This window comes from bacterium, from assembly GCA_036504735.1.
Taxonomy (GTDB): Bacteria; Electryoneota; RPQS01; order RPQS01; family RPQS01; genus DASXUQ01.
On record DASXUQ010000019.1, the window covers coordinates 346,029 to 403,699 of the forward strand.

The 57,671-nt window shown below is 59.4% G+C and carries 37 protein-coding genes (2 of these 37 cut by a window edge); 24 read left to right on the forward strand and 13 right to left on the reverse strand.

What is annotated here, in order from left to right; genetic code table 11:
• From lpxB to VGL38_15955, 11 genes are all read left to right on the forward strand, one after another.
• Positions 1-396 carry the 3' end of a lipid-A-disaccharide synthase gene (gene lpxB / locus VGL38_15905; GenBank protein ID HEY3296917.1) on the forward strand. The gene continues 774 nt to the left of window position 1, outside the view, so 396 of the gene's 1,170 nt are visible here — the last part of the coding sequence; its start codon lies beyond the left edge, outside the window; it ends in the stop codon at positions 394-396.
• A gap of 86 nt (positions 397-482) precedes the next feature.
• Entirely contained in the window at positions 483-1,457 is a 975-nt protein-coding gene (locus VGL38_15910; GenBank protein HEY3296918.1) for a SpoIIE family protein phosphatase, read from the forward strand.
• Between the two features lie 169 nt (positions 1,458-1,626).
• A complete protein-coding gene (locus tag VGL38_15915) occupies positions 1,627-2,508 on the forward strand; it encodes a ribonuclease H-like domain-containing protein (GenBank protein HEY3296919.1) in 882 nt (293 codons plus the stop codon).
• Between the two features lie 34 nt (positions 2,509-2,542).
• Entirely contained in the window at positions 2,543-2,965 is a 423-nt protein-coding gene (locus VGL38_15920; GenBank protein ID HEY3296920.1) for a hypothetical protein, read from the forward strand.
• A 59-nt stretch (positions 2,966-3,024) separates the two neighbouring features.
• Positions 3,025-3,558 (forward strand): lysophospholipid acyltransferase family protein, encoded by a 534-nt coding sequence (locus tag VGL38_15925; GenBank protein HEY3296921.1) that lies wholly within the window; start codon positions 3,025-3,027, stop codon positions 3,556-3,558.
• A gap of 85 nt (positions 3,559-3,643) precedes the next feature.
• Positions 3,644-6,130 carry a glycosyltransferase gene (locus VGL38_15930; protein HEY3296922.1) on the forward strand — a complete coding sequence of 829 codons (2,487 nt, stop codon included), beginning with the start codon at positions 3,644-3,646 and terminating at the stop codon, positions 6,128-6,130.
• 7 nt (positions 6,131-6,137) lie between these two features.
• On the forward strand, positions 6,138-7,001 hold the full coding sequence (locus tag VGL38_15935) for an alpha/beta fold hydrolase (GenBank protein HEY3296923.1): 864 nt from the start codon (positions 6,138-6,140) through the stop codon (positions 6,999-7,001).
• 60 nt (positions 7,002-7,061) lie between these two features.
• Positions 7,062-7,724: a class I SAM-dependent methyltransferase gene (locus tag VGL38_15940; protein HEY3296924.1), complete on the forward strand. Its 663-nt coding sequence runs from the start codon at positions 7,062-7,064 to the stop codon at positions 7,722-7,724.
• A 216-nt stretch (positions 7,725-7,940) separates the two neighbouring features.
• On the forward strand, positions 7,941-8,402 hold the full coding sequence (locus VGL38_15945) for a response regulator (protein ID HEY3296925.1): 462 nt from the start codon (positions 7,941-7,943) through the stop codon (positions 8,400-8,402).
• Positions 8,403-8,965: 563 nt separating this feature from the next.
• A complete protein-coding gene (locus tag VGL38_15950; protein ID HEY3296926.1) occupies positions 8,966-11,029 on the forward strand; it encodes a hypothetical protein in 2,064 nt (687 codons plus the stop codon).
• A gap of 147 nt (positions 11,030-11,176) precedes the next feature.
• Positions 11,177-11,602, forward strand: a complete 426-nt coding sequence (locus tag VGL38_15955) for a prepilin-type N-terminal cleavage/methylation domain-containing protein (GenBank protein ID HEY3296927.1) — start codon at positions 11,177-11,179, stop codon at positions 11,600-11,602.
• A gap of 76 nt (positions 11,603-11,678) precedes the next feature.
• Here VGL38_15955 and VGL38_15960 read toward each other — a convergent pair whose 3' ends face one another.
• Positions 11,679-14,990, reverse strand: coding sequence for a UvrD-helicase domain-containing protein (locus tag VGL38_15960; protein ID HEY3296928.1), 3,312 nt, complete (start codon positions 14,988-14,990; stop codon positions 11,679-11,681).
• On the reverse strand, positions 14,987-18,178 hold the full coding sequence (locus tag VGL38_15965) for a PD-(D/E)XK nuclease family protein (GenBank protein ID HEY3296929.1): 3,192 nt from the start codon (positions 18,176-18,178) through the stop codon (positions 14,987-14,989). The genes VGL38_15960 and VGL38_15965 overlap by 4 nt, the downstream gene beginning before the upstream one ends.
• A 191-nt stretch (positions 18,179-18,369) precedes the next feature.
• Here VGL38_15965 and motA point away from each other — a divergent pair, with 191 nt between their 5' ends.
• From motA to VGL38_15980, 3 genes are read left to right on the forward strand one after another with little or no spacing between them, the layout of a single operon-like run.
• Positions 18,370-19,233, forward strand: a complete 864-nt coding sequence (gene motA / locus VGL38_15970) for a flagellar motor stator protein MotA (protein ID HEY3296930.1) — start codon at positions 18,370-18,372, stop codon at positions 19,231-19,233.
• A gap of 3 nt (positions 19,234-19,236) precedes the next feature.
• Positions 19,237-20,082 carry a flagellar motor protein MotB gene (locus tag VGL38_15975; GenBank protein HEY3296931.1) on the forward strand — a complete coding sequence of 282 codons (846 nt, stop codon included), beginning with the start codon at positions 19,237-19,239 and terminating at the stop codon, positions 20,080-20,082.
• Positions 20,079-21,215 (forward strand): HD domain-containing phosphohydrolase, encoded by a 1,137-nt coding sequence (locus VGL38_15980; protein HEY3296932.1) that lies wholly within the window; start codon positions 20,079-20,081, stop codon positions 21,213-21,215. Before VGL38_15975 ends, VGL38_15980 begins: the two co-directional genes overlap by 4 nt.
• A gap of 243 nt (positions 21,216-21,458) precedes the next feature.
• On the opposite strand, the gene VGL38_15985 is transcribed toward VGL38_15980, so the two are convergent.
• The 7 genes from VGL38_15985 to VGL38_16015 form a co-directional block, all read right to left on the reverse strand.
• Positions 21,459-22,466 (reverse strand): T9SS type A sorting domain-containing protein, encoded by a 1,008-nt coding sequence (locus VGL38_15985; protein HEY3296933.1) that lies wholly within the window; start codon positions 22,464-22,466, stop codon positions 21,459-21,461.
• A gap of 65 nt (positions 22,467-22,531) precedes the next feature.
• Positions 22,532-23,854, reverse strand: a complete 1,323-nt coding sequence (locus tag VGL38_15990) for a T9SS type A sorting domain-containing protein (protein HEY3296934.1) — start codon at positions 23,852-23,854, stop codon at positions 22,532-22,534.
• Between the two features lie 468 nt (positions 23,855-24,322).
• On the reverse strand, positions 24,323-25,345 hold the full coding sequence (locus VGL38_15995) for a T9SS type A sorting domain-containing protein (protein ID HEY3296935.1): 1,023 nt from the start codon (positions 25,343-25,345) through the stop codon (positions 24,323-24,325).
• A 64-nt stretch (positions 25,346-25,409) separates the two neighbouring features.
• Positions 25,410-26,732: a T9SS type A sorting domain-containing protein gene (locus VGL38_16000; protein HEY3296936.1), complete on the reverse strand. Its 1,323-nt coding sequence runs from the start codon at positions 26,730-26,732 to the stop codon at positions 25,410-25,412.
• A 359-nt stretch (positions 26,733-27,091) separates the two neighbouring features.
• Positions 27,092-27,856: a TatD family hydrolase gene (locus VGL38_16005; GenBank protein HEY3296937.1), complete on the reverse strand. Its 765-nt coding sequence runs from the start codon at positions 27,854-27,856 to the stop codon at positions 27,092-27,094.
• 139 nt (positions 27,857-27,995) lie between these two features.
• Positions 27,996-28,301 carry a GIY-YIG nuclease family protein gene (locus tag VGL38_16010; protein ID HEY3296938.1) on the reverse strand — a complete coding sequence of 102 codons (306 nt, stop codon included), beginning with the start codon at positions 28,299-28,301 and terminating at the stop codon, positions 27,996-27,998.
• A 791-nt stretch (positions 28,302-29,092) separates the two neighbouring features.
• The gene (locus VGL38_16015; protein ID HEY3296939.1) at positions 29,093-30,298 is read right to left on the reverse strand and encodes a glycosyltransferase family 4 protein; all 1,206 of its coding nucleotides are present in this window, start codon (positions 30,296-30,298) and stop codon (positions 29,093-29,095) included.
• Between the two features lie 267 nt (positions 30,299-30,565).
• Between VGL38_16015 and VGL38_16020 the strand changes: the two genes are divergently transcribed.
• Together VGL38_16020 and VGL38_16025 are read left to right on the forward strand one after the other, a co-directional pair.
• Positions 30,566-31,039, forward strand: coding sequence for a MarR family transcriptional regulator (locus VGL38_16020; protein ID HEY3296940.1), 474 nt, complete (start codon positions 30,566-30,568; stop codon positions 31,037-31,039).
• Between the two features lie 24 nt (positions 31,040-31,063).
• Entirely contained in the window at positions 31,064-31,264 is a 201-nt protein-coding gene (locus VGL38_16025; protein HEY3296941.1) for a zinc ribbon domain-containing protein, read from the forward strand.
• Between the two features lie 97 nt (positions 31,265-31,361).
• On the opposite strand, the gene VGL38_16030 is transcribed toward VGL38_16025, so the two are convergent.
• On the reverse strand, positions 31,362-36,413 hold the full coding sequence (locus tag VGL38_16030) for a C25 family cysteine peptidase (protein ID HEY3296942.1): 5,052 nt from the start codon (positions 36,411-36,413) through the stop codon (positions 31,362-31,364).
• Between the two features lie 696 nt (positions 36,414-37,109).
• Between VGL38_16030 and VGL38_16035 the strand changes: the two genes are divergently transcribed.
• Positions 37,110-44,474, forward strand: coding sequence for a T9SS type A sorting domain-containing protein (locus tag VGL38_16035; GenBank protein HEY3296943.1), 7,365 nt, complete (start codon positions 37,110-37,112; stop codon positions 44,472-44,474).
• A 156-nt stretch (positions 44,475-44,630) separates the two neighbouring features.
• Here VGL38_16035 and VGL38_16040 read toward each other — a convergent pair whose 3' ends face one another.
• Positions 44,631-47,216, reverse strand: a complete 2,586-nt coding sequence (locus tag VGL38_16040; protein ID HEY3296944.1) for a prolyl oligopeptidase family serine peptidase — start codon at positions 47,214-47,216, stop codon at positions 44,631-44,633.
• A 150-nt stretch (positions 47,217-47,366) separates the two neighbouring features.
• Here VGL38_16040 and pepF point away from each other — a divergent pair, with 150 nt between their 5' ends.
• The gene (pepF, locus tag VGL38_16045; GenBank protein ID HEY3296945.1) at positions 47,367-49,322 is read left to right on the forward strand and encodes an oligoendopeptidase F; all 1,956 of its coding nucleotides are present in this window, start codon (positions 47,367-47,369) and stop codon (positions 49,320-49,322) included.
• A gap of 162 nt (positions 49,323-49,484) precedes the next feature.
• Here pepF and VGL38_16050 read toward each other — a convergent pair whose 3' ends face one another.
• Positions 49,485-50,030 (reverse strand): spore maturation protein, encoded by a 546-nt coding sequence (locus VGL38_16050; GenBank protein HEY3296946.1) that lies wholly within the window; start codon positions 50,028-50,030, stop codon positions 49,485-49,487.
• The gene (locus VGL38_16055; protein HEY3296947.1) at positions 50,027-50,626 is read right to left on the reverse strand and encodes a nucleoside recognition domain-containing protein; all 600 of its coding nucleotides are present in this window, start codon (positions 50,624-50,626) and stop codon (positions 50,027-50,029) included. Before VGL38_16055 ends, VGL38_16050 begins: the two co-directional genes overlap by 4 nt.
• A gap of 745 nt (positions 50,627-51,371) precedes the next feature.
• Here VGL38_16055 and VGL38_16060 point away from each other — a divergent pair.
• From VGL38_16060 to VGL38_16085, 6 genes are all read left to right on the forward strand, one after another.
• On the forward strand, positions 51,372-53,351 hold the full coding sequence (locus VGL38_16060; GenBank protein ID HEY3296948.1) for a hypothetical protein: 1,980 nt from the start codon (positions 51,372-51,374) through the stop codon (positions 53,349-53,351).
• A 1-nt stretch (position 53,352) separates the two neighbouring features.
• A complete protein-coding gene (locus tag VGL38_16065) occupies positions 53,353-54,600 on the forward strand; it encodes a DUF5723 family protein (GenBank protein HEY3296949.1) in 1,248 nt (415 codons plus the stop codon).
• A gap of 438 nt (positions 54,601-55,038) precedes the next feature.
• Positions 55,039-56,139 (forward strand): flavodoxin-dependent (E)-4-hydroxy-3-methylbut-2-enyl-diphosphate synthase, encoded by a 1,101-nt coding sequence (gene ispG / locus VGL38_16070; GenBank protein HEY3296950.1) that lies wholly within the window; start codon positions 55,039-55,041, stop codon positions 56,137-56,139.
• Positions 56,140-56,290: 151 nt separating this feature from the next.
• Positions 56,291-56,740 carry an ester cyclase gene (locus VGL38_16075; GenBank protein ID HEY3296951.1) on the forward strand — a complete coding sequence of 150 codons (450 nt, stop codon included), beginning with the start codon at positions 56,291-56,293 and terminating at the stop codon, positions 56,738-56,740.
• 103 nt (positions 56,741-56,843) lie between these two features.
• Positions 56,844-57,305, forward strand: coding sequence for an ester cyclase (locus VGL38_16080; GenBank protein ID HEY3296952.1), 462 nt, complete (start codon positions 56,844-56,846; stop codon positions 57,303-57,305).
• A gap of 101 nt (positions 57,306-57,406) precedes the next feature.
• On the forward strand, positions 57,407-57,671 hold the 5' portion of the coding sequence (locus VGL38_16085; GenBank protein ID HEY3296953.1) for an ester cyclase. 170 nt of this gene lie beyond the right edge of the window; the window shows 265 of its 435 coding nt (coding positions 1-265); it begins with the start codon at positions 57,407-57,409; the stop codon falls past the right edge of the window.

Here is a 57,671-nt window from a genome sequence, read left to right on the forward strand (position 1 = left end):
TCCCATGCGGTAATGGCCCATGCCAACGCCTCTCTGGTAAAGTCCGGCAGCAGCACGGTGGAAGCGGCCTACTATGGCAACCCCTTTGTGGTCTTTTACAAAACGGCGGCCTTAAGCTATGCCATCGGCAAGCGGATTGTCAAGGTGCCGTTTATTGCCATGGCGAATCTGCTGGCAGGCGAAGAAGTCGTCAAGGAACTGATTCAGGATGAAGCCAGCCCCGACAATTTAGTCGGCGCCATCCTGCCGCTGCTTACTCTGCCGCAGGAGATCGAAGCCAGCCGCACCCGCATCAAAAAGGTCCGCGCCGCCTTAGGTGAACCGGGCGCAGCCAAAAAAGTGGCGGAGATTGCCGGCGGACTGCTCAAGGAAGAGGCTGAAAGCGGAACCCCCTAATCAAGTCCCCCTAGCGGCGGCCTCCGGCCGTCAGTCCGAAGGACAGAAGGCTCCGCTATTAATGATTCTACCCGGGAGAGCATCCCATGGCAGTCATTGACAGTTTAAGAGAACAGCTTCTCGAACGGCGCACGAGGCTCGAAGCGGCCATGCCGCTGCTGAAAGATCCCGCGCCGGTGGTGCATCTGCTGCAGGAAGTGGATGCGGCTCTCGAGCGGATGGAAAACGGCACCTACGGCGTATGCATGGTCTGCCAGGGGCACATCGAAAAAGAGCTGCTGCTGGCCAACCCTCTGGTGCGGGTCTGCCTTGAAGATCTGAATGCCGCACAGCAGCGTGCGCTGGAAGAAGATCTCGACTTAGCCTCACGCCTTCAGGCCGCGCTGCTTCCCCAGAACAATCTGGCTCTGCACGGCTGGGAGATGCACTACCACTATGCTCCCGCCGGACCCGTGGGCGGAGACTATTGGGACATGTTCCCCGCACAACAGGGAGACGGCGAACTGCTGTTTGTGCTGGGCGACGTCTCCGGCAAAGGTGTGGCCGCCTCCTTGCTGGCGACGCAGCTCCATGCGATCTTTCATAGCCTGCTCCCTTTCGGCCTTGGCCCGAGTGATCTGGTCACTCGCGCCAATCGCCTGCTCTGCGAGAGTTCTTTCAACTCCCATTATGCCACGCTGATTTGCGGCAAGGCTGACGGCACAGGCAACGTCGAGATCTGCAATGCGGGACATCCACCCGCGCTGCTGCTCAGCCCCCAGAGCGTGCAGCACCTTGATGCCACGGGGGTGCCTGCGGGACTTTTCTGCGACACTCCCTTCGACGTCACCACGGTCACCCTGCAGCCGGGAGACACGCTGCTGATGTTCACCGATGGCCTCACCGAAGCCATGGATGGCCAGGCTGAATACGGCCTTGAGCGGCTCTCGAATCTGATCGCCGCCCTCCACGAGCTGACACCGAAAGATCTGGTCACTTCCTGCCTGAGCGACCTGACCGGATTCCTTGCCGGAAGAGAACCGGTAGATGATTTGACGCTGGTGGCCATAAGAAAAATTTGAAAGACTGAAATTCGGAACGCACAGCCTGCGTAAACTGTGAAAAATATACATACTAACCAGTCAGTATGCGGTCAGTTTCAGAACTTTATTATTTGTAATTTATAATTTTGGATTTTCTCGAGTGTCCGGTCTCGTTTTTGCCTTAGTAGGATTGGGGTAGTCACCGCTTATGCTGTCCAACACCTTCTGCCATATTCCCCGCGTGTCGCCCAAAGTCGAAGAACGGCTCTGGGCGGACGGGCTGCTGTCGTGGGATGTGATGCAGAAGGCCAGCAAGCTTCCGGTCACGCGCATCACCCTCGACACGGTGCAGCGGCATGTGGATGAATCACAGCGGCATCTGGAGCAGGAAAACCCCCGTTACTTTGCCGACCTCCTCCCCGCCAACATGCAGTGGAGACTGTTTCCCGAATTCCGCCACAGCGTCGCTTATCTGGATATCGAAACCACCGGGCTGCAGTCGGGCGCGAACCATGTCACCACCATCGCGCTTTACGACGGCTTAACCATCAAGCACTATATTCAGGGGCAGAATCTGGGCGACTTCGCGCGGGACATCGAGCAGTACAAGCTGCTGGTCACCTACAACGGCAAGTGCTTCGATATTCCCTTTCTGCGGCAAAGCCTCGGACTGGCGCTTCCCCAGGCGCACATCGATCTGCGGTATGTGCTGTTCAAACTCGGCTATCGGGGCGGACTGAAGGGCTGTGAAAAGGCCATGGGCATCGAACGCTATGAACTGGACGGTGTCGACGGTTTCATGGCGGTGTGCCTGTGGGGAGACTACAAGAAGCGGCACAATCCCCGCGCCCTCGAAACCCTGCTGGCCTACAACATCGCCGATGTGCTCGGCCTCGAAACCCTGCTGGTGAAAGCCTACAACCTGATGCTGAAGCAGACGCCGTTTGAAGCGGCGCGCCTGCTGGACTTGCCCCAAACGCCGCCGAACCCGTTTCAGGCGGATGTGGCAACCTTGAAGCGGCTGATGAGCGAACTGCCCTGGCACTACGCTCCCGCGCCGTCCACCTCATTGCAGTACCGTCACGACTAATCATAGACCTATCCATTTTGGAGTCGGAGGAACCATGAGACGCACATGGCTGGTGCTTTCCGCACATCTGATTCTGCTGGGCCTTCTGGCCGCGGGTGCTTATGCATCCGGATCCAATGGCGGCTACTGCGGCGGCGGCCCGCAAACGCCGGCCCAAGCCGTGAGTCAACAGGTGATAGTGATTCACATCGACGTAAAGGATCTCCCGCATCAGGCGGCGAGCCTCACGGCACGGTCGATCATCCACGGCATCAAGTTCGCGGCCCACGCGCCGGGCCACATCAAGTCCGAACTGCGGACCGGATCGGGCAAGGCACAGGTCGCCTTTCAAGCTGCGACGGGACAGACGCAGAGCACGTTTCAACGAATATCCGCTGGAGTGACATCGCTATCGCTACAACTTTTGCGGGGCGCGTTCTCTTATTTCTGGGCGCTCGTCTCGGGCCTTTTGCGCTAAGACTGCTGGGCTGCACGTGGCGCGTCGAGACCTCAGGCCGCGAGCAGGTTGAGCAGGCCATGGCCTCCGGCGCACCTCTGCTGCTCATCGTCTGGCACGGACGGATGATCGTTCCCGTGTGGCAGATGCGGCGGCGCGGAATTGTCGCTATGGTCAGCCGCCATCAGGACGGGGAGATGGTTTCGCGGCTGGTGGAACGGCTGGGCTACCGCACCGTGCGCGGCAGTTCCACGCGCGGCGGTACGGCGGCGGCGCTGGAATTGCTCGATGATATGCGCGTCGGAAAAACAGGCGCGATGATTTGCGACGGGCCGCGCGGGCCAATCTACAAGATGAAGCCCGGCACGGCCTTTTTGGCGAAGGAAGCTCGCGCCACCGTAATTCCCGTGGCCTTCAGTGCCGAGCGCAAGTGGCAGTTCCGCTCGTGGGACCGCTTTCAGGTTCCCAAACCCTTCTCGCGTGTCCATCTGGTCTGGGGCGAGCCCATTCCGCCCTCAGCCGCAAATGCCGCTGTCGAGGAACTGACCTCGAAATTGGAAAGTGTATTGACTGAGCTGACCGTGCGCGTGGACAGCATGGTCCCAATGGCGTGATCTGCCCATCCGATGACTACGGAACGATTTATTTGCACCACAAATGACAGGCGCGACATACATCGCGCCTCTGCTCTGAGACCCTATGCCCAAAGTTGATTTGCGCGTGCATTCGCGCTATAGCGACCGGCCCACGAACTTCTTTCTGAAACGGCTTCAGGCTCCCGAAAGCATGACGGAGCCCGAGGCGGCATATGCCCTCGCCAAACGGCGGGGCATGGACTTTTTTACGCTCACCGACTCCGACACCATCGCTGGCTGCCTGCAACTTGCGCACTATGAAGACGTCTTCTCGTCCTGCGAGACCACCGTCGAATTTCCCGAGGATGAGTGCAAGGTGCGACTGCTGGTGTTCGGCCTGTCCGAGGCCCAGTTGCAGAAGATGCTCTCGTTCCGGGGACAGATCCTTCCGGTGCGGGACTATCTGCTCTCCGAGCATCTGCTGCATGCCGTAGCCACTCCGCTGGATATTCTCAACTCGCGGCTGAGTCCGGATCATATCGAAAAACTGCTGCTGCTCTTCGATCATTTCGAATCCCGCTCGGGCGGCAAACAGGCGCGCACCAATGACTTCGTGGCGGCGCTGCTCGATCATCTCACACCCGAGTTCATGGCGGGGATTCGCCGGAAGTGGGGCATCGAACCCGCCGGTGACAAGCCGTGGCAGAAAGGCATGATCGGCGGCTCCAACGATTACTGCGGGCAGTATATCGGACTGACCTACACCGAGGTGCCGCAGGCGTCCACTCCCGGCGAGTTGCTGGAGGCCATGCAGCGGCGGGCCGAAACTCCGGGCGGAATTCACGGCAGCACGCTGGCGGCAGCGCACTCGATCTATCGCGTGGCGTTTCAGTATTATGAGAAAAATCTGCGCCGCCGCAAAGTGCAGGGACCGGATATCGTCAGCATGATGCTTGCACAGGTGCTGGTGCCGGGCAATCCTGCCCATCGCCTCTCCACACGGCACAAACTGGCCGCGGCGTGGCAATACGCGCGGCGGATGTTCAGCTTTCGGCGGCGGCCGTCCATCGTGGAACGGCGGCTGGTGCGGGAATTCAATCTGGCGTACCGCTCGATCCCCGCCGGAGAACGGCTCAGCGACATCCCCAATGATGACCTTCCGGCTTTCGATGAGCGGCTGTGCAGGCTGGCGGATCGCGTGATCAGTGAGGTCAGCTTCGGGCTGATGAAGCAGGCTGCCCGCGAATTCGAACGGGGCCGCGTGGCCAATGCCCTGACGCTGGGCTCGGCAGTGATGCCGCTGAATGCGATTCTCGGGCCGTATCTCTATGCCTTCAACAAACTGAACCTCGACCGGCCTCTGATCGCGCGCATCGAGCGTCAGTTTGCTCCGGTGCTGGATCTGCCCTCCGCCCGCACCGCGCCGCATAAAAAGATCGCCTGGTTCTCCGACACGGTGAACGATGTCAACGGCGTGTCACTGACCCTGAACCGCATGGCGGAAGTCGCCGAAGCGCAAAACGCGGACCTGACCATTATCACCTCGGTCATGGATGGCAAGGCCTCACGCGGACCCAAGTTCGTCAACTTCGAACCCGTCGGCGAACTCTCCGTGCCCGATTATGAGACTTTCAAGCTCAGCATGCCGCCCGGCTTACGTATGATTCGCTATCTGGAAACGGCGGGCTTTACCGGCTATGTCATCTCCACACCGGGTCCCGTCGGATTGCTGGGCCTGCTGGCCTCGCGGATGTTCCATGTGCCCTGCCGTGCGATCTACCACAACGATTTCCCGCAGCATGTCCGGCACATTACGGGCGATGAGGATATGGAAGCCGTGACGTGGATGTTCATGCGCTGGTTCTACGGAAAGGCGGATCTGGTCTATTCCCCGTCCCGCTTCTATGCCGAGCAGCTTGTCGAACACGGCTTCGATCCGAAACGGATTCTGCCGTTCAATCGCGGCACCGATCTGGAAACCTTCAACCCCCGTCACCGTGACGAGCGTTTCTTCGAACCGTGGGGCATCAAAGACCGCGTGGTCTTCTCCTATGTGGGTCGCGTCTCCCGCGAGAAAAATCTGGACATGCTGCTGACCGCGTTTCTGTCCGATGCCGATCTGACGGCCAAGGCGGCGCTGGCCATAGTGGGCGATGGACCTTACTTCACCGAGCTGAAAGAGCGCTACAAGCATCCGGCGATTGCCTTTTGCGGATTTATCAAAGGCCGGCAATTGGCGCGTGCCTATGCCTCGAGTGACGTGTTTGTCTTTCCCTCGATGACCGACACCTATGGAAACTCAGTGCTCGAAGCGCAGGCTTCCGGACTTCCGGCCATCGTTTCCAATGAGGGCGGACCGCGGGAGATTATTCTGCCAGGCGAATCCGGCATGGTGCTTCAGGGACACGATGGCAACGCCTGGCGGCTCGCCATGCGGGAACTGGCCTTTGATCGCGGTCTCCGTGAGCGCATGGCCTCCGCCGCGCGCGCCCGCGCCGCCACCCGCGATTGGACCACCGCCTTCCTCGAATTCTGGGAAGGGCAAAGCGACGGCAGCGGCGCGGACCCCCGCCATCCACGCTTCGAAGAAAAGTTGAAAACCGAAAGTTGATCTCCGCTTGACACCCTCTGTTGGCAGCCGCACTCTGCTCGTTCACGACTCGGCCAAAGATCTTTCCTTTCCGGTGTGGATAATGTATCCCACACAGGTTCCCTCGCACCGCGAGCCCTTCGGTCCCTATTCGATGGACGTCTCCCCCGACGCTCCGCCCGACGGCGGCCTCCGGCCTTTGGTAGTTATCTCTCATGGTGGCGGCAGTACTCCTCTGGTTCTGCGCACCATCGGCTCCTATCTGGCGAAGAATGGCTTTGTAGTCGCGCTGCCGGAGCATCCCGGAAACAACCGCCGCGACAACAGCCTCGAGAACACCATCGAGAACCTCGAGCATCGCCCCCGCCACATCTCACTGGCCATCGATACCGTGATTTCCGATCCGGACTTGGCAGGTCACATGCTGCCGGACGAGGTCGCCGTCATCGGCCACTCCCTTGGCGGTTACACCGCGCTTGCTGTAGCCGGCGGACAGCCGTGGTCGGGGATGGACCAGCCCATCAGGGTCACACCCGACACGCGGATCAAAGCTCTGGTCCTGCTGGCTCCGGCAACAGGCTGGTTTGTTCCCAATCACTCACTGAGAAATGTCCGTCTGCCGATTCTCCTGCTGATCGGTGAGCATGATCATATCACTCCCCGATGGCAGGCGCAGCTTGTGCTCGATCTGGTTCCCGACCGCGATCAGGTCACATTCAGAGTCATCGAAAACGCCGGTCATTTCTCCTTCCTTAGCCCCTTTCCCCCGGCGATGCAGAGCGCAGGTCTCCCTCCCGCCATGGATCCCGAAGGCTTCGACCGCAAGCAGTTCCATGAGCAACTTCACGAGCAGTTACGCGCCTTCCTGAATCAGACCCTGCGGCATCTGTGACGGTCACAGTGTCTTCCATTCCTCGTTCATCGTTTCTCGTTCATCGTTAAGGAGTCATGCTTGCCGGTCCGTGATCAGGCCCGCGCGGGAAAGCCGAAAGGGTACCGTTCGGCAAATCAGAGCAAGTGGGAGTTTTCGAACGGGCTGTATCAGCGACACCTCGAACTCTACCTCGACCGCATGTATCACTTCCTGAGCCGGAGCGGCGCCCAGAATGTGCTCGATGCCGGCTGCGGCGAAGGCATTGTCTATCGCGCCATGCGGGAGCGTGGCTATCGCGGCGCATGGACCGGATTCGATTTCAGCCGCCAGGCCGTGGAGTTTGCCCGCAAATCTTCTCCCGAGGCCCGGTGGCAGCATGCCAGCGCCTACTCTATCCCCTTTGCCGCTGCAAGCTTCGATCTGGTCTTCAGCTCCCAGGTGCTCGAGCATCTCACCAATCCACAGATCCCGCTGCGTGAATATGCGCGCGTCAGCGCGCGCTGGATTCTGTTGTCGGTTCCTTTAGAGCCCTATTTCCGCACCCTGACGTGGCTGTCGGTGCATCTGCACATCGGCGGCGATCCGGGTCATGTGAATTTCTGGACGCCGCACGCCTTCAGGAATTTCGTCCGCCCAGCCGCACACCTGCGACATTGGGAACGAACCACCGTCTATCAGATCGCCCTGCTCGAAAAGCCACAGCCCAACACCACAGTTGGTGCGCTACAACGGCTTGGTTGATTTGCCGCAACCAACTTTCGCGTAACACCTTCAGGCTCAAAGCAGGCACGGGTCAGCTCCTTTCTTCAAACTCTTTTGTCGATTACCACTTCGCCGGCGCGGATTTTCGCGGCGGCGATTCTCTTTTTTCCGGCGCGGCCTTTGCCAAAGGAGTAAGTGTGCTTGTATGAAACGATGATCCGAAAAAGCGATTGGATGTGTGATTTGAGTGTGACGATGTTGACGCCCCATATCCCCATGGATATCCTCTTGATTGAGGACCGGAACGAAGACATTGACATGGTCGAGAACGCGGTGACGGCCACTCAGCTTGCCAACCGCGTCATCGTCGCCAAGAATGCCGTGGAAGCGATCATGTACCTGCGGCAGTGCGCAGCTACCGGCCCTCTGGATGAGCACCATGACGTGGCAAGTCCCGGCCTGATCCTGCTTGATGTCAACATGTCGGAACGGCGGGGATTGGATATCCTGCACGATCTGCGTACGGACGAAAAGTTGATGACGATCCCGATTGTGATACTGACGGACTCGCTTGAAGAGACAGACCTGGCGTGCACAATGGCTCACGGGGTGACCGGCTACTTCCTCAAGCCAATGGATGCGGCTCAATTGCGAAAAGTTGTCAAGGATGTCGAGGAACACTGGTCTCTGCTGACGACGGCCCCGTGTGCCAACTGATGTGATGCGAGAAGAGAAGATGACTTAGTGCCGCGCGACGATGTATTGTAACGCCCGGCCGGGCAACCGGCCGGGCGTTGATGTAAGGGCTAAGCCCTTGACCTAGGGCCGCCTGCGGCGGGGGGACAGCGCGGAGAATACCGCGCGGTCCCCATCTTGCCCTACCCAATACTAGCCAGCACGCTCCCGCGTGCTGATCCATGACCAAATTCCCTTTGGATTAGGTGGCCGGTTCTATCCGGCCACACTATCACGCAACGGGGCAGACCCGAGTCACAAGAGGTCTGCCCCCGCAAAGCTTACATCCGTCGTAGGGCACAACATGTCCTGCCTGCCTTCCCTACGCCCCTTCACCAGCAAAAGTCGCCAGTCTCAAGTCTTTGGTCTCGAGTCTCCTCCCTCCCCCCTTGCACTCCGTCCCTGATTTGACTATTTTAAGCACGATGGGTCGCGGCCCGGTGTTTTGGTGCCAAGGGTTCAGAGATGACATTCTCTCTCCGCCTGCAAACCCCACGGCCACCCGCACTCAAAAACTCTTGCTGCTGAAGTAACCGATACCTCCTGTGAAAAGAACATTTTCAGTCGTCCTCGGCATCATGGCCCTGTCTGCTCTGGCACTGGGCGCGGCGCCTGTCGTAACGTGGCATGCCACTCCCGCCGGGCATGCCAACATCGAATCCTATGCCGTCGATTCTTCCGGACACTGCATGGTCGTCTCTCTGCTGAACGCCGGAATGTGGCGTACGGAAAATGGCGGCGAGACCTGGCAGCCGCTACAGAAGCGTACCGTCTACAACCTGCAAATGGCCGGCGCGGGCGGCGATACGCTTTTGGGATACACCCTGAGCGACTCGGCAGTCTACGGTACCAACGTCTTCAGCTATGACGGCGGACGGACGTGGCAGCCCTTCGCCGATGATTCCGTGCGCCAGTCTCTCGGCGCGTACAGCATGGCGGGGCGGTTTGCACTCCCGGCACATTTCCCCCACTGCTGGCTGTTTCTGCGCGACACCGGATTCTACCGTTCCACGGACTACGGCCGGACGTGGTCCGATACCACGTTCGATGCAACGCTGCAAGGAATCTTTCAGGATCCCCTCCGCGACAGCACCCTGTATCTTACGTTCAGCCGGCAACAGACCTATGAACTCCCCGGCGAGCGCCGGGACTCGATCCATCAATTCATCTATCGCAGTTCGGACCTCGGAGAAACCTGGGACATCTTTCAAGACAAGCCCTCCGCGTACGTCTATCGTTACAACGGAGAGAATGACCAGCACCTCTACATGCCAGGTTTGGACACGCTGATCTATTCGGACAGCGTGCGGATGATCTCCTACAGCGGGGACGATCCCAACATGTGCTCCATGTCGGGCCTTGTCCTTTCCACCGATCAAGGCAGAAGCTGGCGCTGGACCGAAAACCTCACGCCGCCCCAATGGCCCAACCATTTTGCCGCAGACCGCTTCCGGCCCGGGCGACTGCTCCTCGCGGCCTCCTGTCGTGGCGGTGTCAAACGTCTGGACAGCGGCGACAGCCTCTGGCATGACGGCCTGAACGGTCTGCCCGCCGAAGAACGTCTCTGTCTGACATTGCGCCAAAATCCCTATAGCGGCCTGCTTTCGGCGAAGCTGGTCAAGGGAGAGATCTACCTCTCGCGTGACCGCGGCGACACATGGCAGGCGATGCCCCTTCCGCGAACAGGACACAGCAGTGGCGAATTTTCCGTCACACCCCAGGCCGTCTTCTACTATGACGACCCGCTGATGGGCGATGCGGAGTTCCCCTTCCGCCTCTGGGAATATTACCCGTCTTCCGATGCATGGCACGAACTGGCCGCACCCGACCGGTTTGTCCGCGAGGCAAGTGGCAAAGTCATCTTCACCTCAGGTGACACACTGCTGGCCGGATCATGGTCCTGCTGTCTGACCCGCAGTTTCGACCATGGAATCACGTGGCAGCATGCTCCCAGCCTCGACGGCTACTTTGACGCGGACTGTGCCCGCAATGACTCCATGTTCCATGTGCTCTGTTCCGCGGACACGTCCGAGCCTCTAATCGCCCCGACAAATCTCCTCTCCCATTGGAGCACGTCTCCGAACAAAGCCGGACAGGACTTCCAATTCGCGCGCTCCGGCGATAGCCTCTGTGTGTTTCCCATTTCCTGGACCGACACCCCCGCGGATGTCTATCTGTCGACGGACCTCGGGGAGAACTGGACGCTGCTCGATGCCCCTCATGATGAGTACTGCGCGAAATTGCTTCTGGCCGGAACCACCATCTTCTTCGTCGGCAAACAGGAGCACCACCTCTTCCGCTATTCCCAAGGCCAATGGCGCAAACTGCCCGACCTTCCCTTTGCTCCCCTCAAAGAGTCCGATTGGCTGGATGTCGCCCTCATCCCCGGCGAGAACCCCGTGCTGGTAGGCACAGGAAAGACATCGCCCGGCCTCTGGGTCTCGCGCAACCTCGGCGAAACCTGGCAGCGGATGAACTTCCGCAATTCACCCTTCTCGACATCCTGCACCCCGCGACGCCTGACCTACGATCCCTATCGCCACCGCCTGTGGGGCGTGGCCTGCACGGGGCCGGGATGGATCGATGAGCGGGACCTTTTGCACCATTAGCCCTCGCGCGCCGTGGCAGAATGCCCACCGGCTCGCAGAGTGCACGATGTTGCGGGTCGGCAGCATCCCCTAACTTCCGAAAGTGCGCAGAAATCGCGCTGGCATTTTGATTGCACTATCCCCGCCTGAGTTTAAGGAGGTCCAGTCATGAGTGAGCGCGGATATACGATTCTCGAGCTAATGATGGTAGTGTGCATCATCGGTGTGCTGTCGATGGTAGCCATGGCCGAGTATAACAAGGTTCATAACAGGGCCTATGTGGGCGCGGCTATGAATGACTTGCAGCTCTTACGTAAAGCGATTTCCCTGTACGACGCCGAATGGGGCACGTATCCGCTGGGCCGCGCCGCGTCTCCTGCCGCTCTGGCCGCGCAGCTCATCGATCCCACCGGCCAGCCCTATGTGGACCCGCCTTCCGGCAATAATTTCGAGTCTTTCCAATATGTTCCGCCTGCTCAGGGCGACGAGTACGGCGATTACGCCATGGTTGCAATTTGCAAAGACCATTGGCGAACGCAATTAACCATCCACCAGGGGCAGGGTATCGAAACCTTACGGCTCGGCGGCAGTTGACGCGGCGTATGATCCCTGAACACAAAAAAGCGCGGAACAGCAAGTCCCGCGCTTTTGTTATGGGCCATTTTCAAGCTCAAAGCAGAAAATCGAGCAGCGTCTCCCGCGGTAGCGAGATCACAGTGTCGGGGCGCACAAAGTAAAACAGCACTTCGGGGACCTGCTCAGCGATAATCTCCTCGAGCGCACGCACGTAGGCCGCTGCCTGATGCCGGTAAGTCTGCGCCCGCAGAACAGCCGTCTCGGCGGTGACGCGGTCTGTTTTGAAATCCACGATCACCGGACGCCCTTCTTCCATGAACACCAAGTCCATCGAGCCTTCCACCAGTCGGCCATCCAGCCGAATCACAAACTCCAATTCCCGCCATGGCTGCTCGCAGCGGCCCATGCGTCCGGCAAACAGCTCCGAGGACAAAACGCGCTCCAATAACATCCGCGCCTCGATGCATTCCTCGTCATTCATCCCGAACTGACGGGCGGCGGAGGCAATAACCTCCTCCGCATTGTCCCCGCGCGGCAGGTGAACGCATTGCAGAATGCGGTGCACGAACGTGCCGAAACGTTTGGCCCGTTCTGTCTGCTGCGACAACGGAACACTGGCTGCCGCGAAGTCCTGCTCATGGTCGCTGGGCTTGACAAACATCTCCCGGTGATCCAGCTTCGCAAGCTGCCGCGTCTTCTCCCGCTGCCACTGATCGCTTGCCCTGCGGGACGCGTCGACCGCTTGTGGGTCCACATCCTTTTGCAGATCCAGCACCAATTTCTCTTCGAGGGGAATCTCCAGCGAATAGCCATCGGCAGGATGCAGCGTAAATTCACCGTCCTGCACAAGCGAAATACCGGACGCCGTTTGCGTGAATCGTGTGCGCAGCAGCTTGAAAAACCACTGATGATCCTGCGTTTCGGTGCTGCGCTCCTTGCTCCAGAAGGCGGGAACCACCAGCACATCCCGCGCGCGAGTCATGGCCACATAAAGCAGCCGGATGGTCTCGTGCCATTGCCGGTCCCTCTCCTCCTCGAGCGCCGCCCCGTAGCCTGCCGTCCGAATGGACGCCATGCTGAAGTCGACGGCCTTGCGCGTACGGTCCACGATGCAATGGGCGCGGCGCAACTCATGGTCCTGCGACATGCGGTAGAGAAACACCACGGGGAACTCCAGCCCCTTCGACTTGTGGAACGTCATCAACTGCACCACATCGTCGCCGCTTTCGGCAATCGGGGAGTCCTCCTCGCCGACGCGCAATTCCTCGAGGCGATCCAGCCAGCGCACAAGCTGATGCAGCGAGGAATGCCCGCCGCTTTCCAGCGCCCGCGCGATTTCCAGCACCTTGAGCAGATTGGCCGCGCGCGATTCTCCCTGCGGTTTCAAGGCAAAGATCTGCAGGCCCGTGGTCTCTTCGAGCAGGGCCGCCACCGTCTCGGAGGGCGCGGCGCGGCGGCTCTGTTCGTGCAGACGCTTCAACAGATCGAAACTGCGCTGTACATGCGCCACCGGAGACTCCCCCGATGTATAATCGAAGGTTCCACCGCTGAGCCGGTGCTCCAGCAGCTCCTCATCGGAGCAGGCAAAGAACGGGCTGCGCAGCGCGCCCACCACGTGCATGCCGTCAAACGGATTATCGATTGCCGCCAGCACCGTTCGTAGCGCCTGAATCTCCATACGGCGCGGCAGGTCCTTGCCGCCCGAGACCTGATAGGGTATGCTCCGCGACCGCAGCGCATTCTCCAGTACCGTCAGGTGCGTCGTCGCGCTGTACAAAATCCCGATGTCCCGGTACGACACGGCGCGGCTTTCGCCGTCGGGACCGGAAACCGTACGCGCTCCGTCCGCCATCTCGCGAATCGCTTCCGCGATGCACGCCGCTTCGCACGCCGCCAATTGATCGGCATTCTGTGTCAAGTCCAGCGAAGGCGGTGGCGGCAGCACAATGGCCGTCGGCGGCGCGCCGGGTGCGCGGGCAGGTTCCATCGCAGCATAGTCCGGTTCGTAGCGGCCTCCCGACGGTCCGGTCATCCACTCACCGAACAGGGCGTTGACTTCGCGGATAATTACCGGATCGCTGCGAAAGTTCATACGAATCGAGAGGCACTGGCCGCACTCGGCAATCTTCTCCTTGACACGCCCATACAAATCGAGATCTGCGCGGCGGAACCGGTAGATGGATTGCTTGGGATCGCCGACGATGAACAGCTTCACACTGTCCAGTTCCACCTCGTCCCAGCTCTCGGCAAACCTGTCCGCGCGCTCGGCAAGGAAGAAGATGATCTCCGCCTGCAACGGATCCGTGTCCTGAAACTCATCCACCAGCACATAGTCATAGCGCGCCTTGAAGAACTCCCGCGCGGCGCGGCTCTCTTTCAGCATATCGCGCGCGGTGATCAGCAGGTCGTGAAAGTCCAGCGTGTTTCGCTCCGCCTTCAGCGCGGCGCAAGCCTCTACCGCCCCTTTCAGCCAGCCAATCAGCGGAGCCGCATAAAAGCTCGTGATATCCGCCAGCAAGGCATCCGCCCGCGTGCTGTAGGTCGCAAACAGGAAACCGCGCAGCGTCTCCAGCGTGCCGTCCGGCCAATTGTCCTTGCGTCCTTTCTTGCCGCCGTGTGGCACATACCGTTCTTCCAGAGCAACCGTGGCGGCATTCAGATCGTCCCAGCGCGCATGCTCGAACCATTCGGCAAGACTCGCCAGTTCCCCCGCCAGCGTGTCCTTGGAATCGCGGCACTGGCCCGCCAGGCTCAGCGCCTGTCGAATCTCCGCGCAGAATGCAGCAACGTCCTCCCGCAGCGCCGCTTCATCACGGCACGGCACATGCAGCAGATCCAAATCCTCGCGGTAATCATTCAGCACTTCGAACAGATCCCGCAGCGACGCGCCGTTACCCTCCGTTTCCAGGCCGCGTTCGAGGAAGGGCCGAACCGCCGGGCACTCCCCGGAGAACTGCGCCGTGATCCACCCCTGCCATGCTTCATCCGTCAGCGTCCGAGCGGTGGCCTGATCGGTGACGGAAAATCCGGGATCCACTCCCGCTTCCACGGGCCGCTGTGCAATCAGTTCGCGGCAAAAAGAGTGAATCGTGCTGACGGGCATCGCATCCAGATTCTGCAACGCGCGGCGATACTGCTCCACATACTCGTCTTCCTCCCGCGCCGCCGCTTCGAGCCTTTCCCGCAGCTTGATCTTCAGTTCTCCCGCCGCCTTTTCGGTAAAGGTAATCGCCACGATGTTGGAGAGCGGGGTCAGCGTTTCGCGCACAATCGTCAGGATGCGCGAGACCAGCAGCGTGGTTTTGCCTGTGCCCGCGGCCGCTTCCACCAGGAACACATTGGACAAATCGTTAGCGGCAAGGTCGCGGTCGGCGGCATCCACCAGCGGCAGTGTGAGGTCGATCATTTCACCTCCGCCAGTGATCGAAAACCGCGCGTCTGCTCAAGATCATAGCCCCACTTGGCTGTCGACCTCCCTGATCCGCAGGCTCCCCGTGCGCGGCACAGAGCACATTTGCTCTTCTCGGGAAACGGAAAGAACGCACCCTGCACAATCAGGATCCGAATGGTTGCCGCAGCGCGCAAAAAGTCCTCCCGCCCGCTCTGCCAGTCGGAGCCCGTGTATTCCGTCCGCACAACTTTTCTGCCTGCGGCCACATAGCAGTCCGCCGCGCTCTCCACCTTTCCGCCAAGCAGCATCTCCGCGGCAAGACGGATCACCGGCAAGTGCATCATCCGTCCCGCAAACAGCGAACTCCCTTTGCTGCGCTGCGGCTTGCCGGTCTTGTATTGCACCACGCGGGCCGTGCCGTCCGGGGCCACGTCGATCCGGTCCAGGATTCCGGAAAAGGACATGGGAGTACTGCCGTCCATATGCACGGTAAAGGCCCGCGCAAACTGGTCGGGAACAAAGGCGGTGGGCTCGGCGATTTCTCCCGATACAAAATCTGTGAGTGCACGATGCATGCGGTCGCGGTCGATCTGCCAGAGCAGGTGCACGCCGGTGCTGCTGTCGCGTTCGTAGCGCGCAAAGCGGTTATCCGCAACCCGTCGCAATCGCGTCAGGCACTCCCCATTCAATGGGAGCCGTCCCGCCTCCTTTTCGGCGCGGTAGAAGTCTTCGAGAATTTCCCGCAACAGAATCGTGCGCTCCAGCGCCGTGATGCGCTGCACTTCCGGCGGCTCTTCCACAGGCCACACATCCAGCGCGCGGTTCACAAAATAGTTGAACGGGCAGCGGGCATACTCTTCAAGATGTCTGGCACGCAGCGCCGGCCACTCGGCGCTGAACCAGTTCCCAAACCGCTTCTGCAAGGCGGGGTCGCCCATCATCCCGTCGAAGCGGGTGAAATCCCGTATCACGTGCCGCTGCACATCCGCCTCCACACCGCGTGCAAAGAACGGATGATCCGCCATCAGATACGTCAGCGCATCGCTCGTGCGCGCCTGCAACGCCTCGCCGAGCCGCGCTTCATGATACTGAAACACGGTCGCCGCGCGCTGCGGGTCGCTGCCGCGCAAACGGCTGACGGCAATCCGCCGGCCATAGGGCGTGGTCGCAATGAAAGACTCCAGCGCCGCGTAGTCAGCAGCATGGGCGGTGGCGGCTTCGATCACTTTCAGCAGATAGGTGGACGGCAGCCGGTCGCGGGAGGTCGCCTCGTCGCGGCGCGGATAGAACAGCACCGCCCGCCGGCGCGCGGACATCAACGCCGTGTGAAACAGGAACCGCTCGCGCTCATGCTCGTGCGCATGGGTCGGAATCGTCACGCCCCACTTCGACGCGAACAACTCCTGCAGCGTCTTGCGCTCATCGTCCAACAGCAACGGATCGGCGGACACCGGTTTCGGGATTTCTTTCTCCACCATACCGGGAATCAGCACTTCATCGAACAGAATTCCCGTCGCGGCATCCATCGGCGCCACCGTCGGCTCATGCACCTGAAAGCGGTCGCTGCGCCGCGCGCTCTGCGAGAGCACCGACATCGCCCTTAAACGCAGCGCTTCGGGAGTGAACGGGGCTTGCAAATCGTCCAACTCCGCCAGTTCCATCAGGCATTCCAGCAGCGCGCCGGAGTCATCGCCCATGTCGCAGACGTCGCGGAGTGCGGCCCACAGCGCCGCAACGGCTTGCCGCCATGTGCGACACTGCTCTACCGCAGCAAGGGATTGCCACAGCCGCTTCACGAAGCGGATCATGGCCTCCAATGAGCCAAGACGCTGCGCGCGGAAACGCTGCGTATCCTCATCATCCTCGCCGCCATGGTCCAGTTCCAGCACAAACCGGTTGCGCAGCTTCCCCAGCCGCTCCGGCCATGCGTTGCGGCCACTCACAATCCCCGCCAGCAAACTGAACTGATTCCATTCCGCCGTGGGGATCACGTCCAACGCGTTTTCCAAATCCTGCGGCCATTTCACCGGCGAAGACAGCAGAAACTCCATCACCACCGCCCGGCGGAATCGACCGTCCAGCAGCGCGGCCAGCCGGTTCAGCGCCCGGCCTGTGGGAGTATCCCCCAGCGTCCGGCAGCGGTGAAAATACCCCTGAATCCCCGCCTGTGCAAAGCTGCTGCGGAGCAGCGTCGTATAAGGATCGCTCTCCCGCAGCAGCACCGCCGTGCGCCGTGCAGGCATGGAATCCGCCAGCGGCGAGTACAATACGCTGCGCACCGCTTCTTCGGCCTCACGCTCGCGGCTCGGTGCGGATACCACCAGCAGACTCCCATCTTCGTCGGCAGGAACATCCGACCCCGGCGTGATCTCCTCAAAGAGTCCGCGCTGTACTCGCACAAGCAGCGTCTTCGTCGCGGGCAGCGGATCCAGCGCCAGTTCTTCAAATCCCCAGGCGCCAAAGGCCTCCCGCAGCGGCTTCACCCACGTGCAGGAGTGCCCTTCCGCATAGGGCAGATACGCCGTGGCCGCCCGCCCCTTCAGCAGCGCGGCGGCAAAACGCTTTTCCAGTTCGCTCAGTTCCGTCAGTCCGTAAAAGATCAGTGGCGCGGCATCGGGCTCCTCCTTCGCGGTCTCCGTGGCCAGTTCCAGCAGCGCCGCGGAATCGATGAAGCCGTGCGCAGCCATGCACTGCTCCAGGCTTTGCCAAATTGCCGTCAGATCGGAAACCTTCCGGCGCAGTGTGGCCAGCAGCGGATGCGTGAGCCGGTCCCGCATCTCGCGCAGCATCGCGTGTGTCATCCCCGCGCTGCGCAGGCCGTCCAGCGTCTTCCACGCGGCGCGGCGGAAGCCTTCGCGTGCGCAGATCCTGTCGAAGTAATCCAGCGGCGCGCAAAGCTCAAGTGCCCGCGCCATCACGGCATCACGCGTCACATCGTTCAGTGACCGCAACCCCCGCGCCGCGACCGCCTGCCCCGCCAATTCTCCGGCCACGTCCGCCATGGTGCGGAATTGCACGTTGGCATAGTTGCATCCCCGCCACGCCAGCTCCCGCTTCAGCGCCAGCCCCGCCAGATGGCCGCGCACAATCACCCGCAGCGGCGCGAGGGGATTGGCCCGGCGCTGCGCGCTGACCTCCGCGATGAATCTGCTCTGGAGTTCAGGAAAATTGCCGCAATAGCAAAGACGGGGAACAAGGGTCATGGGATTTGCAGGGTGAATGGACGAGACGGCCTGCCCGGATGGACAGAATAATCTAACTGACCGGTGGGTGAAAGTCAACGGTCGGAGAGAAAAAACCTGCGCTTTGGGCTCGGCACGCGACTTGCAAAGGGAAACTCGAGTCGAGGTTTTTTTAAGCGGCGGCAGCACACTTGCAGAAGTGACGTAAATCCATGTTAGCAATCATCGGAATCTTGATAGTCTTGGCGGGCGTGGCGGGTGGCTTCACGATGGGCGGCGGAAAGCTCCTCGTGTTGGTTCAACCGTCCGAGTTTGTCACCATCGGCTGCGCGTCGATTGGCGGCCTCCTCATTTCCGTACCGATCAAAACCCTGAAAACGGTGCTGGCCGATACCTTGGGCATCCTCAAGGGTGCGGGCTCGGACAAGTCGATTTACGTCGAAGTGTTGCAGCTTCTCAACGACCTGTTTCAGATTGCCCGCAAAGACGGTATCATTGCTCTGGAACCCCACGTCAATGACCCGAAAGAAAGTGCCGTGTTCAAGCGTTTTCCGCACATCCTTGAGAACCACTCGGCCCTGCCCTTCATCTGCGACACCATCAAGCTGTTCCTCGCCGGTTCGGTGCCTGCTCACGAAATCGAAATGCTGATGGACGCCGAAATCGACACGCATCACGAGGAAGCCGCGGTTTCCCCGGCGACCCTGTCCCGCCTCGGCGATTCACTGCCGGGCCTCGGAATCGTCGCCGCCGTGCTGGGTATCATTATCACGATGGGTCATATGGACGGCGGCGCAGCGGTGGTAGGCCATCACGTCGCTTCCGCCCTTGTAGGAACCTTCCTTGGCGTGCTGCTGGCGTACGGATTTGTCAATCCCCTCGCCGCCAACCTCGAAACCAAGAACCGCGCCGATTCGCGGCTGCTGTTTGTGATCAAAGCGGGAATTACCGCCTTCGCCAAAGGCATGGCGCCGTCGGTGTCGGTGGAATTTGCCCGCCGGGCCATTTTCCACAGCGAGCGGCCCACCTTCGAAGAAGTGGAAGAGATGATGCGCGCAGCCAAGAAGACGGCCTGACCTATGGCAGGTGAACACCACGACGAAGCTCCGGTCATCCGGATTGTCAAAAAGATTTCCCACGGCGGACATCACGGCGGCGCGTGGAAAGTGGCTTATGCCGACTTTGTGACCGCCATGATGGCGCTATTCATCGTGCTTTGGATTCTCGGGCAATCCGAAGAGACCAAGCAGGGTATCGCGGGCTACTTCCGCGACCCCAGCGGCGTCGGCGGATTCGGCGCCGGTGCGCTCGGCAAGCAATCGCGCATGACCATGTCCAGCCAGACCACGAACCACGGCGCCGACGCCACCGTACTCGATATGAAAGGCGATCCGCTGCAGCAACTCGAAAAGGAAGCGGACAAGCTGAAAGAGATGATCGAGCAGCAACCCGATCTGAAGGCGCTCTCGGGACAAATCAGCGTCGAGGTCACTCCCGAAGGCGTGCGCGTAGAAATCAATGAGAGCGAGAAGGCGGCGCTCTTCGAGAGCGGCAGCGCCAAACTCTCGTCGAAGCTGACTCAGGCCCTCAGCGTGCTTGGCGCCGAATACCGCAAGGTGTCCAGCATGGTGGTCATCGAAGGCCACACCGATTCCGCGCCGTATGCGCCAGGCAGCACCATGACCAACTGGGAGCTTTCCACGCAACGGGCCATGGAAGCACGGCGCGCACTGATGGACGGCGGCTTGCCTGAGCAGCAGGTGTACATGATCCGCGGCTTTGCCGACCGCCGCCCGCGTTTCGACAACGCCAGTGATCCGCGCAATCGCCGGATCAGCATGTTGCTGCTCAGTCCCGAAGGCTTGCGCATCGCCTCGGGCCAGACCCACGTGGTGGCCCCGGTCGCCGGCGGAGGTGCAAAGTGAAGCCGGGTGTGCGCGTTCTCTATCTGCTACGGGCGGAAGAAACCCATGCGCCAACGCATCTGCTGCGCGCGGCGGAAAGTCTGCACATGCTGCGGGCGGGGCGGCCGGCGGATGCTCCCGCGCGCGAGCACAAACCGCAAGTGATCTGCATTCATGCGCCCTTCGATCATGAAGCGCAGCACGCGCTGGAAGCGGTCTCCGATCTGCGGCTGCCTGTCTTAGGTATCGGTAGCGGCAGCATGGACGGCCTCACCTCTCAGGTTTCCGAAGTAATCCCCACTGAGGATTTGCGCTCGGTGCTGGGGCTGATGGCCTCCATCACCGAGGCCAGAGAGTCCGGCGGTGGATGCCAGGCCGAGAATGCCGGACACTGCCAGGGCAGTATGGTAGAAGATCTGGTGCGGCTGCTCGAACACATGCTCTGCCTGCGCTTCGCCGACCACAAGGAAAGCTCCGAGCGCGTGTGCGACGCCGCACTCTGGATCGGCAATCATCTCACGCTGCCCCCCGCTGAACTTAAGGACTTGCTCCGCGCGTCACGGCTGAGGGACATCGGCAAGCTGGGTCTGACCCACGCCATCGTCTTCGCCCGCCGCAGCGAACGCACGCCCGAGGAACAGGCCGCCTATGACCGCTATCCGGAGATGGGCGCGCGGGTGCTCTCCGAACTGCCTTCCTTCCGGTCAGTGGCCGAAATTGTCAAGTATCAATTGGAGAATTTCGACGGCAGCGGTCCGGCGGGATTGATGGCCCATCAGATTCCGCTGGGATCCCGCGTGCTGCGTGTGGCCGCGGCTTTTGCGGGCATCACCCTCAGCGGCGATAATCCGCAGCGCGCCGCCCGCGACGCCATCACCACTCTCGAGCAGGGCCGCGGTTCGCTGTTCGATCCGCTGCTGGTCAAGCTCGTCGCCAATTTCCATCAGGCGCGCAAGGATGTCAAACCGGAGACGGCCACCCGTTGGGTCCGTGTAACCGACCTCTCCGAAGGCATGGTCATCGCCGAAGATGTGTGGAGCCGCACAGGAATGAAGATTCTCCCCTCCGGTACGCACATCACCCCGCACATCCTAAGACTCATCCGCCAGTTCCCCTTAGACCCCTCGCTGGAATCGGTGCAGATCCTGAAGTAGAAACCGCCTGTGCATGCGTAAAAATCGGTAGGGGCGCACAGCCGTGCGCCCGTCTGACAGGTCACCTGACCGCCCACGCACGCTCCATCCGAATATCAGAAACCCCCGCTTACGCGGGGGTTTCTGGCATGAGGAACTATAAAAGGTGCGTCTTACAAATCGAATTCGTTCCCTTTGGGACCGCGCGGTATTCCCGCGCTGTCCCCCCGCCGCAGGCGGCCTTGGGGGCAGGCGTCACGCCTGCTACTTCACCAGCAGCATCTTGCGGGTCGCGCTGAAGCGGTCACCGATGGTGATGCTGTAGAAGTACAGACCGGATGTCAGATTCTGGCCGTTGAAGGACACCGAGTGGCGTCCGGCAGCGGTGTTCGCGTTGACCAGCGTGGCCACGCACTGGCCCATCGGGTTGAAGACCTTCAGAGTCACGTGGTTCGCTTCGAGGACATCGAAGGTGATGCTGGTAGTCGGGTTGAAGGGATTCGGATAGTTCTGCAGCAAGGCATATTCCGTCACCTGCGCCGGGGAGGATGCGGTCGGCGTGGCCGCCACGCGGCCTTCAATCCGGCTGTTGCCGTTGGCATCCACCGAGACGAGCTGGTACTGATACATTACGCCGTTCACAGCGCTGTTATCTGTCCAGGTGTACTCGCGGCCCGTGGTGCTGTTGCCAAGCCCCTCGATACGCGCGGACAACTGGCCGTCACGCATGACATCGAAATGATCGTTGCTGGTTTCCGAAGCCGTCGCCCAGTCGAGCGTCACGGCATTGTCGCCGGCCGTCGCGGTCAGATCGGTGCTGAGATTGACGGCGAGCTGGCCATCGAAACTCAGGCAGAAGCAGCCGGAGCACAGGGTGTAAATCTCCAGTGCCCAGACATTGTCATGCACCCAGTAAAGGTACATGTCAAAGCAGTCGGAATGACCGTAGTAGTTCTCGGGGTAAAAATGGTCGCCGCCGAGTACGAACGGATAGGCAGGCGGCGTGATCGCCGTGCATTGCACGTCGCAGTCCGTGTTCGCCGCATTGCAGCCGGCATGAAGCGTCAGCACCGGAACGGCGCCGATCCCATCGCGGTTGCCGTAAAGCAGAATCGCCGGGTAGGCAAACGCGTCTTCGCAAACGCGGATGCAGTAGCTGTGGCCCACATCGATCTGCGACGGTACGTTGGACACGCACTGGGCGAACGCCGCCGGGACAAGCAAGGCCGCAAGGGCCAGAAAGGCCAGAGTCTTGAGTACAGTTTTCTTCATCAGTGATTCTCCCAAATAGGTTTGTTCGTGCAACATCTTTCGTGTGTGAAGGGTGTTGGGGAGACTCACTTAATGTAGAGCAACTTGTTGGTGTAGCTGAACTGACCGCTCTTCAACGTGTACATGTACACGCCGGTGGCAAGTCCGTCCGCCGACCAGTTCATCGTGTAATTTGCGGCGGGCATGACGCGGTCCACGACCGTCGCCACTTCGCGGCCCAGCAGGTCGTACACCTTCAGCGTGACGCGGTCCGCATTGGGGATCGAGAACGCAAAGGTCGTGCGGCTGTTGAACGGATTCGGGTAGTTCTTCACGCTGTATTCGGTCGGCACCGCGCCGTTCAGGCCGGTGTTGGGCGTCGCGGACGCGACCACCGTCTGGCCGTCTACGTTATAGACGTGATTGCCCTGCGCGTCGGTGACGTGCAGCTTGTAGAAATACGTGCGGCCGTTCTCCACGTCGGTGTCGGTCCACGTGTAGCTCTGACGGGTCGTGCTGTTGCCGGCGGCGCCCACACTGTACATCGTGCGATAGACGCCTTCGCGGCTGTCCGCGCGCGTCACGATGAAACGGTTGGTGCCGGTCTCCGACGCCGTGCCCCAGTTCAGAGTTACGCTGCCGTCACCCGCAACGGCTCCGAAGCCGGTCATGTTGACGGGCAGGAAAAAGTCCGAACGCCAGATGCACACACAACCCGGGTTGGCGTTGCAATAGGTCAGCGTCAGGAACAGATGGCAGTTGGCGAACACGCGCTTGAACCAGCGGAACTGGCTCCAATCCACGCGCGGACAATTGGGATCGTTGCAATGCGATTCGGCAGGATCGCAACCGTTGGTCACGGTGACTTCCAGCAGATCGGGATTGTAAGTGGGATCTTCGCAGAAAATGGGAATCGTGTACGAGCCGTGGCAAATCCACGCGCAGAACGCGGTGTTGCGGCGGATCGTGTCGGGAAGCACCGGGGTGCAGCCCGCATCCTGATACGTGTAATAACCGTTCCCGCCTTCGACGTTCGCCAGCAGCGTGTCGCTGACGGACATGCGGTACATGAACTGATCGCTGTTGTTGTAAATGTCGATGTACGCGGTAATGACGTTTACCGTGTTATCCGGCAAATCGGTAAAACGGCTGGGATCGGTGGGGCTCAACTCAGCCTCACTCCACAGTTCTACCGGCTCAGGAACGTAGGTGTTGGTGTTTCCCACATACCCATTCGGATCCGACTGGGTATAGGATACACGGGCGTGGAACGGCGAATCGCCGATCACCACGGCATACATTTTCTGGGTTCCGACGTCGAAGCCCATGAACGCATTTTCTGTCGCGAAGCTACAGACGGAAAGCAGCAATAGTGCCGCAACTACAACAACTGTCTTAGCTCTTTTCATCCTCTTCTCCTCATGCTATAAGACCACATCGGAAGTCTGCCCCATTTAGGTCAGACTTCGCCTATTACGCTCGCACGCTTTACTGTGGTAAATATAGTTTGCATTGTTAAGGATGTCAAGTATTCTGCTAACATATTCATGTTTTTCCCACATCATCAAGGACCATTACAGACCCACTTGTGCCCACAAAAGTCTTATAAAAAACAGCTATTTGGTCGGCCAGCCCCGACCAAAACTCCGTCCCATTAAACCACAATTGACCCTTATGCCACTTGAGGTTGCTTTAGCATTCCTCTCCTCCCGCTTGTCTCCTTAGGGAGATCTTGTTTTGGCCTCCTTCGCCCCAACTGTGTCTAACTGTACCATAAACAAGGAGCCCCTGCAACCATTGCAGGGGCTTTCATGCGCCTTGTGATCACTTAGCCACGGATCGCTCCAGACTACACCACCGTGGTCTGATCGGGTAACTTACTTCACCAGCAGCATCTTGCGGGTCGCGGTAAACCTGTCTCCCATTTTGATGGTAAAGAAATACAGACCCGACTGCAAATTCGCCCCATCGAAACTCGCCGTATACCGCCCAACGGACATCACACCGTCCACCAGCGACTCGATGTGCTGACCCAGAGGATTGTAGATGTCCAGTTTGACCAGACTCGACGCCGGAACATCAAACTGAATGTGCGTGGTCGGATTGAAAGGATTGGGATAGTTCTGGTGGAGCGCGAAGTCCGTAACCGCCATCTGCGTGAAGCTCGGCGTCGCGTCGATGGTTCGCAGATTGTCCACCTGCCCGTTGTAATCCACCGCGCGCAGACGGTACGTGTACCGCCGGCCGTTGACCACGTCGCTGTCCGTCCACGTGTAGGAATGCCCGGAAGGCCCGTTGCCTGCCGAACGCACCGCCGTGACCACGCCGCGATCTTCACGTACGATCTCAAAGCGGTCATTGGCGCTCTCGGACGCGGTCCGCCAACTGAGCGTCACTTTGCTGTCTCCCACCACGGCATCGAAGGACGACAACTCTACGGGAAGCTGCCAGTCGAACCACATGCAGAAACAGCCGCTGCATTCCTTGCCGTAAATTTCCACCACCCAGTAGCCGTTGTGGCTCCAGTACACATACATGTCCAGGCAATCGTTCGTCAGGTAGATGGCATCGGGCTGGCTCGGATCCTGTCCGAACTCCGGCGCCTGTCCCTGCGTCCACGGCCACGCCGGCGGCATCACGGGAGTGCAGTCGGAATTGCAGTCTCCGCCGTTCCCCTGGCAGCCGGGGCTGAGCGTCAAATGCGGGAACATCTCCGGCCCCATAAAGGGACAGGACAGAAAGAACATCGATACGGAATCGGGACAGACGTGAACACAGTAGCTCTGATAGAGATTAAGCTGCGCGGGCGCGCTCGTGCGGCACTGCGCCAGGCCCTGCTGCGTTCCCATCACCAGTCCAACCACCAGGACCAACAACATCCAATAGCGTTTATGTTTCATACGGGGTTCCCGGTTTATACATCAACACAAAGGTCTCACGTTGCCCGCCCTTGCCCACGGCGCGTTACTTGATGTACAGCATCTTCCGTGTCTGCACATAGCTGCCGGCGGTCATGCGGTACATGTACAGCCCCGCGGCCAGTCCGTCCGCCGACCAGTTCACCGTATAGAAATTCGGCGGCATGGTGCGGTCCACCACCGTAGCCACGTCGCGCCCCAGCATGTCATAGATCTTCAGCGTCACATGCTCCTGTGCGGGAATCGAGAAACTGAAACTCGTCTGGCTGTTGAAGGGATTCGGATAGTTCTGCTCGAGGCGGAAGGCCACCGGAAGCTCCGCGCCGCTGCGCGGTGTGGCTTCGGCGATCACATCGTGCCCTTCGACGTTATACACCGCCACGTGACCGGAAATTTCCGCCACGTGCAGCTTGTAATAATACGTCACGCCGTCGGACGCCGTGTTGTCTGTGAACGTGTAATTCGATCCCGTCGCCGCATTGCGCGCAGTAACGCGGGCAATAGTGCTGTAGCCTTCATCGGGCTGCGTGCTGCGGGTGATGCGGAACTCCTGCAGGCCGCTTTCCGAACCTGTGCCCCAGGAGAGCATCACGCGGTTGTCGCCGGCCAGCGCGGAAAAACCGGTCATCTGCACCGGCAGATCGCGATCCGAACGCCAGATGCACACGCACCCCGTATCCGCGCCGCAATAGGCCATCGTCAGATAGATGCGGCAGTTGGTGCGCGAGCGAATGTGCGAGGAAAACAGCGGCCAGTCAATCGGGTTGCAGGCCACGGTGCAGTGATTGGGATCGGCGCAGCCGTTCATCACATACACTTCCACCGAATTGGGATCGACAATCCCCGGCACGCGGTTCTCGCAGACCACCGGAATCACATAAGTGCCGTGCGCGATGTGCGCGCAGAAGCTGCTGTTCATGCGGATTGAATCCGGCAGCAGAATATCGCGCTCCGAGCCGTAGGTATAGCCGCCCGCCCCGTCGCGCTCCACACTCGCAAACAGGGTATCGGTGGCGCTGAGGGTATTCAGCAATTCGTGATGGGCATTGTAAAGCTGCGCCACGGCGGTAATCACGTTCATCTCGCCGTTGCCGATGCCCGGCGTGCGGCCCGGATCGGCGGGACTCAGCGACGCTTCGGCCCACAGCTCATTCGCTTCCACCGGATCGACCAGAATATCCCCGATGTAGCCGCTGGGATTGGATTGCGAGTACGTCACCACCGCCTGAATCGCGGTGTTGCTGCGAACCACCGCCTGCATCTTCTGCGAAGCCACATCGAAAGCCATGAACATGTTGTCGCTCGCAAATCCTCGAGCCGCGAGCAGAATCAGAATCGCCAGCACACATAGTTTTCGAACCTTGGTCATCGGGTCTCCTGCGTAATATCTGCGGCCACCATCCTTTTTTGCATAGGGCCAATATACATCGGCGCACTATGGCAAGTCAAGCTTCCGGACTTGAAATGGACTTTGATGCCCCACAGCACACTCGCTGCTTCCCGCTATAGGCACGCGGCCCTTTTGCGGGTACGTGCCGCACGGGTCCGTTCATACGGCGGAACGGTGGACGGATGTCATAGCGACTTCAAGTGGATTTGCTGGGAAGAAGGGCCGGTGGCGAAATGTAGAGACCCGCAGGTCAGGAGCATTGTGCCTCCTCGCAAGGGCAAAAAAAGTGGACGTCCCCGGTGGGCGTCCACTATGAAAATAGCGATAGAAGGTCGGGCTCAGGCGTCGTGCGGGAAGAAGAGCTGCAGGGCGGCGGCGGTAGTTTGACGGTCGATCTCTTCGAGGGGAAGATTGAAAAGCTGCGCGTGTTTGGCGGCCACCTCGCGCACGTGCATCGGCTCGCAGCGTTTGCCGCGATACGGCATGGGAGCCATGAACGGCGCGTCGGTCTCCAGCATGATGCGACTCAGCGGCAACTGCTGCACGAGCTGCGGCAGGGGAGAATTCTTATAGGTGATATTGCCGGTGAAGGAGAGACTGAGCCCTTGCTCGAGCACCTGTCGCGCATAGGGTTCATCTTCGGAGAAGCAATGGAATACGCCGCGTTTCAGGCCGCTGCGTTTGACAATCTCGATGGTCCTCTGCCCTGCCGAGCGGTGATGGATGATGGCGGGAAGTCCGGCATGAATGGCAAGCTGCAGCATGCGCTCGAAGAGCGCTTCCTGCTTTGCAAGATTGGTTTCCCCGCGATAGATGTCGAGTCCGATTTCGCCGATGGCCACCACGGACGGATCACCCGCCACAGCTTCGATCCAGAGCAAATCCTCTTCGCTGACCTTGTCCACTTCGGAAGGATGCACTCCCACCGCGGCAAACACCACACCCGGAAACCGCGCCGCAATGGTCAAGCACGCCTCCGCCGTCTCCTTGTCCACCGCAATCGTGATAATCCGCGTCACCCCCGCCCCCTGTGCCCGCGCAATCACCTCATTGAGGTCACTCTCGAACTCGGGATAGTAAAGATGTGAATGGGTATCGATCATAAAAATACTTTGAACTATTATTGTTTCGAAAATCGCATCGCCCGCGCCACTCCCTGACCCTTGTCATCTCGTTAGAGTCCGTGGACTCCACCGGAGTCTTCGACCTGACGGTACACCGGAAGGACCTCGGGTTCACTCACTATAGTGCGTCCTCCAACGGCCAGTCAGCGGCCAAATCCTTCCATAAAGGATTTGACGCCGTGATGAGATCAACCTTCTTGGATCGCCGCCACCCCTTCAACTGCTTTTCGCGGGCAATCGCGTTACCGACATACAGGAACGCTTCACGGTAGACGAGGCGGGTGACGTCATACTGCTTGGTAAAACCCTCAATCTCTTTGCGCTTGTGCTCAGCGATCCGGCGAGTGAGATTGTTGGTCATGCCAATGTAGAGTGTCCGTGTCTCACTGGAAAGTATGTAAACGAAGAACTGCCGCTCATGCATAATTCCCTCCCCAGCTCAAACGCGCGTTGTTCATTTGCTCCTGCGCGTCACTTCTCCCTAATCGTTCTCAAGCCCGCACCTAACCCTTATCATTTTGAAGCCCGCACACTTCCCTTGTCATTCTGAAGCCCGCTTCGGGCTGAAGAACCTCGGGCTCATCCGCATTCCCAACCGAACCCGAGGTCCTTCCCGAAGACGGTCAGGATGACAAGGTTTAGGGATCGCGCAATATAGAGTAAAGAGCGTCATGCGGGAGAACGCCCCCCAGAGTGCGTTTTGGCGTCGGCTGCAAACAGCCAACACCGCAACGCAACGCGAGGAATCCCAATCTACCTCAATTCCCGCCAACATGCAAGCTGGAGGCGGCCTCCATTTTTCGCTTGCACCCAAGTTCCATGCACCCGCAGGTACGAACTCCCAACTCAAGCCGGGCCGCCCACTTCGCTGAACATCACAATTCCATATCCGCTTAAATATCTATTATATACCACTAAAATCATCATCCTCTTGACAATCGGCCTTGAACAAATGTATATTAAGAGTGGCGTCTTCCGGTCTTTCCATCTAACAAAAATGGACACAGCAAACCATGTCCACTTGGCCAAAGCAACACGCAGGAGCGTGTTGCCTAATCACTTTTTCGGCGTTTTTCGGCCTTTTTTACAACGTTCAGACCGTCGGATGTTCAGTATTTTCTAAGAGCAAAGCAGTTCGTTTGGTATAAAATATTTTTTCTGTTAAGAGAACGGCCCGACACCCCGTTAAACACTTCAATTTTGGTTTCTTGGCTTCTATAGCTCTTGGCTTCTGAACCCCGGAATTCTTAATTCCAGCGCATCCAAAATGCGTTTGGTGCGGGCGGTCCAAGTGTAGGATGAGGCGACTTTGGCGCGGGCGGCGGCGGGGATCGCAGAGTCGGTCAGCTTGGTTTGGGCGTCGCGCAGAGAAGAGACCAGAGCCGACAGATTGTCGGGCTCGAAGAGCAGAGAGTCCTTGCCGCTCTCCAGCACCTCGCAGACGGTGGGAAAGGCGGGGCCGACAATCAGGCGGTCGGCGGCCATGTATTCGAACATCTTCATGGGCGAGCAGCCGCGAATGGTGGGGACTTTCCATGTCCACATCATCAGCAGAATATCCGCCGCCGCCAGCCAGAGGGGAATCTCTTTGTGCGGCACACGGCCGGGGAAATGCGCGTTATCGAGCTTGAAGCGCGCGGCTTCGGCTTTCCAATGGGCAATCTCCTCATCCTTGCCGCCGACGAAATAGAAATCCATCTCCGGCAGTTCTTTTGCCGCCGCGAGCATGAGATCGAGGCCGCGGTCGGGTTTCAGGGAGCCGGTGTAAAGAACAATGGGGCGAGGGCTAAGGGATAAGGGATAAGGGATAAGGGATAAGGACAGACGAGAGCGCGCTTCTTGCTTGGTCAGGGTAATGTCGAACATGGAGAGGTCGACGGCGTCGTGGGCGGAGAGGAGTTTGCTGCGGGGGACGCCGAAGTCTTCCCAGATTTTGGAAAGGGCTTCGGAGATCGAGACGATCAGCGCACAGGAACTCTTGCGGGAGTTGTGAACGATGGTCGAACGCAGATAGCGGTCCAGCAGCATGTTCTTGACATGCACATTGACCTCATGGACCTCGAAGACATAAGGCAGCTTGGCACTCGGCAGGAAAGCTACGGTGTAGGGGTTGCGGGTATAGACCAGATCGAGGGGATGCTGCTTGAGTGCGCTTAAAGTGCTGCGCACCGAGCCGAGCAACTCCATGCGGCCCATGATCCGCACGCGGGGCACGAAATGCACCTTGAAAGGCAGCTGCCCGCTGAAGATTTGCGGCGCGGCGGCGAGGGCTTCGGCATCGGTGGCGTACTTTTCGGCGCGGGGCACAAACAGTGTGACCTCGTGCCCAAAGGACGCAAAGGCGCTGCACATCTGGCTGACCTGCACCACATTGGCATCCACCGTGGGAAAGCCGTTGCCATGGACGTAGGCGATTCTCATGGGCATCCTCGCAGTTGGGGCGGGCGCGGAGCGACCGCCACCGCGAACATATGAGGAGAGGCAAGACAATTGATCATGCTCAAAGTTAAAGATTTCCTCCGGCTTTCGCAACCATGATTGAGGGACTTGAAAACGCAACTAACGGAATATCAATTTGCCGCGAACTGAACGTGCGTTCACTATGCACCACAGTTCGGGCTTGACATTGTGTGGTTAAGGCTGTATATTGTTCACACTATGAATCATCAATCCGGACCTATATCCGAGATGTTACCGCAAGGGATGGACCAGGCAGGATTGCTGGCCCATTTGACGCGGGATCTGGCGGACTGCTGTGTGAGCAAGGAGACGGAGATCTTTGGCCGCTATGGCTTATCGGCAGTGGAAGGACATTTGCTGCTGATGGTGGCCGAGCAGGGTTCCCTCTCCCCTTCTGCGGCGGCAGAGAAGCTGGGTGTGGCCCGCAGCAGATTAACTCCGCTGGCGCAGAGTCTGGTGGAGAAAGGGCTTTTAAAGCGGGCGGACTCCAAGAGCGACCGGCGAGCGCACGAACTGAAGCTGACGCCGGCGGGCGCAGCGGCGGCCAAGGGCGCGGCGGAGTTCCGGCAGAGATTCCATGCGCGGCTGCTGGAGGGATTTTCGCCGGCGGAACGCGAACGGCTGCTGACCGCATTGGCCGAACTGCATGAGCGCATGCACGCCCTGCGAGAAGAATTGAAAGACGAGTTTCACACCACATAAAAACACCAACCTTAACAGACACCTATGCCCCTCTACGATTACCAGTGTCGAAACTGCGGAGCCGAGTTCGAAGCTCTGCGAGCCCTGAGCGATGACGACCATGAGCTGGAATGCCCCTATTGCCATGAGAAAGACTGCGAGAAGAAGGTCTCGCTGACCGCCTCCGATTTCCTGTCGGCGGGACGAGTCGGCGGTGGCGGCAAAAGCAACTTCCGCTGTGGTTGAGGATGAGATCTAAAGGGCCGGGCGCCCTTTCTGAACGGTGAACAAAAAACCCCGACGGGATGAACCGCCGGGGTTTTTGTTTGCCCAATGGATGGGGTTATTTCATGAGAATCATCTTTGCCGACTGGGTGAAGTTGCCGCTTGTAAGGCGGTAGAAGTAGACACCCGAGGGCAGAGCCGAAGCGTCGAAGGAGATGTCGTAGAAGCCGGCGGGCTGTTTGGCATTGACCAGATCGGCGACCTTCTCGCCCAGCACGTTGAACACAGACAGGCGCGTCAGACCTTCGGTCTTCAGCTCATAACGGATGTTGGTGGTGGGGTTGAAGGGATTGGGATAGTTCTGGTGCAAGGCATACTGCGCGGGCATCACGGTCACGTGGGGCTGGGCGCTGTTGGGGCCACGGTAGACCGTCAGGCGCACCGGCAGGATCTGTGTGGTGTCATAAACTGCGCTGGAGATATGCAGGTCCACGCGATAGGAACCATCACGCAGCGACGCGGGATCGAAATGCACCGTGACTTCGCCGCTGCCGCCGCCGGGAACGTTCCAGGGAGCAGGCGTGGCGCTGATCCACGAAGTGTTGAAGGTCATCTCATAGATCTCGAGGTGATCGGCGCCGGACGCGCCACGCATGATAGCCGCAAAGACCATCAGTGTGCTGTTCCAGGCGGGAGTGATCGTGCAGCCGCCGGAGCGGTCGCCCGCCTGACCGGGCAGATCAAGCACCGTTTCTTTTGTGTACGGCGCGGAGGTCATCATGCGCGTCAGACGGGTTTGCGATGCGCCGTCCTGACTGAAGATGTAGAGCTTGTAGCCGTTGGCATCCAGCGCGTTCCACGCCAGACCGGTGATAGTCAACTGGCTGGTGTTGGGAACCTGATTGATAATGGCGCCGTTGCGGTCGATCTCGTAGATGTCCGAGGTGTAGTCGGCAATCCAGAAATGATGAGTCAGAGAATCGTAGGCAATGGCACGAGTCGGATTGAGCGGACTGGGAATGGTATCCTGCACCTGACCGTTCTCGTCGATGCCGTAGATCACATGGCCGTCCGAACCGTAGATCAGGTGACCGTCGGTGGCCATATCGAACCAGCCGAAGAGACTGGAGGAGGGCTGCGGGATGGTAGCGGCCAGAGCGCCGTCGAGACCGAACTTGTAGATGACACTGTGACCGATGCCGGGATCGGCGCCGGTGACATACCAGTAGTCACCCATGAATTCACAACCCCAGAGCTGGAAGTTGTTCGTCAGTTGAGTCGCCTGGATATTGCCCACCGAATCCCACGGGGTCGGATTATTGTCACCGGGGAAAAGCGTACGGATACTGTAATCCAGCGGACCGTTGCCGTTGTTGACAATATTGAACGTCATCTGAGCGGGCGAGCCGCTGATGCTGTCGACCAGCGAATCGGTGGACAACGTCATCTCGGGATGATGCACGCTGAAGTCGGCGGTAGCCGTGCTGTCGAGCTGCACCAGCACGTTGGCGACGGAGTCATTGTTAAAGCGGTGGAACGACGTATGCATACCATAGGTGCCGATGAGCACGTCGGGAATCAGGTAATGGCCAGCAGCATCCGTGGTGGCATGATAGGCATAGCCGTTGACGCCTACAGTGACGCCCGCCATAGGCAGATTGTCGGCGGCATTGCGCACGGTACCCTGAATCTGGCCGAACATCATACGCGCGTCGGTGGTAAACAGGATCGCCCGTCCGTCGGACACGGTGGCTGCGCCGGGGGAGTACGAGTTCTGATACGCGTACTGGAGGCCGACGAGATTGCCGGGCATCTGGATGCCGATGGTGCAGCCGGGAGCATCGTCACCGAACTGCGGATTGATGTTCATCACCACATGATTGTACTGCACCACGACGTTGCCGTTGCCGGTGAAGGTCGGCTGATAGGTGGTGTCGTAGAGCAGGACTTCGAAGTCAAGGTTGGGCGCGCCCTGATTGGCGGTGGCCTTCCATTGGATGATGTAGCGATGGTTAGTGGTATCGCTCTTCACCCATACGCCATGCCCCGTGCCGGTGGTTTGCAAATCGTCCCAGTAGGGGGCGATCATGGCATCGGCAGCACGCATGGCGGGAATCTGGAAGTTGCGGAAGCCGTCGTACCAGCTTTGATTGCCGAAGGCGCACCAGCCGTTGGAACAGACGGTCAGGGAATCGTAGACCCGACCGTAGAACTTGAAGCCGAAAGGCAGGCGTACGACATTCGACATGATCGGCGTGAGGTTCTGCTTATCGCCCGGATCCTGCGAGGCGGCGCTCAGCAACGTTCCTGAGCTGCTGATATCCACGTAGGCGAAGGTCGGATGAATGTCATAGGCTGCATCGGTGTTATCATACGCGTAGTAGCCGTAGGCATCGGGACCCGTGGGATCGGTCGCTTGAGCCGTGCCCACACTGACGTTGAACTGGACCGTGTCCGCAAAACCCGCTGCCGAGGTCAGAATCAGGCGCATGGGAGCCTGCAAGCCGCGGAAGGTCATCGTATTAGCGGTCAGGGTAAACGGACTGGCGGAGTTGGAATCCAAGGCACCGGCGGCAATGTCGCCGAAAGACGCCGTACCGACGTCGGCCTGGACAAACGGAGTCAATGGAGTCAGGTGGCCGGTGACGCCGAGCATCGGGACCGTACCCGTGTTGCGCACCACAACCGTCAGATTGGCCGTTGAGCCGGGATTGAGCACCGTGCTGAGATTGTGGCGCTGGTAAAGCGCCTCGCCCGCGACGCAGGTTAAGGGAATGGCACCCACCGCCAGCGGAGCCGAGGAGTTGATGGTCAGAGTCAGCAGGACCGTTTCGTGGTTCTGCATATCCGGGGCGACAACGATACGGAACGGGGTTGAGCCCAGCGTAGAATCGCCGGGGGCGATATTGGCATAGGAGGCACTGTCGGTGGAAACCGTGACCCGAGGATTATTGCTGGTCAGGACGGCCCTGATACCCGTCACCGTCACCGCATTGCCGAAATTCCGGATGTAAACCGGCAGGTCGATGGTCTCACCTGCGTTCATGACATGATCGCCGTTACCATGAGTGCCGCTGCTGTTGTCGTCATCGAGCACGACGGAACTGTACATCGGCATAGCATCCACCTGGCCGCAGGGAATCGTAAAGAGGAACGGCTTGTGGTTGCGCTTGGTGACGGTGAGGTACATATCGCCGGCGGCATTGACGTTGACCGGCAGAGTGATATGCCCCTGCTCATCGGTCATGCCCGTCGCCCACGTGGAGTCGGAGCCACGCTTCCAGAGACAGACGACCGCGTCCTGCACGGGGATGGCATCGGCGGCCCGGGTGACGGTGATGTCCACCGAACGGGCACCCACGTTGAGTGCATTGGGGTGGGTGACGTCGAGGACTTTCGGCACGTCGGTCCACATGGACAGGCTGGGATCGCCGAGCAGGTTAAACAGGCGGCTGAACTTGGCGGCAATGCCGCCGGGGTAACCTTCCGGATCCGGCCACGTGGGACCAAACGAGTAGTAGAGTTGGGCCTTGGCTCCGGCGACGGCCGTGCCAAGATGCTCAACGGTCAGATCGGTGATGTTGTAGAGCAGACCGCTGGCCAGAATAATGTTGGCTCCATTTTCGGTGCCGGACGTAGATGTTCCGATACCGCACACCGCGCCTTTGGGATTGGCAGCCGTGCCTTCGCAGAGGAAGTCTTCGGCAGGGCCGTTGATTCCGCTGCTGTTGTAGTCGCCCGCATCACAGGTTACCGTCATGCAGACGGGAAGGCGCCACGTGCTGTTCAGGCGGCTGGCGATGCTGGAGGACATGCCGCCGATCCAACTGCCGCGCCAGATGAAGAAGCTTACGCCCGCATTGAGGCGGGGAAGCACATCGCTTTCCACGACCGCATCGGTGGGGTGAGTCGCCAAATCGACGCTGTCCACGCCGGTATTGTTGATGAACTGCTGCCGGCCCCAGCGCATGGCTAACGCGTTGTCGACACAGTTGCGGCCCACACTGGCATAGAGGAAGGCTTTGTGGAACCACATGGTATCGGCCACGCCGGGGGAGCTTTCCATGTGCGGATTGCGCTCGTAGCCCATGATCTTGGCGTTGATGGTGGCCAGCGTGGCAGCGTCACCGCCGGAAAGGCGGCCTACGGCGATGTCTTCGATATCGTCGCCGGTATTGGCCCGGGCATAGTTGTGATCAAAGCTGTTATCGGTATTGTCGATGGGAATCGCCCAAGCTGCGCCGGGGTCTCCCATCAGGACCACGAATTCAAGAGGAGCATCGACCGGCGCAGCCGCATAGGCATTGCGGATGGCCGTAATAGCCGCGGCGGACGTCCAGGACGCGCGAGCATCAACGGACACCTTGAAGCCCTGGCGGGTCTTCCAGACGAACAGGCTGTCGGCGAAGGGCCGGGGGATCGCGTTGGTCGAGGTCAGAATCAACATGCTGCCGGGGCCAGTAGTCACGTCATCGAGGGCGGAGTCATCGAGATTGGGAATCATGGCGCGGTACATCGACGCCCATTCGCGGGATGGTCGATGGGGATTCAGCAGTTCGTTGACGCCGGGACGATTATTGGCGACCACATCGACGCTGAGGTTGCGGTAGATGCGGGCCTGATGGGTGACCGGATTGACCTGCACGGGGTAAAGCGTGACCGTGACCACGCGGAAGTCGCGCATGATCATGGGATCGCTCATCACCGCCACGTTCTCCGGATACCAGCCATCCTTGCTGTAGACTGCTTCATTGCGGGTGACGGTACCGAAGGCCGGTTCCTGAGGCTGGACGGGGAGAGAATTGACGTTCTCTACCAGATCATAGTCGGCATCGGAAATGACCATCTCCGCACTGCCCGTATTGGGGATGCGGTAGAAGCGAGTAACTTGCGGCACGGTGGGGCTGCCGATATCCTTGACGAAGGATTCGCCCGCGATACCGAAGGCTTGGTACGATTGATAATTCACCATCTGATCTTGCATCACCACAACCGGGGCGGCGAGGGAAATTCTCGTCAATTCCGGGGAGGTCCGCGACACATTCAGGTGCGCTTGCGACTGTGTAAAGTCACGCATCCCAAGGGACAGGTCGCTGATTTCAGACGCAAAGGTGGACGTTACTGTGAGCAGTAAGAAGGCACAAAGTAGCAGTCCGAGCAAACGGCCCATGAAATCCTCCGAGTTCGTCATTCAACTGTTGAAAAACAGGTACATTCTTTCCGACAATTGGCACCAAAGGTACGGATTGTTCGCGGGGTATGCAATACTGTGCCTGCACATAATTCACATGGTTTGCCAACCAAAACGGGCTTCCGGTCAGTCGAACTGGTCCACGCTCGGAGGTTTCAGTTGCAATAAATACAACCTGATACGGTGACGGCATCTGCGCCTGCTGAACATCGATATTTATTAAGGATTTGTTTATTAATAAAGTGCAGAGTATGACCAGGGTGTAAGTGGACAAGGTCCAGATGTTCGATGCCTCTTACAAAGCCATGCGGAGTCTATCGAATTTGCTCCGGATAGTTGAAGCGCAACAAAAGGAATCTGTCCATCATATTGCCAGATTTTGCTATGATCTGCGAGGTTGATTCGAGTGAATTCGGCCTGCTCCGGCAGGCAAAAGCGGGCATCCGCTGTGGTCCCTGAGCAGTGAAGGGACCAATGTTTTGATATACAGGATCTTGAAAAGGCAATTGATGACCAAAGAGTAGTGTTTTTGGCCGCATACAAGCCGCGACATGCCGCAATGTGAACGAAGGGGAAAAATGGCGGGAGAGAGCGGCTCTTCCTTGACTTGTACAGAAAAAGTATGTTAATTCGAGGGTACACAAACCCTTTGTGACCATATTTCAGGAGTCAGCCATGAGTAACGGGAAACGGTCCAGGCTCTGGACCACGGCATTGCTGCTGCTGCTGGCCTTAACCGCGCTGAGTGCAGCGGTCGTCAGACCATCGGATATCGCCCGGTTGAAGGCGAAGGTGGAAGCACGCGACATGCTGTCGGCGCAGGACATCAAGTTGGCTGGGCGGATCAACGCCACCACGGGAAGTTATATTAACGTCCCTTCGGCCATAGCGCGGGCTAAAGAGCACGTGGCAGGTGTGGCGGGGCATCCCCGGCGGCCACAAAATCCGCTGGATGATTATGCGGCGCGCGACACGACCTATGCCTGGGTGGACATCTCTACCTCCGGCACAGCGGTCCCCTCCTCTGACGACGGGAATACGGGACCTTATGATATCGGGTTTTCCTTTCCGTTTTACGGCAACACCTACGGTACGGTGCGGGTTTGCATGAACGGCTTTCTGACGTTCGGCGGCACGAGCATGGACTGGACGGAGACGTCTCTTCCCACCACGTGGGTGCCGAACAACGCGATTTATGCGTTCTGGGATGATCTGGATACGCGGACAACCGGCCAGGTCAAGTACTATGCGGATGCGGTCCATCAGCGGTTTATCGTAAGCTGGATTGCGGTTCCGCACCGGGACACTAACGAAGCCCATACCTTCGAAGTGATTCTCTTTCCCAACGGCAATATTCTGTTCCAGTATCAGACGGTGCCGCAAAATGTGAGCTGTACGGCGGGCATCGAAAATGCGTCCGGCACGCAGGCGTTGCAAATCTGCTATGACGGCACCGGCGAGCTGCCAGCGAACGGCCTTGCGATTCTGGTGGGCCAGCCGGATGGGATTCCGGAACGGGTGACACAGCTTACCGCGACCTACTCGGCACCCAATGTCGTGTTGACGTGGGCAGACCCGACGCACGACACCAACGGAAATCCGTTGACGCCGGACAGCATTCTGATTTACCTCGGAGGGTTGGCTCCTGAGCAACGCCTTGCCCAGATCGCTCCCGGCGTGCAGGCCTTTACACATGCAAACGCGCCGCAGGGCAGTCTCATTTACTATGTGCAGGCCAAGCATGACACGGCACACAGCGCGCCGAGCATCGTCCCGGTGCTGGCGGGCAATCCAGTCTACCATGAAGATCTGGACGTCACCGACGGGATGTGGGTGGCGGATAACGATGTCTGGCAGTGGGGAACGCCGACCAATCCCGGGGGACCCGAGCCTCACAGCGGCACGGGCGTGTGGGCGGTGGGATTGCATGACAATTACGGCACCTCGGTGTGCGGCCACCTGGATTTGGCTATCGGGTTGCCTGTGGTGGACGCTGGAGCGACTCTGGAATTCTGGTACTGGTACCAGATTGAGAGTCCGTGGGACGGGTGCAATGTGAAAGCCAGCGTAGACGGCGGCAACACCTGGCAACCGGTGACTCCGCAGGATGGTTATACCGGCACAACGAACGGCGAGTGGATGTGTGGCGGGAATGAATCGTGCTGGAGCGGTTCGCTGGATCCGGCCTGGCGCTATGCGGTTATCCCCATCGGACAGTTTATCGGTCAGACACCGATCTTCCGTTTGACCTTCGGTTCGGACGGAGTGATGGAGTATGCGGGATATTACATGGACGACGTTGTGGTGTGGGGCCTGCAGCCGGTGGTGGGGGTGACGGTTTCAGGAACGCTGACATTGGATGGCGGCAACGGCAACGTGACCCTGGCGACGGTGCGGGCGGACGGCCTGAACAGCCCTTCGGCGCACCCGAACGCGTCGGGCGCCTATACTCTGGCCAATGTGCAGACCGGCAACCGTGTGCTCTCCGCTCACTTGGCAGGGTACCAGACTATCACCTCTCCGGTGGTGGTACCTGCGGGCGGATTGACCGGCCAGAATTTGACCCTTCGCCGCGGCCCCGTGCCTGTCCCTACGGGGCTCACGGTGTCGGTCAGCAACGCCACGGGCGAAGCGACGCTGGCTTGGGACGTGTCGCCCGATCCGCTGGTGGATGACTACCGGGTGTACCGCAAGTTGCGGGAAGACACCGCGTACACGCTGGCGGGAACATATACGGGCACCGGCGGGATGGATCTTTTGACGGTGCCGGGAATTTACGATTATGTGATGACCGCGCGGGATGTTGACGTCACGCCGCCGGCATTAGAATCCGCGCACTCCGCGGCGGTACAGGTGTTGTATGGCGCACTTCCGCCACAGAGGCTGCATGCCAACGGCAACTATGACGATCACATTCGCCTGTCGTGGTTTGCGCCGGGTGTTCCGCCGGAGCAGGAAGTCTTTTACGATGACGGCACCAACGAAGTAGATGGCCTTGGCTGGTGGGGCTCGCAGCCGCCGTTCGGCTGGATTGTTTCGCACTTTGCCGGAAACGGGCCGGTTACGGTGACGCGGGTAAAGATCTATTCCACCAATTCCGCGATAGCCGGCAACAGCATTCAGATCGGGACGTTTGCCGATGACGGCATGGGACAGCCGACGCTGGAGGCGCTGGGAGTGATGGACGTTACGCAGGACGCACCGCTCGACCAGTACCAGGAATGGGTCCTCGATCCGCCGGTGACGTTCGACAACGGCTCCTTTTTTGTCGGCATCCGGCAGGTCAACACGACATCGATCAATATCGGCGCCGACATAACCTCGCCGTTCGTGAATAACGCCTTCTTTTATAACTATGATGGCCAGTTCTGGACGGCGTTCGAGCCGAACATCGAGATGATTCCCATGGAGCGCGCGGTGGTGGTCGGTGACATGGGCAACGCCGTGGAGTTGCTGCCCTCGCCGGTTTGTACGCGTGGTGCGGCGGCACTGGCTTCGACGGTGGAAAAGAGCGCGTGGCGCGGCGCGGTGGCACGGACGGCGAAGCACTCCAAGACTCCGGTGGTGATGAATCCGGCTCCGAGCGGGCGTCACCCATCGGCAAAGGCGGCGCATTATCTGGCGGAGCGGGCCATGGCACCGAATGCCACAGGGCCACGGGCACCGCACGTGAATCCGGCATCGAGTCCGCGGCGCAGGCCGGGAGCGTTGGATGACGTGGTACGCTACCACATTATTCGCGACAACGTGCTGCACGACAGCGTGGACGCCACACGGACGCTCTACGACGATGTGGTGGCGGAAGGCACGGCTCACACGTATCAGGTGTCGGCCTTCTATGATGATGGCACCGAATCGGGCCGGACCAATTCCGTAACCACGATGGCCGCCATGGCGCCGGGCGCGCCCGCTGCGCTCACTCCGGAACCGGACGGAATTCACCGCATGAGACTGACGTGGAGGGATCCGGTGGTAAACCGCGACGGGACTCCCTGCATCGACCACACGAACTGCCGCATTTACCGTGACGGAACCTTGCTGGGAACGGCAGCGCACGGTGTACAGGAATACCTCGACACGCCGCCAAGCGCGGACTCGATGTACACATGGACCGTGTCGGCCCTGGATGAAGCGGGCAATGAAGGACCGGCGGCAATCTGTATCGGGAGCGTGCTCGGGCCGTGGATGCAGACTCCTTACGAGTGGACCGACATTTCGACGATTGGCGCCAATACGGGATTAACCGGCGACGACGAGACGACCGGACCGTTTGCCCTCGGTTTTCCGTTTGAGTTCTACGGCACCGATTACAGTGACATCTATGTCTGCTCCAACGGTTTCGCCTCGTTTGACGGCGGCTCTTCCGCCGGATGGAGTATGCCGATTCCCAACCGGGAGGAACCGAATTGCGCCCTGTACCCCTATTGGGACAACCTCTATCTGCCGGCGGGCGGACAGGTGATGTATTATTCCGATGCCGCCGCGGGACGGTTTATCATCAGTTGGCTGGACGTGTCCCACCTATGGAACGGAACGCATTTCAGTTTCCAGATAGTATTGAAGGACGACGGTTCGGTCACGTACAATTACCTGAGCATTCCCGCTGAGAACCAAGGGGGTCTGGTGGGCGTGGAGAATTGCGACGGCACTGCCGCCTATCAGGTTTTTTACGAAAACACCGGCCTGTTTGTGCCGCATGATTCGAGTTCGGTTGTCTTCTGGCGCGGCGCGTCCACCTTTGCGCCGGTGACCGGCCATGTTTCACTGGATGGCGGCACGGGTTCCGTGCCTGCGGTGACCATTCGCGCGAATGGCGCGCATCATCCCTCTGTGCATCCGGCCACTAACGGCGACTTTGTGCTGGATAGCGTGCAGATCGGCGACCGCCGCATCCGGGCTTCACTGACCGGCTATGATGAGGACACGCTGAGTATCGCTCTGGACACCAACGGATACACCGGAGCCAATTTTGTCATCCTGCGTTCTCCGCCCCCCGCCCCAACGAACGTGACGGGCACGGTGCGGACGATAGCGCGCAAAGACAGTCTGCACTGGGATGTCTGTCCGGACTTGCTGGTAGACGGGTACCGGGTGTACCGCAAATTGCTGGACGGCGGAGACTGGACTGTGCGCCAGACCGTGACGGGCCGCACGCAGAACTGGATGCTCGACACGCTGGAAGCCAACGGGGTTTACCAGTATTCGGTGCGGGCCATCGACAACAATGTTCTGAACCCACCGCTCGAGTCGGGGCCATCGAATGTGGTCACCAATCCGTTCGGGCCAATTCCGCCGCAAATGCTTTCGGCGAACGGCCATTTCGACAACAGGATCCGCCTGAGTTGGATTGCGCCGGGAGTGCCGCCGGAAGTGGAAGCATTCTACGATGACGGAACGGACGATACCGGCGGACTGGGCTGGGGTTCAGCGCCGCCGTTCGGCTGGCTTGTGGCCCATTACCAAGGAGTCGGCGCGATTACCGTGACGCGGATCAAGACCTACTTCACGCAGATGGCGACGCCGGGAGCCCCGATTCAGATTGGCGTATTTGCCGACGACGGAGCGGGGCATCCGACGTTCGAGCCGCTGGGAGTCAACGATACGGTTCAGACCGACCAGACCGAGGCTTTTCAGGAGTGGTCGCTGTCCGCGCCGGTGACCTTCGATAACGGATCCTTTTATGTGGGCATCCGGCAACTCACGGATACACCGCTGTACGTGGGCGGTGACGCCACCACGCCGTTTATCAACAACACCTTCTTCTACAGTTGGGACGGGACAGTATGGAATCCCTATGAACCGGGCATCACCTACATTCCGATGCAACGCTGTTTTGTGATCGGGGACATGGGCGGCGGCCTGCGGGGCAACTATGAATTGGCTCCGGCTGTCGTGCGCCGCACAAGCGTGGCCAAAGGTTTCGGGGCTCATCCGTCAAAGGTAAGCATGGCGTTGCAGTCCGCACCGGATACCCAAGCCCTTTCCTTACGCGCCGATAGCCGCACGGACAAAAAGCAGTGGGGGCCGATGACGGTGAGCCCGCTGTTCGGGGCAGGCGGACCTACGATGCCGGCCTGGCAGATGGCAGAGCGCCTGCGCACGTGCGTGGCACCGCACGCGCCGCACGTGCTGGCGGCATCTTCCGCATCCCGTGGACGCGGAGGCCGAAGCCTTGATGATATTATCCGCTATGTGATCTTCCGGGATGATGCCCCGCGCGATTCTGTTGCACCGACGATCACACGCTACGATGACACGCCGTTGCCGGAAAACCAACCCCACAGCTATGTGGTGCGGGCCCGGTATGACGACAATGGCCTGTCCCTGCCGTCGAACACCGCGACGGCGGTCTGCGCTATGGCTCCGGCGGCTCCGACCAATCTGGCGCTGACATCGGTGGGGGAGTCGCAGATGCGACTGACGTGGACCGACCCGATGCTCAATGCCGACGGTTCGACCCTGGTTGATCTGGCCGGCATTCGCGTCTACAGGGACGACGTGCTGGTCACGCCGACGCCGATTGGTCCGGGGGTGGGGCAATTTATGAGCACGCCGCCCGATCCGGCGATTGTCTATACGTGGACGGTCAAGGCTGTGGATGAGGTGCCCAATGAAAGCGCCGGAGCCAGCGCCACCGGCTCCGTCATCAGCCCGTGGCACACCATCGAGTACCAATGGGTGGATATTTCCGCGACGGGAACGCCGATTGTAGCCTGCGATGATTGCAGCGAAGGACCGTATGATCTGGGCTTCAACTTCAGCTATTACGGACAGACCTTCACCACGGTGAACGTGACCTCCAATGGCTTTGTGCAGTTCAGCGGCATGACAAGCTGGACCAGCGGATGCCCTCCCACTCAGGGAGTTCCCGATAATGCCATCTACCTGTTTGGCGCGGATCTGAATCCCGGGCCGTCGGGACATGGCCAGGTGTTGTACTATGCAGACGCCGCCAACCAGCGATGCATCATCAGTTGGAATGATGTGCCGCGTTATATGAACAGCGGATCGTTCAGCATGCAGGTTATTCTCGATTCCCGTGGGGGCATCACCCTGAACTATCAGGCTTTGTCTGACAACTTCGGGATTGTCGGCGTGGAGAATGCGGATGGCACCGACGGCGTGTCGTTGTGGTGCCAGAGTAGCGGCGACTTCATGCCCGTCAATAATAGCTCGGTGAAGTTCTGGGGCGGACCGCAACAGGCGCTGACAGGCACGATGGGGCACCTTGGCGGAACCAACCCACCCCTCGAAGATGGCCACGTATGGGTGACAGGTTTACCGGATACGGCCTACACCGATGCCGCCGGGCATTGGATTTTGCCCGTTGATCCGGGAGTCTACACGGTGCATTTCGGGCACAGTACGCATTGTGATTCCGCCCGGGCTAACGTGGCGGTGGAAGCGAATGTCAATACAACCGTCAATGTGTTGTTGCGTTCACCCGCGGCGGCGCTCTCGGTCAGTTCACTGACGTTTGTGGTCCATCGCTTCCAGACTCAACCGCAAGCGTTCACCATCTCCAACAGCGGCGGCAATTGTCCGCTGACGTTCCAGATCGTGGACAGCGTGAATTGGCTCAGCAGCAATCCGTCCAGCGGCACGGTGAACCCGAACGGAAGCACAACGGTGACCGTGACGGCGGCCCCCGGGCAGTTGCAACCCAATGAATACGCGACCATGCTGCGGGTGTACTGCAATGCGCCGGGAAGTCCGTTCCTGATTCAGGCGGATATGAACGTGCTGTCGGTGGACCAGATCCCCGGCGCTGTACCGACAGAGTATGCGCTGCACGCCAACTATCCGAATCCCTTCAACCCGACCACTCTGCTGCCGTTTGATGTGCCACAGAACAGTCAGGTGGCCATCATCGTCTACAATGTGATGGGGCAGGAAGTGGCGACGCTGGTCAACGGCAAGTACGCCGCGGGCCGGTATCAGGTGGCATTCGATGGAGAGGGATTGCCGTCCGGGCTTTATCTGGTGAAGATGACCGCCGGAAGCTATGCGGCGATGAATAAGATGATGCTGCTGAAGTAGAAGGCTAAGGGATAAGGGCTAAGGGATAAGGGGCAAACAAGCCCTGACGCTGAATTCGCTGTGCAATTGCCCAGAAGATGATGAATGTTAAGAAAAGGGCGGCCCGGTGCGGGTCGCCCTTTTTTGTGGTGAAGACGGACACGGCGAGCCGTGTCCCTACTTTGCGGGGGCGAATTTGTCTTTGACATTATCCCAAGCGGCAGGCTCGTGTTTCAGGTATTTGTCGAACCAGGCGAGCATCATTTCGCGGTAGGTGACGTAATCGGAGAATTTGATGGCGATGGAATGGTCTTCGTCGGGGAAGCGGGCGAAGGCGACGTCGCGCCCGAGGACTTTCAGGGCGGTGAACATTTCGGCGGATTCGAGGGGCGGGACGTTGTCATCGGCCAGACCGTGGATGAGCAGCAGCGGAGTGTGGATTTTGTCGGCATGATAGAACGGTGATTTGCCGGCGAAGATGTCGGGGCGGTTCCAGGGGAAACTGTTGGGCAGGGCGATATCCCCATAGGTGAAGCCCCATGTGCCGCCGCCGAAATAGCTGGCGATGTCACTGATGCCAGCATCGGAGACCAGCGCGGCAAACATGGAGGTTTTGGTGGCGAGGTCCATGGTGATGAAGCCGCCGTAACTGCCGCCGTAGGCCGCCATTTTGGTGGAATCGATGAAGGGTTTTGCCGCGCAGAGCTTGCAAGTGCCTTCGATGATGTCGCGGGTGGCAAGGGTGCCCCAATCATTAGCGTGCAGTCCGGCGAATTTTTCACTGTAGCCCATAGCGCCGGCGGGGTTCAGTACATAGACGACGTAGCCGTTGGCGGCCCACCAGTGGTAGGTGAAAGAGAAGCGTTCATCGCGCGGATAGGTGCCACCATAGTAGTAGACGACGAGCGGCCATTTCTTGTCGGGCGAGAAATTGGGCGGGTAGTAGAGCCAGCCATCGATGGCATAGCCTAAGGAGTCGGTGAAGTTCCAGCGGTCGAAGGCCGCCATGTCCAGCGTGGGCAAAACATTCTTGGCGGGACTCGAAATGAGGCGGGGGGTGTGCTTGTTCGAATCGGACAGGTAGAGCGCAACGGGGCTCACGGGATCGGAGGCGATAAGAGCGCAGGTGCCGTCACGGGAGAGATCGAAGTCACCGATGAAGGGGAGCTTGAAAGAAATTTCGGTGAACTTGGGAGCGGCGGCGAAGGGGTCACATCTTACGAGCGGGACTCTGCCGCCCGCACGAACCTGCAGCCAGAGGGATTTCTCTTTCTCGTTGTAGAGCATGCCGCTGCGGCCTTCATCTTCGGCGACGCTGAAGTTCTCTTTGGAAGAGAGATTGACGGTTTTGCCGGTGCGGACGTCCAGACGCCAGAGCGCGCCTTCGATAAGGTCACGCGGGATGGTGTCGCCGGGCGCGACGGTGTAACGCGACGCACTGAAGACCAATTGCTCGCCACCGGGAAGCCAGGTAAGATTGAGCGGGCGGCGCTCCCAGGGGAACGGCGCAGCGAGGGTGCGGGTGGCTTTGCCGGAGGGAATGTCATAGAGCCAGAATTCGGTGCTGTAGTAGGGGCGGCCTACTTGCGAGAGACGGCGGGTGAAGAGCAGTTTGTCACCTTCGCGGGAGAGGGCGAATTCATCCACGGCAAAGTCGCCGGTGGCGGTGATCTCGTGGGTCAAGCCACTGGAGAGGGATGCCATGTAGAGCTTGCGGGTGTTGGTCCAATCGGACATGCGGTCTTCGAGCGCGGTCCAGAGACTGGGAGCGGACTCATCGGTTTTCTTGTCGGCCTCGGCGGTGTAATAGACGAATTGACCATCGGGGGAACGGACCAGCTTTTGCAGACCGACGATGTGTTTGAGGGCGGCTGTGATGTCGCCGGTGGAAAGATTCAGCACCCAAAGTGTGGTGCCGCTGTCACCATTGGCCGTGAAGCCGAGCTTATCCGAATTGGGAAAGAAGAAGGGATTGTCGGGACTCTTCAGCGGGCGGAGGCTGCGGATGAGTTTGCCGGATTTCGAATCGTAGAGTTCGATCCAGGATTCTTTGACGAGCTTCAGGTCGCGGTGAGAATGCACAATGGCGAGCCATTTGCCATCGGGAGAGATAGTGGGAGCGGAAAGGTTGTCGAAAAGAGCGTTGTCCGAGAAGTTGGAGGGGGCGCGGCGGGGATCGGTGGAAAGGGTGATGCTGTTTTCTGCGGTGGGTGTAATGTCCGCCTTGACCGACCACGAGGCCGCACGGGGGGAGCGCACGGATTTGATAAGCAGCAGGTGTTTGCCGGTGTGGAGGACGCGCTTGATGGTCATCTGCGGAGCGTCCGCTTCCTGCTGGGGTTTCTCATCTACGGGTTTGCCGTCGAGGTAAACTGCAAAGGTGGATGCTGTGCTGGCGCTGATCTTAAGCTGCACGTTTTGTGTGGTGGCGGTGGAGACCCATGCGGCAAGATAGGCTGCTTCATAATGGGGCGACGCGCCCGGAGAGCGGGCGAACTCCGCACCCAAACGCGACCATTTCAGGGTTTGGCCGGGATAGGAGGTGAATTCACTGCCTTCGCGGGGCTGGAGATTGCTCAGGTCTGTGACATCAGCGGCGAGCAGGGACTCGAATTGACCTTGCGCGGTGTCGGCAAAGACAGGGGCACGGAGTTCGAAGGGCCCGGCCAGCAGCCAATGATTGATAGTCACTTCAGGCGCTGGAGCGGCCAGCAGATTGGTGCCGAGCAGGCTGAGCAGAAGCATCAAAATTGCGACATACATGGGTGGAACATCCTATGAAACAAAAAGCAGAAAGGTGATTCTAAATCAGGGAAGAGTTGCCGGAGTGCGGGGCCTCTTGATTTCGACGCCAAAATGCACTATACTTTGTCTTCTTGTCGCGTTTACCGAACTACCATAAAAAGGATTCTCATGCATCATCGTCGCACGCGCATCATCGCGCTGACGTTCGCACTGGCGGCGGCTTCTCTTTCAGCCGGAGCGCAGGAACGCGCCGCCATGGACAAAAACTATCAGTGGAAGCCGGAGCATATTTATCCCAACGTCGCCGCGTGGGAAGCCGATATGCAGGCGATTCAGGCCGATCTCGACAAGCTGGCGGCTTTCAAGGGCAAATTTGCGGGCAAGGACGCGACGAATCCGGCGCAGAGCCTGATCGAGTACAACAAGCTCGATGAGGCGATGGAAATCAAATACGATCACGTCGGCAACTATGTATCCTACCACTTCGACGTGGACATGGGAAATTCGGAGTGGACGGGACGCGAGCAGCGGGTGGAAGATCTGGGAGTGCAGATCAATCAGCGGCTGTCGTGGTTTGAGCCTGAGATGCTGCTGATTCCGCGGGAGACGGTGATGGGCTGGGTAAGCCAGCACAAGGAGTTGGAACCGTACCGCAAGAGCTTTGATGACATGTACCTGCTGGCCAAGCACACGCTGTCGCAGGAAGAAGAAGAGATCATGGCGCTGGCGGGAAATATCACCGGGACGCCGTCGGACGTGTACAATAAGTTCACCGACGTGGACATGAACTTCGGCACGATCAAGGATGAGAAGGGCGACACGGTCCGTGTGAGCTATGAAGGCTGGGTGAGCTACCGCACGAGCAAGGACCGCGCACTGCGGGAAAAATATTTCAAAGCGGTGTGGGGCCAGTTCAAGGCCTACGAAACCACGCTGGCGGCGCTGATGACGGGCAATCTGAAGAAGGACATCTTTGCAACCAAGGCCCGCAAATATAGCAACACGCTGGAGCGCGCGCTGACGCCGACCTTTGTGCCGGTGGATGTGTATGCAAACCTGGTGAAGACCACGCGCGAGAACACTGCGCCGCTGCACAAGTACGACGAGATCCGCAAGCGGATTTTAAACGTCGATCACTACCGCCACTGGGATTACTATGTGAGCTTTTCCGAAGGCGAAGAGCAGCGGTACACGTGGGACCAGGGACTGGCCATGGTGCAGGATGCCTTGAAGCCGCTGGGCAAGCAGTACATTGCGGACATCACCACGGCACTAACGCCGAAGAACGGCTGGGTGGACGTGTATGCGAGCAAGGGCAAACGCGGCGGCGCGTATTCGAGCAGCACTTACGGCGTGCATCCCTATATGCTTTACAATTTCGATTACAAGAAGGGCTTGACGCTGGACGACGTGAGCACGGTGGCGCACGAAGTCGGGCATTCGATGCACACGCTGTATTCAGAGAAGAACCAGCCGTTCCCGAACCGGGATTATGTGATCTTCAACGCGGAAGTGGCCTCGACGACCAACGAGACACTGCTGGCGATGAAGCTGCTGGATGAAGCGCGCGCGGCCTATAAAAACGCGAAGGGCGCGGCCAAGGAAACGGCGCGCAAGCATCTGCTGTTTTTGCTGGAGCAGAATGTCAATTCGGGGCGCGACACGTTTTACCGGCAGGTGATGTTTGCCACGTGGGAATGGGAAGCGCACCAGATGGCGGAGAAGGGCGAGCCGCTGACGGCGGAGAGTTTCGACAAGCTGTACAGCGACCTGCTGAAGGAATGGCACGGTCCGGCGGCGGAATATGAAGAGCTGTCGGGTGTGTCCTGGTCCACGATTCCGCATTTCTACCGCGGCTACTATGTCTACACCTATGCAACGAGCTACGCGGCGGCGGTGGCACTGGCGCAGAATATCCGCGCGGAATATTTAGGCGACAAGTCGAAGAAGGGTTCGACGGACCGCTATCTGGCTTACTTGAAGAGCGGCAGCAGCAAGCATCCGGTGGAATTGCTGAAGGATGCCGGCGTGGACATGACGACGCCTGCGCCGATTGTAGCCTTTATCAAGTACTGGTCGGGATTGGTGGACGAGCTGGACGCATTGACAAAAGCGAAAAGCTAAAAAGCGAAAATCAAGTCCGGATGAATGTGAAGGGCGTGCCGTAAGGGTGCGCCCTTTTGTTTTCCAGAGGGCGGAGTTTGGCGGGCGGATCTTAGATCCGCCCCTCCGACCGCGTCTGACGGCGCGATGAATTGGAGATATTCCAGAGGGGAAGGGAATTCATTACCCGAACATGAGGTTGCAGATGAAGACGGCCATGGTGAGGCCGGCGAGGTCACCGAGGAGGCAGGCGAGCACAGCGTGGCGGGTGCGGTGGACGGCGACGCTGCCGAAGTAGACGGCGAGGACGTAGAAGGTGGTTTCGGTGGAGCCCATCATGGTGGAAAGGGTGTTGCCGATGAGGCTGTCGGGGCCGTAGGTTTTGAGGCCTTCGGTCATCACACCCAATGCGCCGCTGCCGGAAAGCGGTTTGATGATGGCCATGGGCAGGATTTCGGGCGGCACACCGAGGGGACGGAGAATGGGTGTGAGGCCGGCGATGATCCAGTCCATAGCGCCGGAACCACGGAAGATGCCGATGGCGACCAGAATGGCGACGAGATAAGGGATGATGCGCACGGCGACATTGAAGCCTTCCTTGGCGCCTTCGATGAAGACCTCATAGACGCGCACCTTGCGCAGGGCGCCGAAACCGAGGATCAGGACGAAGATGACAGGGATAGCCCAGCTTGAAACCTCCTGCACGACCTGTCCGAAGGAATCGTTCATGCCTTCTTCTCCTTCCGGTACGGGCCGATATTCTGAAGAATTTTGGCCGAGGTGACCGCGACAATGCTGGCGGTGGTGCAGGAGATGAGGGTGGTGCCGATGATGGAGGTGGGGTTAGCCGCTCCCGCCGAGGCGCGCAGGCCAATGACAGTGGCGGGGATCACCGTGATGGCCGTAGCATTGATGGCCATGAAGATGATCATGGCATTGCTGGCGGTTTCCTTATCGGGATTCAGGCTTTGCAGGTCCTGCATGGCCTTCAGACCGAGGGCGGTGGCGCTGTTGCCAAGGCCGAGCATGTTGGCGGCGATGTTGGAGATCATCGAGCCCATAGCAGGATGGTCGGCAGGAACATCGGGGAAGAGCCGTTTCATGATGGGACGTACCAGCCGCGAGAGGGCTTTGACCAGTCCCGCCTCTTCGGCCACGCGCATCATGCCCAGCCAGAGAGCCATGATGCCGATGAGGCCGATGGCCAGTTCCACCGCGCTTTTGGCGGCATCGAAGGTGGATTTGGTGAGCGTGTCCATTTTGCCGTTGAAGGCCGCCGCCACCACACCGAAGATCACCAGCCCTAAGAAAATCCAATTCATCATCGCGAAAGACTCCTTATGCCATCGGTAAGACCGCAGAAGGTCTTACCGTTTTGCAGATTGGTCGAAGACGGGCACGACATGGCCCTTCGGCCACCCCTCGTTCAGGGAAGACGGGCACGACATGTCGTGCCCCTACGGCGGATGCCTATCCTTCTTTATTTTTGCCCGCAGACCCCCATCTCCCCGGCCCCCCGCCTTCGTCGAGGTCTAAGGACTTTCCCCACCCCCCTTGTATTCCCCCCACTGAAGTAGGGGGAAAAGAAGGAAAAGGGGAGCAGAAGAGCCGGGCAGCATTTTGCTGTAGCCGGGCATGCACCCCCATCCCAGCCTTCCCCCACTAAAGTAGGGGAAGGAGAAAGACTATGATGCAGGCCGCGGCAACGGTTTGAGCGCGGCGAAGCGTGGGTGCGCGGCGACGCTCAGGGGCGGCGGGGTGGGTGCTCCTCCTGTGCTGCGATGGATCGAGGACCTGCGCAAGGGCTGGGAGTGCCTCAGAAAGGGTAAGCTCGGCACAAGATACTCTTCGGCAGAGAGAAATGCAATGGGAGAATTGCGGCACGGGGCTTGCCAAAACAGATCTGTAGTTCCCGTTGCCAGCAAGGAGCGGTACCGTGCAAGAGCCTGAAAACGCACACGTTTAGGTTTTCGGGGCGACGCGCGGGGATGCCGCTGTTTGGCAACACCGCACCTGTCGGTTTGAAGTCGACGACCCTTTGATGATGACATGACCATGCGAAAGCGCGAGATGAAACCACGTCTTTTTCTGCTGCTGCTCACGGAATTGTGTGCCGTGATGATGCTCCTCTGGAGCTGCGCGATCCCCAAAGTACCCAGCGCGGCCTCCTGGGATACCGAGTTCAGCCTTCCTATTTCCGCACGCGTCTACCGCCTGTCGGATGTGGCGGACGGGGACTCGGTGCTGCAGGCCGAGGGTTCCGGCATCGGGATGACCTTGCCGGATTCGGCGCTGTTCTTTACGTACACGAAGGAACTGGAGGCGATCCATCCGGGAGATCATCTGAAGCTGGACGCGATGAGCCACGAGATCGATCGGCCTTTGCAGGCGCTGCGGATTCCGGTGGATTTCACGCAGACCCATGACGCCTCTCTGGCTTCTCTGAACCCTGCGGTGGCGGCGCAGAATGGGGCCGTGAGTGATGTGCCGTCCTTCCCCTTTACGGTGCTGATGGATGCGCCGCTTAACGGCGACTTCAGTTTAGCGTGCGCCGATTCGGGGCAGCTCGATATTCATATTCACAGTTCTTTGCCTTATCCGGTGAGCGGCGCGGACATTGTCTGGATGGCGGACCGCGACACTCCCGTGCAGCTCTATTCGGGTGTGATCGAATCCGGGCGCGACACGTTCTATTCGACGCCACTACAGGGAAAGTGTCTGACCAATGCCATGTTCCTGCAGGTGAGTGGCATGGCGGCGGGAGGCTCGCAGGTGCTGATTGACTCGTCGCAGGGAGTAACCATCACCATGTCCTGCGGAGAGATTCTGGCAACAACCTACACGGGCAGGCTTCCCCGGCAGGAGACGGTTACGGACTCGCTCTATGAATTGAATCAGCAGCACGAAGTGACGCAAGGGTTGATTTCCACGGGGCATTTGACGATCTCGGCGACGAACCTGACGCCGTTTGCGGATTCGGTGCTGCTGGTGTTTCCGAACCTGGTCAGCCCTGCGGGTGATCCCGCGACGATGCTGCGGTTCATGAATCCGGGAGAGTCCATCGAAGAGGTGATGGACCTGACAGACTATGTCTTCCGTCCCAATGACGGGACGCAACAGGTGCGCAGCCGCCTGAAGAGTATCAGTCTGGCAACGGCGGACGATATTACGTATGTGGCCGGTGATCAGAAGGTCCTCGCCACGTTCAACACGGATGAGCTGCGGTTCCACCGGTTCGATGGGGTGCTGCACAATCTGCAGGCGGATATCACGCGGGACTCGACGGAGCTGGATCAGCCGCCGGAAGGCTGGGAGAATATTCATCCGGCCTCGATGGACATGCGATTGACGGTGAACAGCGCCGTGCCGACGACGGGAACTTTACAGATGTCGATGTTCTCCACGCGGGACGGGAGTGTGATCGGCTCGGCGGACCGCTCGGCGGATGTCTGGCTGGGACGGGATACCACGGTGGTGTTCAGCGGGCTGGAGGCACTGATCCCAAGGCTGCCGCAACTCATCGGCTACTCGGGGGCAATCCATCTGGAAGGGCCGGTGACGGTCTATGATACGTCAATGATTCACAGCCGGATTGAACTGACGGCGCCGCTGCAGTTCACGCTGGACAACACGCATATTCCGGGCAAAGCCAACAAGGTGGAATCCGATGGGATCGAAGACATTCAGGAACTCGGGCTGACCTTGTATTTGTGGAATGCGCTGCCGTTTTCGGGAACGCTACGGTTGATTGCGGCGGCAGATTCGAATGCCGTGCTGCACAACTCGGGCATGCCCGCCGAGACGCTGTGCGTGGTGACGCTGCCGCCGGCACAGGTGGCGCATGGCCGCGTGGTCGCCGCGGGGGATGGCACCGCCGAGGTGCAGCCGCCGGCGAGTTGCTATGATCTGTTCAAGCAGAAGGTCTTCTACATCCGTCCAGACCTGACTCTGAACGGCTCGGCGGGCGATACGCTTGCCGCTTACGGAAGTGATTATGTGAAGTTTTCAGCCACGGCCCGCGTTCGCTACCGCGTGTCCACGGAGAAATGATATGAAGCGCCTTTTCCTTCTGATGCTGATTCTGCCCGCGGCCCTGTATGCGTCGGGGACCGACTGGGCGACGCACGTCTTCGATCATCGCGGTCCGGGCAGCGCGCTCTCCAATCCGGCCTTTCTGGCCGAAGAGACCCGCACAGCGATGGGGATTCAACTGGCGGGCATTGCGGGGTTCGGGCTCACCGCATCGAACAACAGTTTTTCGGTGGGGTTCTGGAATTCACATATTGCAGGCGATAAGTTCTGGGACAGGTCCGACACGCGGGCCATTCTGGCGCGGATTCCGAGCAGCGGGCTCTCGCTGCAAGCCGACTTCGGCCTGCCGGTACTCGGAGTTCGCTACCGCAATTTTGCCTTCAATGCGGAGGCTCTGGCGACGGTGCACGCCAATGTTCCCAAGTGCGTGGCGGAGATCGCGCTGGTGGGAAGTAAACTGGGAAAGAACTACTCGCTGAATGATCTGATCGGCGAGTCTCTGGCCCTGAGTGATGTCTCGCTCAGCTATGGGCGGATCATTCCGCAGGATTATCTGCCACAGTTGTCGGCGGGATTGGCCTTCCATTACTATCAGGGATTTGCCTACACAGACACACGGCAGTCGACGGCGGGCTTTGTAGTCACTGACCATCTGATTCAGGGCAACGGCAGTTTCCAGAATGTGCTGGCAACCGATGGACGGGGCTTCGGCGCAGATTTGGGTGTGGCGGCGAAGCTCTCCGAAGACGGGCGGTGGAAAGCCGCGCTGGCGGTGCAGCGGATCGGCGCCACGATGAGCTGGAATGTGAAGGAAACCGAAACGGCGCACATGCGGACCAGCATGGCGGGGCTCGATTTCGATTCACTGGATAACAAGGAGTATACGGACCGGGCCTTTGCCAGCGAAGATACAACGATCAAGGGTGGCACGGCAAAACTGCATCTGCCGCTGACGCTCCGGGCTTCGGGTTCCTACCAGCTTTTCCCGAACCTGAGTGTAGCGGGAATTGTGAACGCGCTGACGACAAGCAGTCCATTAGGTCCAGCGGGTATTGAAGCGGGCGCGGCGACCTCCTACTCCCCACTCCGCTGGGCGGCGATTGAAGGCGGCATGTTGTTCGGTGGGCCGCACAGCAGTCTGTTTTCATTCGGTACAGGATTGCGGTTCCGCTATTACGAGCTGGATTTGAACTTCTCTTCGGCGGGCGGGATGTTCACGTCGGCGCACGGCGTGGGAGCATCATTCTCGCAGAGGTTCTATTTCTGAGAGCGGTTTGAAGCGTGCGAGGCTAAGGATACCCGGCGCGACGACCGGAAAACACATTGACGGCAAAGCGCCGCCGCAGACACCATTATGGTTGTTTGCGGCGGCGTCTGTTTTTCGGGGACGGAATAGGGGGACTGTTTTTCGTCCACACCCGGAGGGTGTGGGGTAGGAGTTTTTGTTCGGGCTGCTCCACCCAACATCCCGCTTGGATCTCGACAGATGAGACTCGCGTATACTCACTGTATCCTCTGACCGGCACAGTGCGTCCTTGTGCAGATATTCACAATATCTCAGAGTCAACAAAAACACCTTTGAGACCACTGGAAGGCGGTTGACAATTCAGAGGTTTCTTAGTATATTATCCGAGCAATCCTGACAACCTCTGTCAGATTATAAAGTTTTAACCCATCAGAAATTAGCGGTTTGAAAGTAGAGCCTATGCCTTCCGGGAAGCGGGTGCGGGAAGTCCGCATTGGGTCTGTGACGATTGGCGGCGATCATCCGGTAGCGGTGCAGTCGATGACGCTGACCGACACGCGGGATGTTCAGGCCACTGTGGCGCAGATTCTCCGGCTGGAAGAGGCGGGCTGCGAGATCGCGCGGGTGGCCGTTCCCGATGACGAAGCCGCCGCTGCGCTGGGGGCGATTAAGAAGCAGATTCACATTCCGCTTGTTGCCGATATTCACTTCCATTACAAGCTGGCCTTGAAGGCGATTGACGCCGGTGTGGACAAGATCCGCATCAATCCGGGCAACCTGGGCGGTGAGGACCGCGCCAAAGTGGTGACGCGCGCTGCGCGGGAAGCGGGGATTCCCATGCGGGTGGGCGTGAACAGCGGCTCTTTAGAACGGGATCTGATCGACAAGTACGGCGGGCCGACACCGCAGGGGATGGTGGAATCGGCGCTGCGGCATATTCGTTTTCTGGAAGATGAAGGCTTTTTCAATATTGTGCTGTCGCTGAAGGCGTCGAATGTGCCGCGCATGATTGAAGCCTACACGCTGATGCGCGCGGCCTGCGATTATCCGCTGCATCTGGGTGTAACCGAAGCGGGGCCGCCGTCGGTGGGGACGATCAAGTCGGCCATCGGCATCGGGTATCTTTTGCAGAACGGCATCGGCGAAACATTGCGGGTATCGTTGACCGCCGATCCGGTGGAAGAGGTGCGCGTGGGCTGGGAGATTTTGAAATCGCTGGGGCTGCGGACACGCGGACCGATGCTGGTGAGCTGTCCGATGTGCGGGCGCTGCGAAGTGGACCTGGTGGAACTGGCGACCAAGGTGGAGAAGGCGATTGCCCATCTGAAGAAGCCGCTGCACATTGCGGTGATGGGCTGTGTGGTCAACGGTCCCGGCGAAGCGCGCGAAGCGGACCTGGCGGTGGTGGGCGGCAAGCACAAGGGGATGCTGCTGAAGAGCGGCAAGATTATCGCCACGCTGCCGGAAGATGAATTGATTGCCGCGCTGCTGCTTGAGGCGGATAAGTTTGATGTGAGCGACCGTCCGGCGGGGACGGCGCGGATTGTCGCGGGGGCATAAGGCGCACTCTGCATCCGGCCTTTAACGGCCTGCGTTTATCGGATCCTTACTACACTGCAACACTACCTGCGGCGTGTGCCCGAAGCACACGGTACCTGTTTCTTCACAGACTGCAAACAGAAACGCGGTGTTATCACGAGGAGGCTGATTTATGGCAGGGAACGAGAAGGACAATCTCAAGCAGTTGAAGGACGTGTATGACGGCTTCAACAAGGGCGACCTGGAACGCATGCGCATGACGCTGACGGACAACGCAACGCTGTATTTGGCCGCCATGGACCAGACGTTGAAGGGACCCAGCACGATTATCGACTATTTCCGCCAGTACAAGCAGGCCTTTGATGCTACGATCTCTCCCACGCGGCAGGTTGCGTGTGCGGATCTTGTGCTGAGCGAGTTCGTCGGCAAGGGCATCCACCAGGGGGTGTTCCACAGCCCGAGTGGCGATATTCCGCCGACAGGCAAGACGATTACGATCCCGGTGTGCCACATTTTGCAGTGGAAGGATGGCAAGATTGTGGACATCCACGAGTATTTCGACGCCGCCACGCTGATGTCCCAGTTGGGGATCGGCCTGACGCAAGAGCATCACACCTACTGATTTTCAGGCGCGTCCCGCGGCAGTTACCGCGGGCGCGCGGCACCTTATTTACCGGCGATATGCCTATCCGGCCTGAGTGCACACTGTAATCATGAGGAGATGGATGATGGCAACGGCAGAGAACAAAGACAATGCCAAGCTGGCAAAAGAAGGCTACGACCTCTTTACCAAGGGCGACCTGAACAAGCTGGCACAGCACTTCTCGGACAACGCGACGATGACCTCCATGTCCACGGGAGAGGTGATGAAGGGCCGCAACAATGTGATCGGCTTCATCGGCAACTTCCGCACGGCTTTTCCCGACATGACGCTCGACGTGAAGCGGCAGATAGCCTGCGCCGACGAGGTGGTGACGGAATTCGTCGCCAAGGGAACCCACAAGGGCGTGTTCATGACTCCCAACGGCGACATCCCGCCGACGGGCCGCAAAGTGGAAGTGCCGCTGTGCGAAATTCTCAAGGTCAAGGATGGATTGTTCACGGATTCGCATCTCTATTTCGACACCCTGTCGCTGATGACACAACTGGGTGTGATCAACCTGTCCGAAGAGCGCCACGCGCTCTGAAGGGGCATGACCGGCCTGAAGCGCCGACTGACCGCGCTCCATGCCAGCACATCCTTCGCTCGCGATCAGGCTGATTAACCGAAATATGAGGATATCTATTCATGCCAGCTCACGTCGAAACCGATAACGTCGCCATTTCGAAGGACATTTATGCCATCATCAGCAAGGGCGACCTGAATCAACTGACGAATCTATATGCGCAGAACAGTGTGATGGTGAATATGCCGTGGAATACGACCTTCCGCGGGCGCGACAATGTTTTGAATTACATCCGGATCCTGCGGACCGCTTTTCCGGACATGAAGGTGACCTTAACCCATCAGACGGCGCAGGATGACACGGTGGTGAATGAGTGGCTGCTTAAGG

Coding starts and splice junctions, on each gene's coding strand:
- VGL38_15955 (HEY3296927.1), top strand. CDS start 11,177: ATGAGTGAGCGCGGATATACGATTCTCGAGCTAATGATGGTAGTGTGC.
- VGL38_16000 (HEY3296936.1), bottom strand. CDS start 26,732: ATGACCAAGGTTCGAAAACTATGTGTGCTGGCGATTCTGATTCTGCTC.
- VGL38_16005 (HEY3296937.1), bottom strand. CDS start 27,856: ATGATCGATACCCATTCACATCTTTACTATCCCGAGTTCGAGAGTGAC.
- pepF (HEY3296945.1), top strand. CDS start 47,367: ATGCATCATCGTCGCACGCGCATCATCGCGCTGACGTTCGCACTGGCG.
- VGL38_15995 (HEY3296935.1), bottom strand. CDS start 25,345: ATGAAACATAAACGCTATTGGATGTTGTTGGTCCTGGTGGTTGGACTG.
- VGL38_16060 (HEY3296948.1), top strand. CDS start 51,372: ATGAAACCACGTCTTTTTCTGCTGCTGCTCACGGAATTGTGTGCCGTG.
- VGL38_16030 (HEY3296942.1), bottom strand. CDS start 36,413: ATGGGCCGTTTGCTCGGACTGCTACTTTGTGCCTTCTTACTGCTCACA.
- VGL38_16040 (HEY3296944.1), bottom strand. CDS start 47,216: ATGTATGTCGCAATTTTGATGCTTCTGCTCAGCCTGCTCGGCACCAAT.
- VGL38_15975 (HEY3296931.1), top strand. CDS start 19,237: ATGGCAGGTGAACACCACGACGAAGCTCCGGTCATCCGGATTGTCAAA.
- VGL38_16080 (HEY3296952.1), top strand. CDS start 56,844: ATGATGGCAACGGCAGAGAACAAAGACAATGCCAAGCTGGCAAAAGAA.
- VGL38_15990 (HEY3296934.1), bottom strand. CDS start 23,854: ATGAAAAGAGCTAAGACAGTTGTTGTAGTTGCGGCACTATTGCTGCTT.
- VGL38_15920 (HEY3296920.1), top strand. CDS start 2,543: ATGAGACGCACATGGCTGGTGCTTTCCGCACATCTGATTCTGCTGGGC.
- VGL38_15925 (HEY3296921.1), top strand. CDS start 3,025: ATGGCCTCCGGCGCACCTCTGCTGCTCATCGTCTGGCACGGACGGATG.
- VGL38_15960 (HEY3296928.1), bottom strand. CDS start 14,990: ATGATCGACCTCACACTGCCGCTGGTGGATGCCGCCGACCGCGACCTT.
- VGL38_16035 (HEY3296943.1), top strand. CDS start 37,110: ATGAGTAACGGGAAACGGTCCAGGCTCTGGACCACGGCATTGCTGCTG.
- VGL38_16025 (HEY3296941.1), top strand. CDS start 31,064: ATGCCCCTCTACGATTACCAGTGTCGAAACTGCGGAGCCGAGTTCGAA.
- VGL38_15965 (HEY3296929.1), bottom strand. CDS start 18,178: ATGACCCTTGTTCCCCGTCTTTGCTATTGCGGCAATTTTCCTGAACTC.
- VGL38_16050 (HEY3296946.1), bottom strand. CDS start 50,030: ATGAACGATTCCTTCGGACAGGTCGTGCAGGAGGTTTCAAGCTGGGCT.
- VGL38_15985 (HEY3296933.1), bottom strand. CDS start 22,466: ATGAAGAAAACTGTACTCAAGACTCTGGCCTTTCTGGCCCTTGCGGCC.
- VGL38_15915 (HEY3296919.1), top strand. CDS start 1,627: ATGCTGTCCAACACCTTCTGCCATATTCCCCGCGTGTCGCCCAAAGTC.
- VGL38_16010 (HEY3296938.1), bottom strand. CDS start 28,301: ATGCATGAGCGGCAGTTCTTCGTTTACATACTTTCCAGTGAGACACGG.
- VGL38_15930 (HEY3296922.1), top strand. CDS start 3,644: ATGCCCAAAGTTGATTTGCGCGTGCATTCGCGCTATAGCGACCGGCCC.
- VGL38_16075 (HEY3296951.1), top strand. CDS start 56,291: ATGGCAGGGAACGAGAAGGACAATCTCAAGCAGTTGAAGGACGTGTAT.
- VGL38_15945 (HEY3296925.1), top strand. CDS start 7,941: ATGTTGACGCCCCATATCCCCATGGATATCCTCTTGATTGAGGACCGG.
- VGL38_15910 (HEY3296918.1), top strand. CDS start 483: ATGGCAGTCATTGACAGTTTAAGAGAACAGCTTCTCGAACGGCGCACG.
- motA (HEY3296930.1), top strand. CDS start 18,370: ATGTTAGCAATCATCGGAATCTTGATAGTCTTGGCGGGCGTGGCGGGT.
- VGL38_16055 (HEY3296947.1), bottom strand. CDS start 50,626: ATGATGAATTGGATTTTCTTAGGGCTGGTGATCTTCGGTGTGGTGGCG.
- VGL38_16020 (HEY3296940.1), top strand. CDS start 30,566: ATGTTACCGCAAGGGATGGACCAGGCAGGATTGCTGGCCCATTTGACG.
- VGL38_16015 (HEY3296939.1), bottom strand. CDS start 30,298: ATGAGAATCGCCTACGTCCATGGCAACGGCTTTCCCACGGTGGATGCC.
- VGL38_16065 (HEY3296949.1), top strand. CDS start 53,353: ATGAAGCGCCTTTTCCTTCTGATGCTGATTCTGCCCGCGGCCCTGTAT.
- ispG (HEY3296950.1), top strand. CDS start 55,039: ATGCCTTCCGGGAAGCGGGTGCGGGAAGTCCGCATTGGGTCTGTGACG.